Origin of the sequence: Cytobacillus oceanisediminis, from assembly GCF_004366035.1 — a bacterium.
Taxonomy (GTDB): Bacteria; Bacillota; Bacilli; order Bacillales; family Cytobacillaceae; genus Cytobacillus; species Cytobacillus oceanisediminis_C.
Window position 1 is genome coordinate 1 of the sequence record NZ_SOEE01000003.1, and the last position, 55,818, is coordinate 55,818.

The window sequence follows — 55,818 nt, forward strand, 5'->3', positions numbered from 1 at the left end:
GTTCGGTCCCTATCCGTCGTGGGCGCAGGAAATTTGAGAGGAGCTGTCCTTAGTACGAGAGGACCGGGATGGACGCACCGCTGGTGTACCAGTTGTCTTGCCAAAGGCATCGCTGGGTAGCTATGTGCGGAAGGGATAAGTGCTGAAAGCATCTAAGCATGAAGCCCCCCTCGAGATGAGATTTCCCATAGCGTCAAGCTAGTAAGATCCCTGAAAGATGATCAGGTTGATAGGTCAGAGGTGGAAGCGTGGCGACATGTGGAGCTGACTGATACTAATCGATCGAGGACTTAACCAAAACGAAAAGCGGAGGCGACTGTTCTAGGAGCCGAAGCTAGACAAGTCATTGGTGAATACTCGGCAAATGCTTCTTCATGCATTATCTAGTTTTGAGGGAACGAAGTTTCTTCAATTACATAGTCCGGTGGCGATAGCGAGAAGGTCACACCCGTTCCCATACCGAACACGGAAGTTAAGCTTCTCAGCGCCGATGGTAGTTGGGGGCTGTCCCCCTGTGAGAGTAGGACGCTGCCGGGCATATGAAAAAGCACCTGATGGGTGCTCTTTTTTGTGTGTTTGGATGCCAATATCTTATTTGGACTCTTCTTTTTAATGGAAAATACAAATTTATGCGTCACTTTTACTCGTATATGTGCCAGAAATGAATTATATGCGTCATTCCATATTTCATCTCCTGTTTTAAGTATTAATTTGTTTTCTTCAAAGAAAAATTGCTAGACATACTAGATAAATTCCCGAACTTGACAGATAACCAAATTAACTGCAAATCAGCTTCAAAAAATTTATAATTTATTTTATCCAGCAGCTCAAATAAATTTGCATCACATAATTATCTGTTTTTTTCACCTTGTCTTAATGGATGGAATATGGATTAAAACAAAAGTTTATAAGCCTGCATCCCAAAATAAATCCCAAAGCCAATCAGCGATAAGCCAGATAATATGGAAATTAAAGCGAGAATTTTTCCGGTTAAAAATCTTCTAAAGCTGCTGGCAACAGCTGCCATCGTTATGTCCCAGAGAAGAAGCCCAGTGAAAATGGCACCGCTGTATAAAATAACATGAGCCTTGTCATATTCGGCTATTGTTTTGGCCAGAATGGAACCATAGATGCCAAGCCAAAACAGTATAGTTAAAGGATTTGACAAAGACATAAGAAAACCAGACATAAAGGATTTAACTTTAGATTCATCTTTGGTTCTATAGCTTGAAACGACTTTTCCGGCACTTATAAGTGTTTCAACTCCTGTGTATACAAGGACGAAAAATCCAAAGCACCATAAGAAAGCTTTCATGAATGGAATCTCAAGAAAGTGTACAACCCCCAAATAAACAGCCGCCATATATATGGCATCTGCTGTCATGGCCCCCAGTCCCACCAGCCAGGCATGGAAAAACCCATTTTTTATTCCTTTATCCAACTGTGCAGCATTGATTGGACCGATTGGCGCTGCAAGCGACAGACCCAAGAAAAGGTAGCTTAGAAATATGCTCATAAGTGTACAGCCCCTAACTCCAAAACCTATTTAAACAAAGTGTATTCAGTGTATTGGAAGGATAGGACAACTTTCAATCCAGAGCAAGTGAACGCGGGTTTGTAAACAGATGACATAGTCCATATAAACCTTGAGCAAAAATCGAAGGCTCACTCACTTTACTTTTTGACAAAGTAAAGCATAAATTTCTCAACCATGCAAAAAATAAAAAATGAAAAATGCAGAGGAGAGTGACTTATGGATGCAAAACGTGTGAAGCAAATTCTTTCATCATCAGCAGATATCGAAGTAAAATACAATGGTGCTTCTGTGTGGATTGACAAGCTGAATGAGGATGGAAGAACAGCTACGGTACATTTGCGCGGTCCACTTGAAGAAAGATCCGAGGTGGAAATTGGAGAACTGTCAGAATTGTAAATATGGTCTTAAGCCGCCATATTGGCGGCTTTTACTCTATATTTCCTGATTGGATTCAGTTTGTGTACGTTCATTTAAATACTGATTCTCAGCAGAAGCAAAGTTTACTGACTGCAGGCTGATATCTTTATCAATCCCATATAGATCTTTGCCCGTGTCTTCTAGATTTTCATGCTTTCTTTTCACATTAGCTGCCTCCTTTAATAAAGTGTTTCCGTTAGTATAAACAGAGATTTTAAATATCATGAAAGGGAAATTGTACATAAAAATCCGTAATTTATTTCATTATGAGTTTAAGTCTTTACATAGGATACCGGGGTATAATATAATAAATATTAAGGAGGCTGATCAAGTGTCTTTTGAATTGGAAAATGAGGATTTATTGTCTGAAAGCTGCTGTTCGATTGAATCGGAGCGAAAAAGTCATCACTCAGAAAAAGTTAAAAAGAATTTGACAACCCGTTTAAATCGGATTGAAGGTCAAATACGCGGAATAAAAGGACTTATTGACAGAGACGTGTATTGTGACGATATAATAACACAAATTTCTGCAACTCAGTCTGCTTTGAATAGCGTAGCGAAGCTTTTGCTTGAAGGCCATTTGAAAAGCTGTGTGGTTGAAAGAATCCACGAAGGCGATGAAGAAGTGCTTGATGAATTTTTAGTCACTATTCAAAAACTAATGAAAAAATAATTGGGGGTTTAATTATTATGGAAAGTGTAACTTTAAAAGTTAGCGGAATGTCATGCGGACATTGTGTAAAAGCGGTAGAAGGCAGTGTCGGCAAACTAAATGGTGTAGATAAAGTAGCGGTTGACCTTGATAAAGGCCAGGTGCAGGTTCAATTTGACTCATCAGCAGTGACACTTGGGCAAATCAAAGAAACAATTGACGATCAAGGCTATGATGTAGAGTAATAGATCGGGAAAGAACGTGTAAATAAAATGCACGTTCTCTTTTTTTAATATATAGGAAACTGTAAAAATGATTAATTTGTCTGGATTTATTTGATTGACAAATAGGGTAGAGGGGTATAGTATATTAAGTGTAAAGAACATCGTTTAATAAAGGAGTGGGAGTTATGGTAGATGCAGCCCTAAAAGAGGTTCACCTTCCAATATCAGGCATGACATGTGCTGCCTGTTCGTCTCGAATTGAGAAAGGCTTATCTAAGCTGGACGGCGTCCAGGAAGCAAGTGTCAATCTTGCTTTAGAAAAAGCATCAATTAAATATAATCCTGAAGTAACTTCTGTAGAAGCTTTTGAGAAAAAAATTGAGGATTTAGGTTATTCGGTTGTGTCTGAGAAAGCAGAGTTCGAATTGCTGGGCATGACTTGCGCTGCTTGCTCTGGAAGGATTGAAAAGGGACTTAATAAGCTTCCAGGCGTCAAACAGGCTGTAGTCAATCTGGCTCTTGAAACTGGCACTGTGGAATATAATCCTGAACAAATCTCCATCCAGGACATGATAATGAAAGTGGAGAATTTAGGGTATCAGGCGAAAGTGAAAATGGATAAAGATCAGGATATCGCAGGTTATCGGGAAAAGGAAATTGAAAAACAAAAAGGCAAGTTTATTTTTTCTTTAATTCTTTCCATCCCTTTATTCTGGTCCATGGTTGGACATTTCGAGTTTACATCATTTATTTATGTTCCCGATATGTTTATGAATCCGTGGGTGCAGCTGGCTCTTGCAGCTCCGGTACAATTTTTTATAGGAAAGCAATTTTATGTCGGGGCATATAAGGCATTAAAAAATAAGAGCGCCAATATGGATGTGCTGGTTGCACTCGGTACTTCTGCTGCTTTTTTCTATAGCTTATACCAATCAATTTTATCAATAGGCAGCAGTGCCCATATGGTGGAACTCTATTACGAAACAAGTGCCATCCTTATAACATTAATAATCTTAGGCAAGCTGTTTGAAGCTCGGGCTAAGGGACGTTCTTCAGAAGCAATTAAAAAGCTTATGGGACTGCAGGCAAAAACAGCAACTGTCTTAAGGGAAGGGGAAGAAATTGAAATTCCCCTTGAAGAAGTCATTACTGGGGAAATCATATTTGTAAAGCCGGGTGAAAAAATTCCAGTTGATGGTGAAATTATCGAAGGACAGTCTGCTTTAGATGAATCCATGCTGACAGGGGAAAGCGTACCTGTTGATAAAACAGCAGGAGACACAGTTATTGGGTCCACCATTAATAAAAATGGGTTCCTGAAAATTAAAGCCACTAAAGTCGGCAAAGATACTGCATTGTCACAGATTATAAAAGTGGTTGAAGAAGCGCAAGGTTCAAAAGCACCCATACAGCGAATGGCAGACAGAATCTCTGGGATATTCGTTCCAATTGTTGTGGCCATAGCAGTGGTTACATTCCTGGTGTGGTATATATGGGTAAGTCCTGGAAATTTTGCAGATGCACTCGAAAAATTGATTGCTGTCCTGGTGATTGCATGTCCATGTGCTCTAGGTCTGGCGACGCCAACCTCTATAATGGCCGGCTCTGGCCGGGCAGCGGAATATGGGGTTCTTTTTAAAGGCGGAGAGCACTTGGAGCTCACGCACGAAATCACTACAGTCGTTCTTGATAAAACTGGAACAGTTACACATGGCAAACCGGTTTTAACAGATGTGATTACGGAAGGCAGCGTTGAAGAAAGGATATTTCTCCAGCTTGTAGGGTCAGCGGAGAAACAGTCTGAGCATCCATTGGCTGAAGCGATCGTAAAGGGAATAAAGGATAAAGGGATCACACTATTTAATCCAGTTGAATTTGAAGCTATTCCCGGGTATGGAATAAAAGCGAAAGTGGATGGCAAAGAGCTTTTAATAGGTACAAGAAGATTAATGGACAAATACGACGTTAATGTCCAATCAGCCAAACTGGAAATGGAAACACTTGAGGAAAACGGAAAAACGGCAATGCTTGTCGCGGTTGATGGCAAATATGCAGGTATCGTGGCCGTTGCGGATACAATAAAGGAAACTTCCAGAGATGCAATCAATCGCTTAAGGAAACTGGGGATTGAAGTCATTATGATTACGGGAGATAACAAACGTACGGCTCAGGCAATAGCTGAGGAAGTGGGCATAGACTCTGCAATTGCAGAGGTTTTACCTGAAGGCAAGGCAGAAGAAGTAAAAAAACTTCAAAACCAGGGGAAAAAAGTCGCCATGGTCGGCGATGGTATTAACGATGCACCTGCACTTGCTGTAGCTGATATTGGAATGGCGATAGGAACCGGTACAGACGTTGCGATGGAAACAGCTGATATTACTCTAATGAGGGGGGATTTAAATAGTATTGCAGACGCCATCCTGATGAGTAAAAAAACCATAAGGAATATAAAACAAAATCTATTCTGGGCATTTGGATACAATACACTTGGCATCCCGGTAGCTGCGTTAGGGTTCCTCGCACCTTGGCTTGCCGGCGCTGCAATGGCGTTCAGCTCCGTATCTGTTGTTTTAAATGCACTTCGTTTACAAAGAGTAAAAATAAAGTGAAACTTCAATTAGCGGGGATGCTTGTTCCCTTCTGATTATTAGTTGAACAAACGGTCCTTTAGGGCAGCTGCCCTCCAGTCATCCTCCCTGAAGTGGGGGCTTACTGCCAGTTAGACTGCGATAAATGAAAAAACGTTTAATTGAAAGGAGCATCTAAAATGAAAAAATGGGCAGGTGCAGCGATTGCTTACCTCGTTCTTGTAATGGCAGGCTATGCTGTATATGATACTTTTTGGGCTACCCAAGAGCCGGTATCTCATGATATTGAAATGGAAAATCATGAATGAGAAGTAAAGAGCAGAGGGAATCCCCCCTGTTCTTTTTCGTGCATTAACGATTTAAAATTTGTAATCTATTTATCTATATGATAGAATCATCTACAATATATAGTATATAATAAAAAGAATAAAAACTACATATAGATCGTGATTGGTGTCCTATGAGGACTTAATAGGGAATTCGGTGTAAAACCGAAGCTGTCCCCGCAACTGTAAGTGCAGACGAAAAGAGCATGCCACTGTACAAAACGCTTCATGGCGTTTGTATGGGAAGGGCTTTTAGTAGAGTGAAGCACAAGCCAGGAGACCTGCCAGGGCGATCGAATGTTTCTTATCTTCGGGGATTGAGATGATGAAACGATCGCGTAATGGCCGTTTATTCATCTTCTGCATGCTATTATACTATCGTTTGATCCGCTCATTTTCCGGGCGGATTTTTATTTTGCCTTTAGGAGGAAGTAAGATGGTCCAAACCATACAACCGATAGAAATTTTAGAAGAACTTAAGACAGAATTTCCACAGCTCGGCATTGGGCAGCTATTAAAAAGGTATGAAGATATGAGCCAGCTCAGAGCGGAGGCAATGTACGACCAGCTTATACTGGATTGTTTATCTTTTATCAGCATTGATGAGCCTGATTGGACTTTTGCCGCGTCACGTCTGCTTCTTAAGAAGCTTTATACTGAGTCAGGAAAAAATAGAGAATGCCTGCCGGATGATTGCTACAAACATTTTTATACGTTAATTGAACGGCTGACGGCTTTGGGAATTTATGAACAGGATTTATTAGATGTGTATTCAAAGCAGGAGATAAATGAACTTGCCCACTTCATAAAGAAAGAAAATGACCGCTTATTTACATATTTGGGGTTGAAAATGCTGGCTGACCGATATCTTGCCAGGGACAAACAGAAAAATCTTTATGAGCTTCCACAGGAGCGGTTCATGATCATCAGCATGGTGCTGATGAAAATGGAGCCGAAGGGTAAGCGGCTTGAACTTATTAAAGAAGCTTACTGGGCAATGAGTGGTTTGTATATGACTGTTGCCACTCCAACACTCGCCAATGCAGGGAAAAACTGGGGACAGCTTTCAAGCTGTTTCATTGAGACCGTTGATGACAGTCTTGATTCTATATATGACAGCAATACCGATATTGCATCACTATCTAAAAATGGAGGCGGAATCGGAGTATATATGGGGAAAATCCGCAGCAGAGGCAGTGATATTAAAGGATTTAAGGGTGCATCTTCAGGTGTGATTCCCTGGATGAAGCAGCTGAATAACACAGCTGTCAGTGTTGATCAGCTTGGACAAAGGCAGGGAGCTATAAGCGTCTATCTGGATGTCTGGCATAAAGATATCTTCTCGTTTCTTGATGCAAAGCTTAACAATGGAGATGAAAGGCAGCGAACACATGATTTATTCACAGGTGTCTGCATTCCGGATTTGTTTATGGAAAAAGTTGAAAGCCGGGGATATTGGTATTTATTTGATCCCCATGAAGTCCGAAAGGTAATGGGCTTTTCATTGGAAGACTTTTATGACGAAGGTGAAGGCGAAGGTTCATTCCGCCAGAAATATAAAGAGTGCATAGATAACCCGAATCTATCAAGGGAAAAAGTGCCTGCTATCGATATAATGAAATCCATCATGAGAAGCCAGCTTGAAACAGGGACACCATTTATGTTTTACCGGGATGAAGTAAATCGGAAAAATGCCAATTCACATTGCGGAATGATTTATTGTACAAACCTGTGCACTGAAATCGTACAAAACCAAAGTGTTACAAAGAGGGTTGAAGAATATACAAGGGATGGGAGAATTATTATCGAAAAACAGCCAGGAGACTTCGTTGTCTGCAATCTTTCATCCATCAATCTTGCAAGGGCCATAAGTGAGGGAGTACTTGAAAGGCTTGTGCCAATTCAGGTGCGAATGCTTGATAATGTCATTGATATTAATAGTATTCCAGTGCCGCAAGGTCAGATCACAAACCAAAAGTACCGTGCGATTGGACTGGGGACATTTGGATGGCACCACCTTCTTGCACTGAAAAAAATCACATGGGAAAGCGAAGAAGCAGAAACATTCGCTGACATTCTATATGAGCAAATTGCTTTTTTAGCGATAAAAAGTTCTATGAGCCTGGCAAAAGAAAAAGGAAGCTATTCAGCCTTTAAAGGTTCTGATTGGGAAACGGGTGCCTACTTTGACAAGCGGGGATATCTGGAGGCAGAGTCAGACATGGACTGGGCTGCATTAAGCAAGGAGGTAAGGGAAAACGGTGTTCGAAATGCTTATTTGCTGGCGGTTGCCCCTAATGCATCAACTGCTTTAATTGCAGGAAGCACTCCAAGTATTGATCCTATATTCAACAAGCAGTATTCCGAAGAGAAAAAGGATTACCGGATCCCTGTGACAGCACCTGATATTAACAGTGAGACCATTTGGTATTATAAATCTGCCTATCATATTAACCAGGAGTGGAGCATCAGGCAGAATGCAAACAGACAAAAACATATAGATCAAGCTATTTCTTTTAATTTCTATATACCTAACCATATTAAAGCAATCGATCTTTTGAATCTGCATCTTTCAGCATGGAAGCAAAAATTAAAAACAACGTATTATATCCGTTCAACTTCATCTGAGGTGGAAGACTGTGAATCTTGCTCAAGCTAAAGGAGGACCTTATGAATACTCTAAAAAAACGGCCAATTATTAATCAATCGGCGCCTAACAAATCAACTTCAATCATCAACGGGGAATGCTCCAATATTCTTAATTGGGATGATGTTCGCTTCTCCTGGGCCTATCCAAAGTATAAAAAAATGCTCGCTAACTTTTGGACGCCCTTTGAAATAAACATGTCACAGGACATTAAGCAATTTCCGGAATTAACGAAAAGTGAACAAGATGCATTTTTGAAAATTATTGGACTGCTTGCATTGCTCGACAGTATCCAGACGGATTATGCCGGAAAAGTGGCTGATAATATTACCGACTCAAGCATATCAGCACTCATGATCATACTTGCACAGCAAGAGGTGATTCATAATCACTCATATTCATATGTTCTATCAAGCCTTGTTCCCAAACAAAAACAGGATGAGGTTTTTGAATTCTGGCGTACTGAACCTATACTAGCTGAAAGAAATGAATTTGTTGTGAACGGATATAAAGATTTTGCTGAGAATCCAAGCGCAGAGAACCTGCTGAAATCTATTGTGTTTGATGTCGTTCTGGAGGGGCTTTTCTTTTATTCAGGCTTTGCATTCTTTTATCACCTGGCCAGAAATCAGAAAATGGTAGCCACCTCAACGATGATTAATTACATCAACCGGGATGAGCAAATCCATGTAGATTTGTTTGTTAAAATTTTCAAAGAAATTCTGCAGGAAAATCCGGAACTTAATACTAATGAATTAAGTGAATTCGTCCAGGAGACTTTTAAGAGAGCTGCTGACCTGGAAATTGAATGGGCCCGCGATGTGATCGGCAGCAAAACAGAAGGCATCTTGCTGTCTGACGTTGAAGCTTATATCAAATTTTATGCCAATGTCCGCTGCAATCAGCTGGGATATGAACGGCCGTTTGAAGGCTATCGGACCAATCCGCTCCGCTGGATAGTAGCTTATGAGCAGGTTGACCATGGGAAGTCCGATTTCTTTGAACAAAAATCGCGGCAATATACAAAAGTTCAAATTGATAATGGGTTTGATGAATTATAAACGTTATCCGGATATATAAAATAAAAAAGATTCTGCTTTGGCGCAGAATCTTTTTTTGATCAGGAGAATACTGGTTCCCCAGATACAAAATCAATCTCAAAACCAAGATCCTTCAGCATTTGGTGATCCGCTGTGCTTTCCTGCCCTGCTGTGGTTAAGTAATCTCCTACGAAAATAGAATTAGCCGGATAAAGCCCAAGCGGCTGAAGGCTCCTAAGATTCACTTCTCTGCCTCCTGATATTCTGATTTCCTTTGATGGATTGATAAAACGCATCAGGCAAAGCACCTTTAGACAATAGCGGGGATTCAAATCATCTGTCCCTTCTAATGGCGTCCCATCAATTGCATGCAAAAAGTTAACCGGGATTGAGTCGGCATCCAGGGCTTTTAGGCTTCTGGCCATCGCTATGACGTCTTCCTTGGTTTCCTTCATGCCAATAATTACTCCGGAACACGGTGAAATACCTGCGTCCTTTATTAATTGGACTGTATTGACTCTGTCCCGATACGTATGGGATGTAGTGATGCTCTCATGATGATTTTCTGAAGTGTTGATATTGTGATTATAGCGGTCGACCCCAGCCTCCTTGAGTTTGTCAGCCTGATCAGGCTTTAGAAGCCCGAGACAGGCACAGACCTTCATGTTATAGTTATCCTTAATTTCTTTAACCGCTGAAACTACTTCATTTAGCTCCCTGTTGCTCGGACCTCTTCCGCTTGCAACGATGCAATAGGTTCCGACATTTAGCTGATGGGCCTGTTTAGCACCTTGGATGATAGATTCCTTATCCACCATCCGGTATTTTTCAATAGGTGCCGTTGAGATGCTCGATTGTGAGCAATAGCCGCAGTTTTCAGGACATATGCCTGATTTCGTATTAATAATCATATTTAATTTAACATGATTGCCATAATGATGATGACGGATTTTATAGGCGCTTTGCAATAAACTCAGCAGTTCTTCATCTGGACAATTTAAAATTTCCATTGCCTCCGAGTCTGTCAGTTCATGTCCTTCCAGAACGTCAATTGTTAGCTGTTGAAAATTCATATGTATCCTCCTTAGTAAAATGGTTTATGCTGCTCGGTTCATTTTTCTGAACTGACTGCTGGCAAATACTCTATGCTCCAGACGATGGGCCATTAACCCGGCAAAAACAGAGAGAATAATGTCTTTTGGAAGGGGGACTGCCATCCACAGCCATGCCATTTGATAGGTAAATCCCTCAGGTGCTGTAAACCAAAGTTTATAGGCCATATACATCCAATTCGTCCCGAAAACATAATTGATCACCATTCCGATTAAAGCTGCAGTAATATACACCGGTACAGATTTTTTCCTTTCTATTAATTTGCCGGTGACATAGGCTGCGAATATAAAAGATAAGATAAAACCGAAGGTGGGGCTTAATAAGGAAGCAAAACCGCCGCCGAATTTTGAAAATACAGGAGCACCTGCAAGCCCGGCAAAAGCATAGACAGCCATAGTAATAGCCCCTAATCGGCTTCCTAAAATAGCCCCTGCCAGAATGGCAAAAAAGGTCTGTAAAGTAATAGGCACTCCCCCAATAACCATAAATGGGACAAATGAAGTGATATTTGCTCCAACCGCCATTAGGGCAACAAACATGCCAGCCAATGTTAAATCAATCGTTCTTAAACCTGACTTCATAAAATGCCTCCTGATAAATTACTATTTATACAATTTAGAATAATAGCAGTAAATATTAAATGTCAACTTATTTTTTATTTTGGTTTACATATATTCGTGTTAAAGTGTGAAAATGGATTATAGGTGAATGCAGGAAGCTAGCGAAGAAAGAAACGGAGGTGAGGTAAAGAGTTTCTTTTTTTGTAATAAACCAGCCGCTGGCTATTAGCCAGCGGCTGGTTAGAGGTATTAGTTATTGCCTTGTGTTTTTTTTCGAACCACATCAAAAAGTCCGGAACCGATAATATCAAGTGCTGATTGCATTCTCTCTGCAGAGATATTATCTTCAATCGTATCCTGTGGAGTATGGTAAACTTTCTCAATATGGTAAACAAGCGGATCCCAGCTGTCTATGCCCATCCAGATAAAAAGGGCAGCAGGAATGCCGGCATTATGGAATGGAACATGGTCACTCGATCCGAATTTGCCTGGGAGAATATCCGAATTGCCCAGGCGTGCCCCAGCTTCACCTGTTGAAGAAGTTACAATGTTTTGGCTGCCGTCTGGTGTCATGGCATATAGGTTTGTCGCCTTGGCATAATTTGTTGCAACCATATCAGGAACAAAAACAGCCTCTATCTGATCTTTTTGTGTCTCTGTTAACTGATCTACATAATATCTTGCTCCTAAAAGTCCGCGTTCCTCAGATCCAAATGCAATGAATTTTAGGGTCTTGTCTGTATTGTATCCTTTATAAACTCTTGCAAGCTCAAGCATTAACCCTACCCCGGAAGCATTATCATTCGCGCCTGGAGCACCCACTACACTATCATGATGAGCACCTAGTATAACCTCTTTTGTATCTTCATCTTTTGATTTAGCTTCCTTGGTTGCAATTACATTTACCGATTTAAGATCTTTATAATGTTTTGCTGTCAGGGAAAGCTCCACTGCACCTTTCTCCATTTGTTCTTTGAGCCATTCACCATGAATATAGGAAGCCCCGAAAACCGGGATATCATATTCTGCAGTAAGGTTAGGATTAAAAGTTTGTCCGTAATTGCCGCGGCTTCCAACGAGGCTTTGGAGTATCACACCAGCTGCCCCTGCCTCAACTGCTTTGGCTACCTGCTCACGGTATCCGGCTGTAGAATCTGCGCGAGCCAGAAGTACAATTTTGCCTTCGGCTCCCTGGAAGTCCTCATTTTCCACAAAGATGACTTCTGCATGAACTGGCGTATCGCTGATTGCCCCGTTTGGTGCTGCGCCCATTTCCCAAACCGTCTCATCTTCGAATGATGCACTGCCAATGAATTGATCTGCTACCGGAAAGTATTGAAATTCAACATCATAGCCATAACTTTTGAGTGTATTTGCAATATACTCTGCCGATTTTTTTTCATTTTCTAATCCGCCAGGTCTTGTCCCAATTTCTTCAGATAGATATCTCACGTGCTCGATAGCCCGTTCAGCATTTACTCTGGCAATAATCTTCTGATCTTGCGAGTGGGATGATTTTCCGTTTTCATTACTTAGCGGGGCAGCATACCCGACTGAGCCAAATGCTAAAGAAGCTGCTAGAGCCGCGGCTAATATCTTGGACGATCTTCGACTGTTTTTTGACATAGTACCCTCCTGAAATCTAGTGTTTTTTCGATTCCCTAACGATTCCTAGTTTAGTAGAAAATGGCATTTTTTGAATAGAGTATTAATTCCTATGGGGTATGCCTATTGTTCCGACACTATGTGTCAAATTTATATAATAAAAGACAATATTTAGTGGTAAGTTACTACTATTTTGAGAACGGGACTGTGTGTTTTTTTTCTTCCTGAGAGGGTAAGTGTTAGATGAAAGTTCACTTATGATAAGGAGGTATAACATGGCAAATCGTAAAAACAACATTCACAGTGATGAACAGGAACAATATTTTAAGGACAGAGCAGGTACAGATGAAGCAAGATTCCATGTAGTACCGCACGATGAGGAAGGGTGGGCAGTCAAAAAAGAAGGGCAAAACGAGCCTGAGTTTACTGCGGAAACACGTTCAGATGCAGTGGAGAAAGCGAAGAGTATGGCAGAGGAAGCAGGCACAATGGCAATCCTGCATAATGAGAATGGAAAAATTGAGGATTTAGTAAATTATGAATAAATAAACTGTCCTACAGACGGGCACTGCCATTGAGCGGTGCTCTTTTTTGTTCTGGCAGGCTAATAAAAAAGATCCTATTTCCAAAACAAAAAAATTCCGCTTTCAAAAAGAAAGCGGATCAAAAAAGAGACCTTGGAACGAGTTAATTCTTAAAATGAAACAATATATAGTAGCTGTGGTTATTCAAGAAACTATATATTGTTATTTTTGATTCTAGCATAATCAAATCAATAGAGCAAACTATTATTTTAATATATTTAAAATATTCTATTATTTCCATAATTAAAGAGTTAATAATCACAAAACAATCAAAAACGTTCAATTTTTGATTACTTTTGATTGTTTTTGGATGAAAATGATTGATTTTTGCAATCGGTTTCAGTATTATGTAATCAAGAGGAGCAACACATTCCAGGGGGTGATGTTTTGTTAACGCCAGAGCGCCACAAATTGATTCTGCAGCTTTTAAAAGAAAAAGGTGTAGTAAAAATTCAGGATCTCGTTGATATGACAGAAACATCGGAATCTACAATCAGAAGGGACCTGACTCAGCTTGAGGAAGGAAAATACTTAAAAAGGATACATGGAGGGGCTGCCAGGCTTCAGGGAAAGCTTCAGGAACCCAGCATGTCTGAAAAATCCGCAAGAAACCTTCAGCAAAAGCGCCAAATTGCCCAATATGCCGCAAGTCTTGTTGAAGAAGGTGATTCCATCTATTTGGATGCAGGCTCGACAGTTACTGAAATGATTCCCTTCTTGCCTGCAAAAGAAATTGTAGTAGTAACCAACGGATTAATGCATATCAACACATTGCTGGAACGAAATATAAAAACGTTTTTAATTGGCGGTTTTGCCAAGAGCCAGACAAAAGCTATCATTGGAAGGGGAGCATTGGCCAGCCTGGAAAATTATCGATTTGATAAATGCTTTATGGGGGTTAATGGCATCCATCCTCAATTCGGCTACACCACACCGGATCAGGATGAGGCCATGATTAAGCAAATGGCCATTTCGCTTTCAAGGGAGGCATTCGTGCTTGCCGATGATACGAAGTTTTCAGAAATCGCGTTTGCCAAGATTGCCGATTTGCATAAAGCAGCAATTATTACAAATGAACTGAATGAGGATCAGCAAGAGCCTTATATCAGCAAAACTACAATAAAGGTCGTGACAGCATGATACACACATTGACGCTAAATCCGTCAGTGGACTACATCTTAGAATTGGATGAGATAATAGTCGGCGGTCTTAACCGCATGCAGCATGATACAAAGTTTCCTGGAGGAAAAGGGATAAATGTTTCCAGAGTGCTGAACAGAATGGATGTTGAAAGCAAGGCTCTTGGCTTTGCAGGCGGATTTACAGGAGATTATATTCTTGATTGCTTAAACAAGGAGAATATTCAAACTGACTTTGTCCAGGTTGCTGATGACACAAGAATCAATGTAAAGATCAAGACAAAGATGGAAACAGAAATCAATGCCAAAGGGCCGGCCATTTCAGGAAGGAATTTCGAGGATCTTAAAAATAAGATCCGCAGCCTTTCAGAAGAAGATTTGCTTGTCCTGGCTGGCAGTATTCCTTCTACTTTGCCTGAATCAACTTATGAAGAGCTGGTAAGAATTTGTTTAGAAAACGGGACGGCTTTTGTGGTGGATGCAGAGGGAGAGCTACTGAAAAAGGTCCTTCCATACAAACCGTTTTTAATAAAGCCCAATCACCATGAATTAGGTGAAATATTCGAGACAGAATTTACTTCCGCAAAAGAAGTTATCCCATATGGACGGAAACTTGTAGAAATGGGCGCACAGAATGTAATTGTTTCATTAGCCGGCAAGGGAGCGGTCTTGATTTCTGATGAAGCAGCATATATTTCAAGCGTTCCAAATGGTGAAGTGAAAAGTTCTGTAGGTGCTGGCGATTCTATGGTAGCCGGTTTTCTTGCAGCTTATGAAAAATACAAAAATATAGAAAAGGCTTTTCAATACAGTGTTGCTTCCGGAAGCGCTACGGCTTTTTCACTTGGTCTTTGCAGTAAGGAAAAAGCAGAGGAATTGCTTTCTCAGGTTTCGATTGAAAAGATCAGCCTAAAAGGGGAGATTTAGGATGAGAATAACAGAATTACTGACAAGGGATACGATTTTGCTCTCATTGAGCGGAACAGGCAAAATGGATGCCATAAATGGATTGGTAAACCAGCTTGATCAAGCGGGAAAGCTTCATGACAGTTCTGCCTTTAAGAATGCCATTTTAAAAAGAGAAGAACAAAGCACAACAGGTATAGGTGACGGAATAGCCATTCCGCATGCAAAAACTGGTGCGGTCAAGGAGCCTGCTATTGCATTCGGCAAATCAGAAGCAGGGGTGGATTATGAATCACTTGACGGTCAGCCCGCACACCTATTCTTTATGATTGCAGCCCCGGAAGGAGCAAACAATACACATCTGGAAGCTCTATCCAGGCTTTCATCGATACTAATGAACGAGGAAGCACGAAAAAAGCTCCAAAATGCTTCGTCTGCAGACGAAGTTATTGGAATTATAGACAGCTATGACGAGACAGAAGAAGAGGAAGTCCAAAATATTGCAGACAGTAAACGATTTGTTGTTGCTGTAACAGCCTGCCCAACAGGAATTGCCCATACTTATATGGCGGCTGATTCCCTAAAAGCCAAGGCAGCTGAAATGGGTGTTGATATTAAAGTTGAAACAAATGGCTCCAGCGGTGCTAAAAATATTCTGACTCCAGAAGAAATCGCGAATGCGGCAGCAGTTATAGTCGCAGCAGATACAAAGGTTGAAATGGAGAGATTCAGCGGGAAGCATGTCCTTGAAACGGCAGTTGCTGATGGCATCCGAAAACCTCAGGAACTAATCGAAAAAGCGCTGAAGCAGGATGCGCCGCTATACAAGGGCAGAAGCGCGGACAGCCGCGGAAATGCAGATAATAAAAAAGAACAAAAAGCAGGAGTTTATAAGCATTTGATGAATGGTGTTTCCAACATGCTTCCATTTGTTGTTGGCGGCGGAATACTCATTGCCATTTCCTTCATGTTCGGATATAAAGCAGCAGATCCTAATGATCCGTCGTATCATCCTATCGCAGAAGCTCTGATGACCATTGGGGGAGGAAATGCATTTGGATTGATTGTTCCAATCCTTGCAGCGTTCATTGCCATGAGTATTGCTGACCGTCCTGGCTTCGCTGCGGGCGCAGTCGGCGGCATGATGGCAGCATCTGGAGGCGCTGGATTCCTTGGCGGCATCATAGCCGGATTCCTTGCAGGTTATGTAGTAGTTGGTTTGAAAAAGGTTTTTGCTGGCCTGCCTTCATCACTTGAAGGAATTAAAACGATTTTGCTCTATCCGCTTTTTGGAATTGCGATCACGGGATTGCTGATGCTTTATGTTGTCAACAAACCAGTTGGCGCATTAAATACTGCTATCACCGAGTGGCTTTCAGGTCTTGGTACTGGAAATGCTGTCTTGCTTGGAGTAGTCCTTGGACTGATGATGGCATTTGATATGGGCGGCCCGGTTAATAAATCGGCTTATGTATTTGGTACAGGACTGCTTGCAAATGGAGTATATGAACCTATGGCAGCCATTATGGCGGCGGGTATGGTTCCGCCTCTTGCCATCGCACTTGCTACCACTTTATTCAAAAATAGATTTTCAAAACAGGAACAGGATGCAGGAAAAGCAAATTACATTATGGGATTTTCGTTTATCACAGAAGGAGCAATTCCGTTCGCAGCAGCAGATCCATTGCGTGTCATCCCGTCCATTATGGCAGGATCAGCCGTGGCAGGTGCCATCTCAATGATGGCTGGAATCGGATTAAGGGCGCCGCACGGAGGAGTCTTTGTCGTCCCTCTCGTCGATGGCCCATGGGGAATCTACCTTGCAGGAATAATAGCAGGTGCTCTATTGTCTGCGATCCTTATAGGGTTCCTGAAAAAACCGCTAAATAAATAATGAATAAATCAAAGCCGGTACTTAATGTATCGGCTTTTTTTTAGAAATTTATTTCGAAAAGATTGAAAAAACTGAAAATAAATGATTTAATTAAAATAAACTCATCAGTCTATATTTTTTTATGAATAAATAAACTCCCCGGTCTGTTTAGTTGGAGGTGTGAAATCGTGGCCATTATCATTGTTATTAAAAGAGGGAACAAACATAAATAACCATTAGATGCCCAGCAAGTAAAATATCAGAAAACACATGAAGGAGAGCGTTTATGAAAATAAAAAAACTTTCTCAAGTTACCCTGGAGGAGGCGCTGACTGCCTGGAATAAAGGCTTTGAAGGTTATATAGTTCCAATAAAAATGGATATTCAGGCATTTGTTAATCGAATGGCATCAGAGGGACTTTCGCCTGAAAAATCCATTGTCGTTTTTATGCACGGAGAACCGTGCGGAATCATAATGAATGGATTCCGGAAGATTAACGGCAGGAAAATTGCCTGGAACGGAGGCACTGGAATCGCACCGCAATACAGGGGAAAAGGTCTTTCTGCAGCCATGATGTCAGAAGTGCTTAGCATATATAAAGCTGAAAATGTACAAACTGCTGTCCTTGAAGCAATTGAAGAAAATGAGAGAGCGATTAAGCTGTATAAAAAAGCAGGCTATGCGATTACTGATCAATTGCTTTATCTAAACAAGAAACTAACACAAAAAGAAATAGGCCCATTGATGGAAAGCCATTTAGCAATAAAAAAGATATATCCTGAACAGCTTCAGTCACTCAGGTTTTATGACATTGATGCTGCCTGGCAGTGCCAGTGGCAAAGTGTGAAACAAGGGGAAGCTGCTGTACTAATGAGTGAAGATGGGAAAGAGGACGGCTACATTTTATATAAAAGAGTGCTGGCAGCAGGAGGACGTACAGAACGCATTATCATTTATCAGCTTAAGTTCACCGATGGCAGTGCATATGAGGCAATGACTGAAAGTATTCTGGGCCAGCTGTTCCTGGATCAGGATGATTCAATTGATTTCACTGCAGTTAATATTTCAGCTTCCAATCCCGCATCGAAAGCTTTGCTTAAAATGGGATTTGAAAAAAAGATTGGCCAGGTAATGATGAAAAAAACACTATAGGATGCCTGATGCCCAGTTAAGATTCCCCCTTTCTGCCAAAAATGAGTTACCAATTAATTTTTGAGATTCGTGCTTATAGGCATAATTTCTAATGGTTACTGATATGTTTTTATGAGTAAGATTGAAAGGGGAGATACTTTGGCTGCTGGATTTGAAAGTGCTGCAAAATTTGAACACGGATTTTGGCTTCAGATTTTGGGTGATCATGCACGCTTCATACATGATTCACTATCACCAAAGGAAAAAGAGAGCATTGAAAGGGCAAATTACTTTATACAAACCTTCGATCAGCTATTAGGCAGGGTTGAAGTAGATAATCTGGAGCAATTGAGCCGGAGGGCAGAACAGGAAGCTAAAAAGCTAAGGGAATTTAAATTGAACCTAATCGAACGTCATCTGATAGGGAAAATTTCCATTCATCTTGGTCCTGTTTTTATAAACCATATGGTCAATGAACTTGAAGAATATATGCTTGTCCTTCAATATTTAAAAAAAGGGGAAGTCCCGCCTGTATTTCATGAGCTCCACCACCATTTAATCTGGCTTCTTGATGCGGCTGGACATGCTGGAGCCATATCAGATAATATGGAACTTGTTGAGAAGAAAATAAAAAAAATCAGTGATGGCTATACAAAGGACTTTGAAGCATTTTATTTAAAGGCGGTTGAAATGTCCGGGTTCCTTCGGACAAAGGTTGAGTCATTCCCGGCACTTCAAAAGTTCAACAGCGATGTTGCACTTGAAATATCCTTGTTTATGAACTTTCTCAATGAAATTGAGGAGCTTGAATTGAGCAAAGAGGCATTGGGTACATTTGCAGCGTTAATGGCTGATCACATGTACCGTGAAGAATGCTATTACCTGTCAAAGCTTGCTGAATCCACTCAGTCTGAAAAGCCGAAATGTGATCCGGCAAAGCCGAGACTTAAAGAATAAATTCAATGCTGCCATTTTTGGCAGTTTTTTTGCATTAAGTACATGCGTCAGTGTTTTCTGGGTAAAAAGAGTATAAAAAGGCTGATATCATGATACTTGTAAGATGGAGTTACATGCGGAGAAATCAGGTAAAGGGATTGTTTGACTGTTTTCCTGAAGCGGTCATCATTTTTAAAAGAATAAAGAATTATTACTTTATCCACAGTGCTGAATGGACAGGCAGTCCACAGTTAATTGCTAAGCAGCAGATGGATGAAATGGAGTATTTGCTTAATAAAGAAATGGGTTTTCTTAGTGGATATCTTCAAAGGAAATCTGCAGGCGATAAAGATAGTGAAACTTGAAAAAATAGGAAAGAAGAATCAATTTTTCTGAAATAGAACATACGTTCGACTAAATGGACAAGGATGTGTTATAATAAAGAAGCAATGGGAGTTTCTCAAGGGTGGTCGGCTAGCCCCGTATGAAAGGGGGTGATGCCTTTTGACAGTTTTCGAATCGATCATGATGATGATTTCTTTCTCTAGTCTGATCATTGCTGTCATGACTTTTAACCATAAAAAATAGACCTCCCTTGATCTGACAATTGAGGGAGAGGTCTATGTCTTTGACAGGCCGATCCCCTAAGGGAACGACTATTGCGAATGACCGTGGGTGCGGCAACACCTGCGGTCGTTTTTTTTATTCATATTCTTAATTCAAGAATATCATATACGGTTCAGAAAGTCACGGAAATAAGCATAATCGCATGATTACTTATAGTATATGCAGATTCCAGCTGAAAATCCATAATGATTCGAATCCTTATGTGCCATACTATAATGGCAGTACTTTAAAGGAGGTTTAACATGACAAAACGCAATATTAAGACTAAATCAGGGTTACAGAGCACAAAGAAGAGCATAAACGATATGGAGTTCTCGAAAGAGCTTGATCAGCAGAGTAAAAAAGCTAAAAAAACAAGACCTAACTGATGTTGGAAATCAAGAATTGACCAAGATGGGGCAGACTAAAACTGTCCCATTTTTATATGGAACAGGAGGCTTTAGAGCCATCTATGTTTTGTGAATGGAAAGGACGATTCTTGTGCCAGCATTTATTTATGAGGATACAAAGATATATTATGAAAAGATGGGAAAAGGTGTACCGATAATCTTTATACATCCGCCTGCCATGGGGAGAAAGGTATTTTATTATCAAGGCCTGCTGGCTGAGCATTTTCAGGTTATTTTTCCTGATCTAAGCGGGAATGGAGATACTATTGGTCCCGAGAAAACAGTAACCATCCAAGGGTATTCAGAAGAGATAAAAGCTGTATTAGACCACTTGGGAATTGAAAAAGCCGTTATCCTTGGTTATTCCTCTGGAGGCATAATTGCTCAGGACTTTGCTCTATCTTTTCCTGAAAGGACGCTTGGTGTCATACTATCTGGCGGATTTCCAGAGGTTTTATCAGAAGCCTTCAAATATGAGCATATAATGGGAATGTATTTCGTGAAACATTTTCCGGGTTTTCTGCGGTATGTAATAGCAGCAAGTCACACAAATGATCCACAAGTCAGAAAAGGTATTCACGAACATATGAAAAAGGCGAATCATACTATGTGGTTTCAATTTTACGATAGGTCGCTTCACTATTCTTGCACGGATCGCCTGAGGAACTTAAGTGTCCCCCTTCTTCTGATATATGGATCAAGAGATTTTGTTAATCAGCATATTAGGAGCTATAGGAGATATGTCAGCTTTCAGGCGGCGATAATCAAAGGTGTTTCCCACCAGGCGCCAACCAAAAAGTGGCAGCTTTTCAACCAGGTTGTAACTGGTTTTGTACTGCAGCATTTTAAATAAAAAAATCCGTATCGTCATTGCACGATACGGATTTTTTTTAGCCCTCATTTGCGTCAGGTTTGATTGCTATAATGGCTGCAAGGGCAGCAAAAATGGTTATTCCGCTTAATATATAAAAAAGCCCTTGATCAGAATGCTTCATCAGAATGGCAATGGCCGGCGGGCCTCCGGCAACGCCTATAAACCTCATTGAACTGTATAAAGAAGTAATGGTTCCGCGTTCTTCTTTTGCAATTCCTTCCGTAATAAGAGCATCCAATGAAGGCAAAGCAACGCCTATGCCGATTCCGGCAAACAGGAACATGCTGATCATAAACCACATATTGTTTGAAAAGCTTAAGATTGCAGTGGCAGCTGCCACAAGCACTGAGCCTAAAAAAATAATCCACTTCATCAGTATTTTATTTTCTTTTATTTTTTTTCCTGTCAGATAGGAGGACAGGCATAATGCGCCAAGCGGGACAGCTAGGAGAAGCCCTTTTTTTACATCTTTAATATCATATGTCTTTTCAAGCACATCAGATAAATAAAAAAGTATCCCAAAAAGCACAAACATAAGAATGGCTCCAATTAAGAAAATAGCAGATAGCCATTTTCCGTCGTTTTTAAAGGTATCCTTGATATTGCTCCAAAAATTCTTTAGCGGAAGCGGCTCTTCTCTTTTATTTGGCGTTTTTACAAGAAAGAAAACCAGCAGGATTGAAATCGTACAAAAAACTGGAAACGAAAAAAACGGTAAAAACCATATAAACCCTGCCAGAAATGCTCCAAGTATAGGTGAAAGAACTTTTCCAAAAGTATTGGAAGTTTCAATAAGGCCAAGGGAACTGCTGACATCATCATCATTTTTAAACATATCTCCTACTAAAGGCATAACAATTGGTGCCGCACCGGCTGCCCCAACACCCTGCAATGCCCTCCCGGCTAATATGATCCAATAAGCATCCCCCATTTTCCATGCCGCCCATCCAGAGATCAGTCCGCCAATTCCTGCAATGAAAAGACTTGGTATAATGACTTTTTTTCGGCCGATATGATCCGATAAAAAACCTGCGATTGGAATCAAAATAATGGCTACAATACTGTAAACGGTAATAATCATGCTGGATTGGAATGCAGAAATATTTAGTTTATTTTCCATCGCCGGCAGAACAGGAATCAGCATGGAATTCCCGAGTGTCATAACGAGAGGAATTGAAGAGAGTGAAAGAATGGCCCATTTTTGGTTATGAACATCATCACCTGACTTCTTTTTCGCTTTGGAATTTACAGATTGTAAATTTTCAACATGCTCCATATTTCTGACCTTCCTTTTCGTTAATCAAACTAGTCTTAATATGAGCTAATTGCAGGAAAACTAACTAGAAAAACCTCTGTCTTTTTTTGGGAAAGTTCAAATTCTGGAAAAATATGTTTCGATTTACTAAAAGGAAAGCGTTAAAATATAAAGAAAAGCGAATCTGGTGAGGGGATAATGTGAAAGAAATAATTACTTTAAGTATAGGAACACCGAAAAAGCACAGCTGGAAAAACCGTGAGGAAATATCGGGAATCGGCAAAGAAAAAATTGAAAGTGCGTTTTTAACGAAGGATGGTTTCCTGGGGGATGAAGTGGCAAACACTGATTTTCATGGCGGCCCCGACCGGGCAGTTTGCCTATACCCGTTCGAACATTACGGGATGTGGGAAAATGAATTTAAAAAGACATTCTGTCCCCCGGCATTTGGTGAAAATATTTGTGCGGAAAATATGCTGGAAAAAGATGTTTTTATAGGTGATATCTTTTCGCTTGGTGAATCCGCTATCCAAATAACACAGGGGCGCATCCCGTGTTCAACCATATCCAAGCATAACGAAGAAGATCGGCTCTTAAAAAGAATTGTTGAAACATGCTTTACAGGCTACTTTTTCAGAGTGCTTAAGGAAGGTACTGTAACAGCAGGCAGCGTTCTTAATCTTGAAGAAAGAAAGCAGGAAAAGGTATCAGTTCTGCAAGGGAATTTTATCATGTTCCATGACCGCACAAACCGTAAAGCTATTGAAGAACTGCTGCAGATTGATGCCCTTGCAGATGTCTGGAGAGAAAAGCTGGAAAAAGCTCTATTATAAAAATATTAAAAATTACCCTTGACATTTTTCATTTATCGGAATAGTATAATAAGCAATATATCGATCGGCAATGACAAAGAGTAGTAGCTGCAGTTGAAGCTAAAGAGAGCTGATGGTTGGTGCAAATCAGTGTGGAAACAGCAGTGAATGGACTTTCGAGCCTCCAAACCGAACCTTTTTAAGCAGTAGGCTTTGGCGAACGGTCTCATCGTTACAAGGGACAGATATTCAAACGTTTTTCGTTTTGATATCTGTTAAGTGAGCTGATGTTTCAGCTAATGAAGGTGGCACCACGGGTTTCTCGTCCTTTTTAGACGGGAGGCCCTTTTTTATTTTCAAATAACTTTATTACTTTAAATCGCTGAGCAAGAGGAGTAGATTGATGGAGTCCGTTCAAGAGAGCCGGGGAAAGGTGAGAGCCCGGTACGGAAAGTCATTCGAATGGACTTGCGAGAGGTTTCCTGAAAGATAGTAGGGACGCACGGATTTCCACCGTTAAAAGGATAGGGTATCGATATTTTTCCGTACCCGAAAAAGGGAGCAGCATTTTGCTCTAAAAAGAGGTGGCACCACGTTCACAAGACACGTCCTCTATACCCGCAGATTCTGTCTGTGTGTATAGGGGACTTTTTTTTATAGTTAAGTATAAATTCTGAAGTTAGATAACTGTCTAGCACAAGCAGCCTGCCCCCTCGCGGTGTCGGGGGTGATCAAGTTACTTGCGCTTTTCTGAATCCGAAAGAACTGGAGGAGAAATATATTGAAAACGAACTTGGAAGGTCCGTATATCATCGAAGAGCTTGAGGGGGACACATTAACACCTATTTTGATCTACCAGAGAATGAGCGGAAGAAAAAAATTTCTGTTTGAAAGCTCGCTAAAACATGAAAAGTCGGGAAGGTATTCTTTTATTGGTGCGGACCCAGTGATGGAACTAAAAGGGGAAGGAACTCAGACTGCTGTTTCTGCAGAGGGGAAAATTGAGGTTTTTGATGAAAAGCCGCTTGATGTAGTAAGAAGGCTGATGCCGGAGGAAAAACATCACCCCTTTGAAAAGTTTCCATTTTGTGGAGGAGCTGTTGGATATGCAGGCTATGATGTCATTAGGCAATACGAAGATATCGGGGTGATTCCTCATGATGAGCTTAATGTACCAGATGTCCACCTTATGTTTTTTGAGGAAGTAGCCGTTTTTGATCATCTGGAGCAAAAGGTATACCTGGTAGCCATGTCTTTATTGGCAGCAACCGATGAATCTCAGCTTCGTGAAAGGCTACAGAAAAGAAAGGCCGAAATCCAAAAGGGGGCTGTGGCAGCTCATTCGGAAGAAGCATCGCTGTCGGCTTTCAAAGCTTCCATTTCTAAAGAAGACTTCGTTGAAAAAGTAAAAAGAGCCAAGTCCTATATTGAAGAGGGAGACATTTTTCAGGTGGTGCTTTCTCAGCGATTAAAAGCGGAATTGACTGGAGATCCTTTCGCCTTTTACCGGAAGTTAAGAGTGCAAAATCCTTCCCCATACATGTACTATCTTGATTTTGAAGAATATGCGGTTGCAGGGGCATCGCCTGAAAGTCTTATTAAAGCAACTGGAAACAAAGTAATTACTAACCCTATTGCCGGAACAAGGCCAAGAGGCAAGACAGAAGACGAAGACTTACAGCTTGAAAGGGACTTGAAAGAAGATGAAAAGGAGCTTGCCGAACACAGGATGCTGCTTGATCTAGGCAGAAATGATCTCGGCCGTGTCTGCGAATTCGGATCGGTAACTATAGAAAAAAACATGGTAATTGAAAGATATAAGCATGTCATGCACCTTGTATCCGAAGTTGGAGGCAGCCTGAAATATCCTCACACAGCGATTGATGCCTTAAAAGCGTGTCTGCCTGCAGGAACGGTTTCAGGTGCACCCAAAATTAGAGCAATGGAAATAATCAATGAACTTGAAGCAGTGAAAAGAGGAATTTACTCAGGGGCAGTCGGATATTTTTCCGGAAACGGCAATATGGATTTCGCCCTGGCAATCAGAACAATGGTAATAAAAGATGGATTCGCCTATATACAAGCCGGGGCAGGCATCGTGCATGATTCCATTCCGGAAAAAGAGTACGAAGAAACACTTCATAAATTAAAAGCATTTTTGGAGGAAAAAAAATGATACTGCTGATTGATAATTATGATTCATTCACATTCAACCTTTATCAGTATTTAGGTGAACTGGGACAGGAAATTAAAGTTGTAAGAAATGATCAAATAACAATCGAGGAAATAAAAGAATTAAATCCTGAAGCCATTGTTCTTTCTCCTGGTCCGGGACGGCCTGAACATGCGGGAGTGATTGTTGAAGTTATTCAGAAATTTTACAGGAAGCTCCCTATCCTGGGCATTTGCCTTGGCCATCAGGCAATCGGCTATGCCTTTGGGGCAAAGATTGAAAAAGCCAAGAAAATTATGCATGGTAAGGTGTCTAATCTGAAGCATAACGGATCACAGCTGTTTCAATACATGCCGCAGCCAATCAGCATCATGCGTTATCATTCCTTAATAATACAGTCGGGAACGCTGCCTGGCAGATTTAAGGTGTTGGCCAGATCGATGGATGATAATGAAATAATGGCAATCAAGCATGAAGACTATCCTTTATACGGTTTGCAATTCCATCCGGAGTCTGTAGGAACAGGGCTTGGAAAAAAGATTTTGGAAAACTTTTTACAAACTATCGGGAGGGAAAAAAACGATGAAGACTATACTGCAGAGGTTATCTGAGCGGGAGTCATTAACAGAGGCAGAAATGAAGGAAGCGATGGACAATTTATTTGCCAATGATGTAACGGACAGTGAGATTGCGGCATTTATGGTGAGCCTTAAAACAAAGGGGGAAACAGTTGAAGAAATTGCAGGCATCGTAAAAGCAATGAGGGATAAATCCCTTTCGTTTAGCAAGAAAATTCCTAATGTTTTGGATAATTGCGGTACAGGAGGAGATGGTTCAAGCAGCTTTAATATCAGTTCCACTTCGGCCTTTGTGATTGCAGGAGCAGGAATTCCTGTTGCCAAGCATGGCAATAGAAGTGTATCCAGCAAAACAGGCAGTGCTGATGTACTGGAACATTTGGGAATAAATTTAAATCACCCGCCTGAGCGCACGGAGGAAATTCTGGAGGAAATCGGGATAGCCTTTCTATTTGCACCTCATGTCCATCCGAATATTAAAAGAATTATGAAAGTGCGCAGGGACCTGAGAATACCTACAACTTTCAATTTAATAGGGCCATTAACCAATCCGGTTGAACTTGATCATCAGCTTCTTGGGATCTATCGGAGAGATTATATTGAAATGTTTGCAGAGGTGTTAAACGCTTTGGGAAGAAAACGGGCAGTTGTTTTAAATGGTTCAGGGCATATGGATGAAGCATCTCTACAGGGGGAAAATCACCTGGCCATTCTTAATAACGGCAGGGTAACGAAAAAGGTTCTTCACCCAGAGGAAGTTGGCCTACCCGTCAGCAGCAATGATGCGATCAGAGGTGGAGATTCCAGGGAAAATGCTGAAATACTCCTAAGTGTCCTAAAGGGGGAGAAGGGAGCAAGAAGAGACACGGTCCTTCTTAACGCCGGGATTGGCATCTTTACAGGAGGCAAGGCCGAAACAATTCATGGCGGGATAAATTTAGCCAAAGAAAGCATTGATTCAGGTGCTGCATTAGAAAAACTGAATAGGTTAATTGAAGCAAGTAAAAGCGTCCATAAAGAGGTGATATAAGGTGGGAACGATTCTAGATCAAATACTGTCTGAAAAAAGAAAAGAAGTCATCGGACTGCAGCAGGCAAAAGAATATTTTCAACCAGGAGAAACCATTAATGAACGCTCCTTTATTAACAAGCTTGCATCAGGAAGTGAACTGGCTGTGATTGCAGAATTCAAAAGAGCCTCACCTTCAAAAGGTGATATAAATACCGGACAAAATCCGAAAGATCAGGCATTATTTTATAAAAAGTATGGTGCCGATGCCATTTCCGTTTTAACAGACAATAGGTTTTTTAAAGGCAGTTTTGCTGATCTGTCAGCAGTCAGAGAGACAGTCGACCTGCCCATCCTTTGCAAAGACTTCATTATAGACGAGGTGCAAATTTTAAAAGCAAAAGCATCAGGGGCAAACCTAATTTTACTCATTGCTGCTGCCATGGAAGCTGAACGGCTTCAAGAGCTTTTCAATTTTGCTGAAAGTGAAGGCCTTGAAGTATTAATGGAGGTTCATAATGAAGAAGAACTGGAAATAGCTCTTAGAACCGGTGCACAGCTGATCGGAGTCAATAACCGGAATTTAAAAACTTTCGAAGTAGACCTTGGTATAACAGAAAAACTTGCCCCGCTAATTAAGAAGGCGGGAAAATTCCTGATCAGTGAAAGCGGGATTAAATCGGAAGACGATGTACGGCGTGTAATAGCAGCAGGAGCAAACGCCATTCTTGTCGGAGAAGCATTCATGAAAGCAGATAATCTGGAAGGGCTTTTGAAGGCCATGAAAATTCCATTGCAGGGGGCTGTCAAACAATGAAGGTGAAGATTTGCGGAATTAGGGATATCAGCACGGCACTTTCTGCTATTGAAAACGGTGCGGATGCCCTCGGATTTGTTTTTGCTGAAAGCAAAAGAAAAATTAATCCTGAGGCAGCTGGGGAGATAATTAGAGAGCTTCCCAGAGAAGTTTTAAAAGTAGGAGTGTTTGTAAATGAAACGAAAGCGACCATTGAAGAAATAGCAAGTGTTTCAGGGATCAATGTCATTCAGCTTCATGGAGATGAAACGCCGGAATTTTGCAGCTCATTCTCTTTTCCGGTTATAAAAGCTCTGAGCGTTGGTTCACCAGATGATCTATCCCAACTGGATGAATATTCATGCGAATATATTCTTCTTGATAGTCCGAAAGGAAAATATCGGGGGGGCAACGGGATATCATTTGATTGGTCGATTCTAAACAAAAACCCAATGCAGGACAAAAAAATGATCCTCGCTGGAGGGCTCCATCCTGAAAATGTGGGAGAAGGAATTAAAGCAGCCAATCCTTATATGGTTGATGTAAGCAGCGGGGTTGAGACTGAAGGTAAGAAAGATCCGGAGAAAATAAAAAGATTCATAGATAACGCTAAACGTGTGGAGAGGGAGGAAGTAAAATGAACGCAGCTTATACATTGCCTGATGAACGAGGTCATTTTGGGGATTTTGGAGGAAGGTATGTGCCGGAAACACTTATGCAGGCCATTCTTGAATTGGAAGAGGAGTATAAGAAGGCTCAAGCTGATGAAAGTTTTCAGAAAGAACTGCAGGCTTTACTGACAGACTATGTCGGACGGGAAACTCCTCTTTATTTTGCTGAGAACCTCACAAAATACGCCGGCGGTGCGAAGGTCTATCTTAAAAGAGAAGATTTGAATCATACAGGTGCTCATAAAATAAACAACTCACTGGGCCAGGCTCTATTGGCGCTTCGAATGGGAAAAAGAAAAATAGTAGCTGAGACGGGTGCAGGACAGCATGGAGTCGCAACAGCAACTGCATGTGCGCTTTTAAATCTTGAATGCATTATTTTTATGGGTGAAGAGGACATCAGGAGACAGCAGCTGAACGTATTCAGAATGGAACTGCTTGGAGCGAAAGTTGTAGGGGTACAATCGGGAAGTGCCACATTAAAAGATGCAGTCAACGAAGCACTCCGCTACTGGGTGACAAATGTCGAGGATACTCATTACATCCTTGGTTCTGTGATGGGACCGCATCCTTTTCCTATGATTGTACGGGATTTTCAGAGTGTTATTGGAAATGAGACGAAGAAGCAATACCTTGAAAAAGAAGGTAAACTCCCTAATGCAGTTGTGGCTTGCATTGGAGGCGGCAGCAATTCAATGGGCATGTTTTATCCCTTCATTAAAGATGAAACCGTCCGCATGGTTGGGGTGGAAGCAGCTGGTTTGGGTACAGATACAAATAAGCACGCTGCTTCTTTAACAAAAGGAACTCCTGGAGTTCTTCATGGAGCATTAATGTATTTGCTTCAGGACGAACACGGACAAATTCAGGAGGCTCATTCCATCTCAGCTGGCCTTGATTATCCAGGAGTTGGGCCGGAACACAGCTATTTGAAGGACAGCGGAAGAGCCGAGTATGAATCCATTACAGACGATGAGGCGCTTGATGCATTAAAGCTATTATGCAAACTGGAAGGCATTATCCCTGCGCTGGAAAGTTCCCATGCCGTTGCCTATGCATTAAAGCTTGCACCGCAAATGAAAAAAGACGAAGGCCTTGTTATCTGTTTATCTGGCAGAGGAGATAAAGATGTAGAAACTGTAAGAGCAAGATTAGGAGGGAAAGGACAATGAACCGGGTTGAAAAAGTTTTTCAGAGCCTAAAGCAAAACAGAGAAAAAGCATTTGTGCCATATATAATGGCTGGGGATGGAGGGTTAGAGACACTGGCCGAGAAAATCACATTCCTCGAAAAAGCGGGAGCAACTGCCATTGAAATTGGGATTCCGTTTTCGGATCCGGTTGCCGATGGACCTGTAATCCAGCAGGCTGGCATTCGAGCATTAGAAGCCGGAACAACACTTAGAGGCGTCTTAGCAAAAATTGCGGAAATCCGTCCTATTGTTCACATCCCGCTTATCTTTATGACATACATGAATCCGCTCATGGCCTATGGCATTGGCAACTTTATTTCTGATGCCTCTAAGTCTGGGGTAGACGGATTAATATTGCCTGATCTTCCTGCAGAGGAAGAGGAGATAATTGCACCAATTGCAGAGAGAGCTGGAATCGAAATTATCCGCCTTGTGACCTTAACCAGTCCATTAGAGCGGATACAGGCGATTGCAAACAAAGGGAAAGGCTTTTTATACGCTGTTACGGTTAATGGCATCACAGGGGCAAGAAAAGAATTTAAAGAAGAGCTTGGAAAGCATTTGGAGAAGGTTAAGGATGTTAGTTCAATACCAGTATTGGCCGGCTTCGGAATTTCTGAACCACAGCATGTAAAAGAAATGAATCAGCATTGTGACGGGGTAATCGTTGGAAGCAAGATCATAGAGCTTTTTCAAAGCGGTGAGTTAGCAAAAATTGAAGAGTTGATCGCTTCATCTAAAATAGAAGAAATTAAAATGTGAAACAAAAGCTTTCTCCTTGATGGAGGAAGCTTTTTATTTGATTAAGCCCATTTTTAAAAATATTTATTGTAAAGGTTGACATGCAAAGTGAATACTTTATAATTACAAGTAATCCGAGTAAATTAATGAGATTTATAGGAATAGGTGATCTTTGAATGTTCATTGAGATAAACGATGTGAATAAACAATATAGCGATAAAGAAAATCGTCCTGTTGACGTCTTGAAAGATATTAATTTATCCATTGAGAAAGGCCAGTTTGTTTCAATTTTAGGCCCTTCAGGATGCGGAAAGTCAACACTTCTTTCAATCGTCGCAGGGCTTACTAAAACAACTTCAGGCCACATTCAAATCGACGGAAAAACCATAACAAAGCCCGGAAAAGACAGGGGAATGGTTTTCCAGCAGGCAGCCTTATTCCCTTGGCTGACAGTCATGGAAAATGTCACGTTTCCGCTGAAAAAAGAAATGAAGAAGAAGGATGCTGAGGAAACAGCACTTAAATATCTGCAAATGGTTCAGCTGGGAAAATATATATCCCATTATCCTCATGAACTTTCTGGAGGAATGCAGCAGAGAGTAGCGATTGCGAGAGCACTTGCGATGAACCCGGAAACACTCTTAATGGATGAACCATTCGGAGCACTTGATGAACAGACCCGTTCGCGCCTGCACGGACAGCTGGAAAACATCTGGACTGAGACGAAGAAAACCATTCTTTTTGTTACTCATAGCATCTCAGAATCTATTAAACTGTCAGATCGAATCATTGTTATGGGAACAAAGCCCGGAATCATTTTACAGGATATAACGGTTGATATCCCCAGACCCCGTGAGGAACACAAAAATGAAATGCTTGAGATTGAAGACCACATTATGAAATATCTGAAGAAGGAAATTGATAAAGTTGTAAGTGAGGAACTCCAATATGCAAACAGCTATTAAAAGAATTATATTTTTTGCAGCCATTATTGCATTTTGGGAAATTGGGTCACGGCTTGAGTTTTGGCATCCTTTGATTTTCCCTTCCCTTTCCAGTGTATTCAGTGCCCTTGTTGAAGGGTTTCAGGATAAAACTCTCATTTATGATTTAATCGCCAGTTTTAAAAGGCTCGCAGTCGGTCTTGCTATCAGCCTTGTCATTGGCACATTGATTGGTATTCTCCTCGGAAAATCCAAAACAGCTGATGAAACACTGGGTGCAGTCATCCTTGCCTTGCAAAGTGTTCCCAGCATCGTCTGGCTGCCGATCGCAATTATGTGGTTTGGCTTAAATGAAAAGGCTGTTATTTTTGTAACCATACTTGGCGGTACATTTGTAATGGCACTGAACATGCGAACAGGCATAAAAAATGTTTCACCATTATATATCAAGGCAGCTCAGACAATGGGTGCGAATGGAATTGATTTATTCACAAGAGTCATCTTTCCAGCATCCATTCCATACGTTGTCACTGGTTCACGACTTGCCTGGGCATTTGCCTGGCGTGCATTGATGGCCGGTGAGCTTTTAAGCACAGGACCAGGATTGGGCTACACACTTCGATACGCTTCAGACTTTGGAAGAATGGACATCGTAATCGGTGTCATGATTATTATTGGAGCTATTGGAATGATTGTTGACCAATTCATATTCCAGCGCATTGAAAAATCAGTCATAAAAAAATGGGGACTTGAGTCTTAATTTTGGAGGGGTATAAATGAAAAAGGCTATTTTATGGGTTGCTGTCTTATTTACTTTCACCGGGCTGCTTGCCGGATGCGGTGCATCTGAGAAGAGCAGCGGAGGCGAAGACAAGATTGTCATCGGTTATTTCCCGAATATCAATCATGTGCCAGCAATGGTTGCGAAAGATCAAGGCTATTTTGAAAAACAGCTTGGCGATGGTACTAAAGTAGAATACAAGACATTTGCAGAAGGCGGTTCATTCATGACTGCCCTGAAAACGGGCGACATTGATGCAGGCCTAGTAGGACCCGGACCAGCAATGAACAACTTCTCAACCGGGGCTGATGTTAAGATTATCGCAGGTGCCTCAACAGGCGGAACAGTTATCCTTGCCAGAGAAGGAGTAGAAATTAACTCACTAGAAGACTTCCAGGGTAAAACGTTTATTACACCTGGCGTTGGCTGCACACATGATGTCCAGTATGAAACATATCTTGAAGAAGCCGGGATCACTTCAGCTCGCATTGGCGGTACCATGAAGCATTTAACAGGCAACCCTGCACAATATGCAAGTATGCTGAAAACAGGTAAAGTCGATATCGCAGTTGCTCCCGAACCATGGGCAGCTGTCATTGAACAGGAAACAAACGCTGAAGTCGTAATTGGCTGGGATGAAGTATCTTTCGGTGAAACACTTCCGGCATCAGTATTGGTTGCTACTGGCGATGCAGTAAAGAACAGCCCGGAAAAAGTACAGAAAATCGTTGATGCACATAAAGATGCAGTTAAATTTATCGAAGAAAATCCTGAAGAAGCAAAAGCAATTACTATCAAAGACATTAAAGAAGTGACTGGCCAGGAACTGGAAAAAGAAGTCGTAAACCGCGCCTGGGAAAGAATTGGGTTCACTTACGATGTTGATGCAGACGCAATCCAGGAATTTGCAGATTCATCCTACACTTTAAAATTCCTGAAAGATAAACCTGAATTCAGTGAACTGATTGCGAACAATTTTATTAAATAATCATACTTGGACTGGAGCCCGAATGGGTTCCGGTTTTTCTTATGTTATTGGGGAAAGGAAATTTGTTTGGCGCATTTGTGAAAAGCGACAGCGCGATAAAGAGACAGGAGCGGTGAGAAAAAAGAGATACGACGGCGCGAATAACCTGCTGGATGACGCGAATGTGGGGAAGTAAGACGCATTAACGTTGTAATAGCGCAAAAAAATTAAAAGATCTGCGCAATAACCTGTCCTGGAGACGCAATTTCCATCAGACATAATGAAAGATATTGACGCGATTACTTTTGATATTGTAAAAAGTCATATGGCGAAACATACAAGAATTCGCGCATAAAAGTAATATATCCGCCCGAACCTGAAGCCTGCCACGTATAAAACGTACACCTTGCGCAGGGAGCCACCCCCGTGTGAATATCGGAATCCGCGCGCAAAGGTAAAATCCCACGCAAAACAAAAGGATGCCCGCGTAGAAGTAGCCCGCCCGCGCGTAACTCATCCAAATCCGCGCACAAAAGTAATAATCCCGCGCAAAAAAGAAGGAAGCCCGCGCAAAAAAACGTGCACCTCGCGCAGAAGTAGCCCGCCCGCACGTAACTCATCCAAATCCGCGCACAAAGTTAATAATCCCGCGCAAAACAAAAGGAAGCTCGCGCAAAAAAACGTGCACCTCGCGCAGAAGTAGCCCGCCCGCACGTAACTCACCCAAATCCGCGCACAAAAGTAATAATCCCGCGCAAAACAAAAGGATGCCCGCGCAAAAAAACGTGCACCTCGCGCAGAAGTAGCCCGCCCGCACGTAACTCACCCAAATCCGCGCACAAAGTTAATAATCCCGCGCAAAAAAACGTGCACCTTGCGCAGAAGTAGCCCGCCCGCACGTAACTCACCCAAATCCGCGCACAAAGTTAATAATCCCGCGCAAAACAAAAGGAAGCCCGCGCAACAAAACGTCCCCTCCGCGCAGAAGCAGCCCGCCCGCACGTAACTCACCCAAATCCGCGCACAAAGTTAATAATCCCGCGCAAAACAAAAGGAAGCTCGCGCAAAAAAACGCGACCCCCCCGCGCAGAAGTAGCCCGCCCGCTCGTAAATCATCCAAATCCGCGCGAGCTTAACAACATCAGCAAACAAATCTCCAGGTTTAACTTTCGCGCCAAAAAGGAAAAATACCATGCAAGTGACAAAACAACTTAGAAACAGGAGTGGCGCAAATGAAAAAAGGTATGGGTGTTTTAATTGCTGTTATTGCTGCAGTAGTCATAGCAGGCATAATGCTGATGTCCAGTTATAACGGGTTTGTAAGTGCTGAGGAAAATGTGGACCAGGCTTATTCTCAAATTGAGAACCAGCTGCAGAGAAGGCTGGATTTGATTCCTAATCTGGTAAATACAGTAAAGGGATATGCTGCTCACGAGAAGGAGACAATTCAGGCAATATCAGATGCTCGTGCGAGATTGGCGGGAGCCCGGTCTCCTGAAGAGGAAGCTGCCGCAAACGCTGAGCTGTCAAGTGCTTTGAGCCGTCTGCTTGTAGTGGTGGAGAACTATCCAAATCTAAAAGCAGATAAGCAGTTTACCCAATTAATGGACGAGCTTGCTGGTACAGAAAATCGGATTTCAGTTTCCCGAAAGGATTATAACGACCAGGTTGCTGTATATAACAAAAAAGTAAAAAGGTTTCCGGGTGCAATTGTTGCAGGGATAACTGGCTTTGATGAAAAAGAGTATTTTAGGGCGGATCCGCTGGCGAATGAAGCACCTGAAGTTGACTTTGGAGGCAATGGAGAATGATCATCCGCAGGGTCTCTCTGACCCTTCTGTTAGTAAATTTAATAATGGGTGCATTCCAGGTCCATGCAGATGAACCCATACCGCAGCCTGCTGGAGATATTTATGTCCAGGATTTTGCGGAGGTCCTGAATGACCAGGAAAAATCTGAATTGAATAACCTGGGAAGGCAATTGGAAGATAAGACATCTGCACAGGTTGCGGTTTTAACTGTTGGAACTACTGGGGACAGACCGATTGAAGAATATGCAAATGAAGCTTTCCGGTCTTATGGCATAGGCAGTGCCGCAGAGAATAACGGTGTCCTCTTGGTTGTGGCCATGCAGGATCGGAAGGTGCGGATTGAGGTTGGTTATGGGCTTGAAGGACAGATTCCCGATGGAAAAGCAGGCAGGATTCTGGATGAAGTTACCCTTCCATATCTTCAGGATGGCCAGCCCAACAGAGCTGTAATTGAAACCTATAAGGTGCTTGTTCAGGAAGCTGCCGGGGAAGAAGTGAATTTAGGCGGCAATTATGCTGATGCAGGGACACAGGATAGAGGCAGTAGCATACCGTCCTGGCTGATAATTTTAATTGTTGTTGGATTATTGTTTTTAGACATTAAATTTTTTGGAGGAGCCTTTTCATACGCCATCCTTTCCATTCTCTCAAGAGGTGGAAGTGGCGGCGGCGGTCCCCGGGGAGGGGGCGGCGGTTCATCCGGCGGAGGTGGAGCCAGCCGAGGCTGGTGATAAATGAAAAAGAGCGGGAGCAACTCCCGCTTTTCTCCATTATTTGATTCCAGTTACACATACGGTTAGGACGGGGCGTGCTTCTTTATATGAAATGGAAATAGAATGGAATCCAGCGGCTTCCATATCAGTTTTGATCACCTTTCCGAGATTTTTGGCAATGTTGTCATCTGCTCCATCTTCTCTTGGCTGAACGGTGACGGCAATTATTCCGTCTTCCTCAAGCATCCCATAGAGATGCTGAAGTGACTCTCTTGGTTTTGTCCATAATGGATAATTGTTGACTGAAAATATCTTATTATACGTTTTATCAGGGAAGTAATCGTGTATATCTTTTACGAACAATCTGACCTTTCCCTGACGAATATAGTCATCATTCAGTTTGGCTGCTGAAGCCTTCATATCTTCGGATACATCAACTCCATCCGTTTCTGCATGGCGGCAGTGATCCATTATATGCCTGATGCTGTAGCCAGGGCCAAAGCCTACTTCTAAAATTGAGTCCCTGCGATTAATCTTTAATTGTTGTATTGTCCATTTGTTAATCTTGCGGTTTTCAAGGTACATGATTTTCCCGGCAAGCTTCCCTAGTAATCCTGCTGGTTTCTCAAATTGTTTTGCTAAAATATCGAACATGTCTATCACCTCGTTGCTTAATACTTATATTTAGTCCCTTTAAAGAGGTTCTAAACCTATTCCGTAAAATGGATAAATAATTTTTAACTGGAAAAGGTACTAATATGAATTAAGATTGGAGGAAGTCCGGTTGATTTATAGCGAAGATCAATACCGAAAAGATTTAAACCGGTATATTGACAATATCGACAATCAGATTCATTCTATTTCCAAAACGCTAGAGGACTTCAGTTGCTGTATTTTATCCGATTTCGAAAACTTGCAGAAGGCGGTAACAGAGGCTCATACAATTGCTTCGACTTATTATCTTCAGTCATATTTATCGCCGTATACTAAGGAATATTCAAGCTTATCATTGGCCGCCCAGCATTTATCAGAAAAAAGGCATGGAGGGCTTATTGTTGTTGAGAGAAGACTGCCTATAGGCGATTACCTTCATAATGGGACGCCAATTGGAGCAAAAGTAAGCAGCACACTGCTTGAAACCATTTTTTATCCTGGAAACCCTTTGCATGACGGCAGTATTTTAATAAAAGAAGATACCATTATTTCTGCAGGCAACATCCTGCCTCTTGCCAATAAAACCATTGAAGGGAAAAAACTTGGGACAAGGCATAGAGCGGCAATTGGACTTACTGAAAAATCAGATGCTGTTGCCATTGTAGTTTCAGAGGAAACAGGCCGTATTTCTTTTGCAGTGGAAGGACAACTGTATACAATCAGGACATGAAAATCCCCCGAAAAATGGGGGATTTGTCATTATGACTTCTTATTAATTTGCTTTCCGCTTTTTTTCTGGCTTTGAGATTTATCATTTCCTGCCTGAAACTCGCTTCCCAGTTCAACATCGTTTCGTTTATCCTGTTTTTCAATTTGGGCTCTCGTTTGATTTGCATTTTGTCTGCCTTGTTTTGTCATATTGCATTCCTCCCTGTAAAATAGCTGACAGTTTTAATATGCGCTATATCCGGGAATAGATGAACATTATATTGCTGAATTGACTTAAAAGAGGTGATTATATTGTGCGGCCGGTTTACACTAACAGAAACCATTGCTAAACTTCAGCTGCTGTTTGAATTTGAATATGCGGAGGGAGAGGTTTTACCCAGATATAATATCGCGCCAAGCCAGAATATCTTAGCCATCATTGGAGATGGGAAACAGCGGATCGGCAGGCAGATGAAATGGGGACTGGTCCCCTTCTGGGCTAATGATGAAAAAATAGCATACAAAATGATAAACGCAAGAGCGGAAGGCATCGACTCGAAACCAAGCTTTAAAGGTCCCTTTAAAAGCAAAAGGTGCTTAATCCCTGCAGATGGCTTTTATGAATGGAAGAAAACCGAAGAAGGTAAACAGCCGTACCGTTTCATTATGAAAGATGAAAAACCATTTGCCTTTGCAGGCATTTGGGATACGTGGCATAAAGGAGAAAATCCAATAACGAGTTGTACAATCATTACAACGGGGCCAAATGAAGTAACCGAGGATGTACATGACCGAATGCCGGTGATATTAAAGGAAAGCGATTTTGAGGACTGGCTTAATCCTCGTTTTAATGACACTGAATATCTGAAATCATTGCTTGATCCTTATCCGGCTGAAAAAATGGATAAGTACCCGGTATCAAATAAAGTGAATTCACCAAAAAATGAGCTGGCAGAATTAATTTCTCCCCTCAGGTAGTTTATAAAACGGACACGGCGACGCGTCCGTTTTTTCAAAATGATAAGAAATCATTACTTTTAACTTTGATTACTCTCCAGCTCCAGGTCCTGCTCCTGCCCTCTCAAGGTCACAAGCTTGTTTTGCTGCGGCTCCTAGGGACTCATGACAGAAGCCAATCCCTTTCAGAATGAAAGGACACTCTTGCAGGGCTCGTCCATACGCTTGTCGTCCATGTGGCAGTCGCTTCCACATTTCGGGCAAATCTCCCAAAAGGCAAAGAACGAATTTCCGGGAGGTTCGTCTTGTGCTTGTCAGGGGTGAGCACCATGGGGAAAGCTTCCCTGGATGTTCTTCGCAGGAACAAGCGCTTTAGCTTGTTCCGAAGGCGGTTCCGCTTTTCCTATCATCTGCTCACAAACATCGGAAGCTCCGTATGGCCCATTTCACGTACATAGACAAACAAGTTCCCTTTATGATGAATTTCATGATCCATTGCAAGCTGCAGCAGCTGGCTGCCGGTAAGCTCCATTCCAAATATCCGTGTCATATCAATGGTTCTTTCTAACTCATCATTTGTTAATGATGAAATGATCTCAATGGTTTTTTCTGTGTAGCTTTCAGCGGCTTCAGAAAGGTCTGGCGCAATTTCATCGAATTTCTCGCCAAACACTGCAGTGCTGCCTTCTTTTACTGTTTTGGCAAACATATAAAAAGAAGTAAGCATATGAGTTACCAGCTTGCCGGCCGCCATGCTTGTTTCAGTTGGTTTGTAGTCATAGTTATTTTCATCAATCTTCTTGATTAGCTCATTGGTCACCTTTCTGTGCGATAAAAAATAGTTCAGGTATTTTTGCGCTCTTTCCATATTAAAGACCTCCTAAAAAATTAATCAGATTAACATTTCCACTTAACCTCCTTAAATTCCTTTATATTTCAAAATATGTTTTGGACTGGCAGGGATTTTACAAAAACCGTGGAATTATTTAACAGGGGAAGATTTGGAAGAATCTCTATTATACAGACAGAGTGTTCATAAGGGGGGAGATTCATACATGGGGAAAAAGAAGAAAAAGAAAAGCCATGTGCCTTTTAGGGTCAATTTATTGTTCTTTGCTGTTTTTGTTTTGTTTTCAGTACTAATTTTAAGACTTGGCGTCGTCCAGATTGTAAATGGTGAGACATACAAAAAAGAAGTGGACAGGACGGAAGATGTCATCGTAGCTAATCCGGTTCCAAGGGGAAGGATGCTTGACAGGAACCATCAGGTTATTGTGGATAATATTCCAAAGAGTGCGATTACGTATACCAACCGGAATGCCAAACAGAAAGAAATGCTTCAGGTGGCAGAGCGGCTGGCCATTCTGATTGATAAAGAGACGGATAAAGTGACGGAGCGCGATAAGAAGGATCATTGGATTCTAAAAAATCCTGATGCAGTCCGGGATAAAATAACTGATAAGGAATGGAAGCTGTTTAAAGAGAACAAACTGGATGATAAGCAAATTTATGAGATGCAGCTTGAAAGAATTACAGACGAAGATCTGAAACAGCTGAGCAAGCAGGACCTGGAAGTGCGGGCAATCTTCCGGGAATTTACGAGCGGCTATGCAATGACGCCGCAAATAGTCAAAAATGAGGGGGTATCAAGTAAAGAATATGCTGCGGTAAGCGAGAATCTTCAATATCTTCCAGGTGTCAATACAACTACTGACTGGGATCGAACTTATGCTTTTGACAGTACGCTCCAGACAGTCCTGGGGAAGGTTACAGATACAAACGAAGGGCTGCCGCAGGAAAGGCTGGATTATTTTCTGGCCAGGGACTACAGCAGAAATGAACGTGTAGGAAAGAGCTATCTCGAAATGCAATATGAGGATGTTCTGCATGGCCAAAAATCAAAGGAAAAGCTTATTACAAAAAAAGGAGAAATTCTCGGAAGTGAACTGGTTTCTCAAGGCCAAAGAGGCAAAGATCTTGTTCTGACGATTGATATGGATCTGCAGAAGGCAGTGGAAAAAATATTGGAAGAGGAAATTTGGGCTGCTAAAAGGACCAGGGGAACATATTTAATGGATCGTGCGTTTGTCGTTCTAATGAATCCGCATACTGGTGAAGTTCTGACGATGGCAGGGAAAATGATAGACAAGGATGATGATGGCAAAACGGTTCTGCAGGATTATGCGCTGGGTACGATTGCCTCTTCTTATAATGTGGGATCCTCTGTAAAAGGGGCAACTGTTTTAACAGGCTATAAAACCGGTGCAATTTCACCCGGGACGACATTTTTAGATGCACCAATGAAAATTGCAGGTACACCACAGGTGAAAAAATCGTGGTTTAACTTTCAGGCAATCATGAACGAAACAAGGGCTTTGCGAATATCCTCAAACGTATATATGTTCAAAACAGCAATTGAAATTGCGGATGCGCGGTATGCATATGATCAGCCTCTGGGATTTAAAAACCCTAATGCATTTGAAGACATGAGAGAGTCTTTCGGCCAATTTGGCCTCGGAGTCAGAACTGGCATCGATTTGCCGAATGAGGCAATAGGCTATGAAGGACCGCTTCGCTTGCCGGGATTTCTATTAGACCTTGCAATCGGACAGTATGATACCTACACTCCGATGCAAATGGCGCAATATATATCAACTATTGCAAATGGCGGCTATCGTATCCAGCCGCGCCTTGTAAAAGAAATCCGGGAGCCCGCCACAGAGCAGGAGGAGCTTGGCCGGATCTGGAAGGATATTCAGCCAACTGTCTTAAATACGATAGATGTAAGTGATAGAGAACTAAATACTGTCAAAGAAGGATTAAGACAGGTGATGCAGCATCCTGAAGGGACTGCATATAGAATGTTCGCAGATGCACCATATTCTCCAGCAGGAAAAACAGGTACAGCGGAAGCATTTTATGACGGCCCTCTCAAAAAAAAGGGAGATAAGTTAATAGATGTTATGAACTTGAGCCTTGTTGCCTATGCACCGCATAATAATCCTGAAATTGCCATGTCTGTCATTGTTCCATGGGCATACCAGGGAAGAAGCGGACATACAGCAAATTATGAAATTGGCAGAAAAGTATTAGATGCTTATTTTGAACTGAAAAAGAAGCCGATGACTGGACCAGGACAGGAACAGTCGGCAGAAACAGAAGAATCTGATTAAAGTATGAGTTTTAGCGGCCTATAATGGCTGGTTAAAAAAGCCTTTCCTTATTGGGAATGGCTTTTTTTATACCTGAATTTGTTTTTCAAATGATGGAGTTTTTGTTTAATTAAAAACGGTTTGTCACTTTTTCCGAATACCTTACGATTCACCATAAATTGAATCGTTTCTTCCAAAATAGCGAGGATAATAATAGGGATGAAGATTACCAGAATCCAAAACCACATGCCTCTGCTCCTTTCGACTGATCGGAATACAATTTAATTATATTCAGGAATGAATAGAAAATGATGTATATGGAAGAAAAATCCATGTATTTTTCTGGCTGAACCATGTCCTGGTTATTTTCTTAAATAACCTTTTATTTCTGAAATAAACTTCTGCTTTTTTAAAGGTTCTATATAGTTTAATGAAAGGGCATTCGGGAAAATAGCTTAAAAAGGAGGTCCTGACATGAAAACAATAAATGTAGAGATTCAGTATGATGATCAGGAAATGAATAATAATCAGACAAAAGTATTTGATCAATTGAAGAACCAGCTCGAGGGAACAGGATTTAAGGTGGCAGCGATTATGGAAAATGATCAATACCTAAAGGATCATTCTGGTCTTCCCAATCAAAAGAAAAACAAAGTGCTTCCATCTCAGCCTGAAGGAGCAGAACCAGATATCAATTCCAGCGGTGCCGGCGGTATGGTTTCCCCTGATTCCAGTGAAAGCAAATACTCTGAGTAAGATAAATGAGCAGCCTTAGTTCTCATTTCGGACTAAGGTTTTTTTATTTTTAAAGAGGAATTAATACGTTTGGATATAATTTGCAAATATAGAGAGTTTGTTAGGAGGAGGCTCATTTTTGAGTCAAAAGCTCTTAAGAGTGGGAACAGTCTACATACCTGTCAGAAATGTAATGGATTCCTTAAACTGGTACACAGAGAAGCTTGGAGCAGCAGAAAGCTTTAGGGATGAAAAGGGGAAAATGGTCATAATCAATATGGCAAGCCAAAGCTTTTTCCTTCTGGAAGCACCTGAAGAGGAAAGTTTTAATTTTAAGGATTCTGACGGAAGATTGCGATTTTGTTTAACTTTTGAAGTCGATGGAATAACAGAGCTCGAAAACTTGCATCGGGAACTTCTTGAGAAGGAAGTAAATACAGGACCTATCGAAAATCGCGGGCATCCTGGCAGAAATTTTGTGTTTTCTGACCCGGACGGCAACATATTTGATGTTTGGAGTGAACAAAGCCAAGTTTTAAGAAATAACTTTTAGGCAAGAGAGCAGACAATGGACTCTGCTCTCTTTTTACATATGGTCATATCTCTGCAGCAAATCCTTAGCAATTATCTGATTTGTGAAGATGAAGCGGCGGAGGAATAAGCCAGCCTTTTTCTTTATTCATTCGAAGAACCTTAACACCTAAAGCAGCTTTCTGAGTATGAAACTGGCCAAACATGCCTGCGATATCTTCACGGATGCATTGACCCATGATTGTACTGCAGCCAACCAATCCTGCTGCCAGATCTCCTGCTAATTTTGCAGCAACTTCAGGATCCATAAATCTGGCGCCAGCAGGAATATCGTTTACACAGGCTTCAGGTCTGTCAGGCGGTGATGGAGGAAGACCGATCCCGTTTTCCTTTAGCAGATCCTCAATTTGTTCCTCTTCCTGCTTGCAGAGGCGGATGGCTTCTTCAAGCATTTTTTTCAAGTCCCCATCTCCAGAGTGGCTAAGCATCGTTTGGTAGGCAGAGGCCATTCCCTTTCCTGCCAGCAAATAAGACCATGTGCTATAAACCTCGCCATAATGCAAAGGCTCGTCCTTTGGATTTCCGCTTAAAATACCCATTATATACCTCCTGAAAAGATTCATTGTGCCACCTTCCTTGTAATGCACAGCTATATCATGCCCAACAAGCATCTTAAAATTTCAAAATGGTTAAACTTCCTCAGTTTGTGGTAAATACCGTATAAAAGATAGAGGAGATGAAAAACAATGGACCAAACAAAAAAAACATATTATATAGATATTGAAAATGCGCAGATCTACACAGAACCAGTTGAAGCAGCCGAATGGCAATTTAAAATTTATGCAACAGACGAAGAATTAGCTCATTTAAATGAATACATTAATGAGAATTATGATGCAGATCTTAAAACATTTGCACGTGCACATGTCCCTTTCCTGGAGTACCACAAAGAATCAAAAAATGATGAATATGATGCATCCATGGAAGGCATATATAAAATGATTTATGATCTGGGTGATGACGAAGCCCGGAGACATATAGAAGGGATGGGAATATTATAGTCGGAAAAATGCAGCTGGTCTTTAAACGGACTGGCTGCTTTTGAAAAGATAATACATAAAAAAAGAACCGTCTGTTCTGTTTTCATCAGAATAACGGTTCTTATATTTGCTCCTGTATGATTGTTCTTTTTTGGTTTTTGTTTTTCTTGTGCGCATGTCCGCATACGCAAATGGGCTTCGATTGCATTCAGGGTTTCTTTTTCCCTCACGTACTGCTTTTTCCCTTAACTTCTTCGCAGCTGATTTAGCCATATTACCAACTCCTTTTCATGATTGTACCATAGTGCCTACGATGGAGGAATGACATTTGTTAACAGTAAGATAAAGAAAACAAGACCAATAAGTAAAAAGATAACCGAACCGAGAACAGCATAATTAGGTCTGAAGCTGAACTCCTCTCTTTTAGATAAGAATCCAGTCATAGCACTTGCGGTGCTGTCCATAAACTTCGTCACCATACCGCCGCTGCTTGAAAACCATACAGTTAAAGCTGTAAACAACACACCTGAAAAAAACATGATTTCGATGAATCGGATTGAAAAGGCTCGTGAAGCAAGCAGGGTAATCAGAGTTTCTGCAGCAAGTGTAATGAACAGTATAAAAATATTTTTTTTCATAATTCCGCCTCCTAATTAGAAAATACGCATGAATATGGAAAAAGTTTCAATATTTTCGCAAGACCTTTGAAAAGGTCTTTTTTTATTGGCGCATTCTATGCAGCAGCATGTTCATTTAATATCCTTTCATAAAGATAGGGGAATTTCCCCCCCTCTAATGGGGAAGTTCCCCGATATTGAAAAATTCCTCCCGCTTTTACAATAAAGTTAAGGTAATTGTTTGTGAATGAGGAGGAGTTAATATGCAGGCGAAAGCTGCAGTCAATCAAAAAACAGGAAACACATTAAACAATGCGTTTGCATCTCATTTTGCCAAGTCGATGTTTTTATCTGTTACAGCATTAGCTATTCTTTCTTTTATTGGCACTAGAATGTTTACACATGTTGATTTAAACCTGTACGGATATATGGTCGGAACGATTGTGTTTATTGGAGGGTTCTTCTATAGGTTCATTGCCTGGGGCGAAAGGCCGCCAACAAAGCTTATCCTGAAAAAAGGATTGAAGCTGCTAAAAAGAAAGTCAACGCCAAAAACGTCTGTTGAGCATCTTGCAACTTACAATTTTATCTGGAATAGGGGAATTTACCGATGGACTCAGCATGTGCTGATCGGCTGGGGCTGCATCCTATCCTGCTTCGTTACATTCCCTCTAGTTTTCGGTTGGATGTATTTTACGATGGATGACAATGGTCATTACAACATAATTGCAATGGGCATGAAGGTAATGACTGTCCCTGCGGATGGCATCATTGCCAACCTTTCTTATAACGCGCTGAATATTACAGCAATAATGGTAATCGCAGGAGTTTGCATGGCGCTGTACCGCCGTCTGAAAAATATGCAGGCAAGAGCAGAGCAGAACTTCCTATATGATTTCATGCCTCTTTATATGCTGCTTCTAGTCAGCATTACGGGGCTGGCTTTAACCTTTATGAATATCTTTTTACACGGTGCGGGACAGCCGGCAATGTCACTGATCCATCAGTGGTCAGTCATCATTACACTGATTTACCTGCCATTTGGAAAGCTTGCACATATTCCTTTCCGCCCAATGAGTGTTTTGGCAAGAAACTACAGAGAACACTATGCCGAACAGGGAATGAAGGAATGCAAGGTGTGCGGAGATCAGTTTGTTTCATCAGAACAATCAAAAGATGTCGTCGATGTACTCGGCGTAAACGATATTGAATTTAAAGCAAAGGAAGGACATCATCTTGCAGAAATGTGCCTCCCTTGCAGAAGGAAATACCGGATCGCACAATTTTCCGGATTCCCTACTCATGAAGTGAAGGTCAAGGAGGCAAACCAGAATGCAAAGGGATAAGTTTTTTAAAGAAATTGAGAATCTAAACCATCCGAATGAAAAATTGATAAAAACACACTGCAGCTATTGCGGCATGCAATGCGGAATGAACTTGAGGGTTAATACACAGACAAATAAAATCATTGGGGTCGAGCCCCGTTATGACTGGCCGGTTACGGTCGGGAAAATGTGCCCCAAAGGGGTTACCGCCTACCAGCAGACCAACCACAAAGACCGCCTGCTGAAACCGCTGATCCGGGATGATGCTTCTTTAAAAGGAACCACCAAAGGGTTCCGTGAAGCAAGCTGGGATGAAGCATACGATTTAATTGCAAAAAAATTCAAAGAGCTTCAAACAGAATACGGAAAGGATTCTCTCTCCGTCTTCAGCGGGGTATCAATGACAAATGAAAAATGTTATTTAACAGGTAAATTTGCCCGTGTTGCTCTTGCCACGCGATATATTGACTATAACGGCCGTTTCTGTATGTCAAGTGCTGCAGGCGGATTCCTCCGTTCTTTCGGTGTCGATAGAGGGTCAACCTTGCCTTGGACAGATATTCATGAAACAGATTGCCTGTTTATCGCCGGAAGCAATACAGCTGAATGCCATCCGACTTCCATGTTCCGCATTTGGAACGTTCAGGAAAGAGGCGGTTATATCATTGTAGTCGATCCCCGGGAAACGCCAATTGCCAGAAGAGCTGACCTTCATCTCGACCTGCAGCCCGGAACAGACCTTGCACTTGCAAACGGGATTGTTAATCAATTGATTAAAATGGGCTATATAGATGAAGAGTTTATTAATAAACATACCAACGGATTTGAAGAAACAAAGGAACTTGTAAAGGATTTCACACCTGAATATACAAGCATGCTGACTGGTGTGGCGCCGGAAAAAATCATTCGCGCTGCAGAAATATACGGAAAAGCTCCAAATGCAGTTGTCATGTTTGCCCGAGGTGTTGAACAGCAGCATAAGGGTGTTGATAATGTTTCCGCCTACACCAATATGGCGCTTGTTACTGGAAAGATCGGCCGTCCGAAAGCCGGAGTAGCCACATTTACCGGGCAGGGCAATGGACAGGGCGGAAGAGAGCATGGACAAAAATCGGATTTGCTTCCTGGCTACCGAAAAATTACGAACCCAAAACATGTTGAAGAAGTATGCAGCGTTTGGGGAATTACACCTGAAGAAATGCCGCAGCCTGGTGTATCTGCTTATGAAATGATTGAGCTGATGGAGAAAAAAACGATTCGCGGTTTATACCTTCTATGTTCGAATCCTGCTGTATCTGCACCAAATCTAAATTTTGTCAGGAAAGCATTTAAGACCTTGGATTTTATGGTATGCTCCGATTTCTACCTTTCTGAATCGGCAGAATTTGCAGATGTTGTTCTTCCGGCAGTTACATGGTCAGAGGATGAAGGAACAGTAACGAATATTGAAGGCCGCATAATTAAAATCAATAAAGCTCAGGAACCTGTTGGGGAATCGAAGCCGGACTGGCAAATCCAAGTGGAGCTGGCTGAACGCTTAGGAAAAGGAAAATACTTTTCTTACCTAAAAACCGCACGAGATGTTGCAGATGAGTTCAGACTGGCTACCAAGGGCGGCTATGCTGATTACTATGGAGCTACCTGGGATAAAATCGACAAGCAGGATGGAGTTTTCTGGCCATGCAAAAATGAAAATGATGAAGGGACACCACATATGTTCCTTGATAAGAAATTTTATCATCCGGATGGCAAAGCAAAAATATGCGCGCTGCCATACCGTCCGCCAGCGGAAGAACCATGTGAAAAATATCCGCTCCGTTTAACAACTGGCCGGGTGGTTTACCATTACCTATCTGGCAATCAGACTAGAAGAATTCCATTCCTCCATGATATGTGTCCTGAACCATTTGTGGAGATCCACCCGGAAACAGCATCAAAATATAATATGGAACATGAAGAAAGGGTCCGTTTATTTACCAGAAGAGGCGAGGCCATCTATAAAGTCAAAATTACGGAAGCCATCCGCAAGGATACCGTCTTTGTTCCATACCATTTTGGACATGAAGATTCTATTAATCTATTAACAATTGCGGCGTTAGATCCTATTTCCCGAATGCCTGAGTTCAAGGCATGTGCTGCACAGCTGGAAAAAGTCGAATTAAAGAAGGTGCAATAAATGAAGAAGAGGCTGTATTTAGAACTTGAAAACTGTATAGGATGCCGTTCTTGTCTGGCAGCATGTACACAATGCGGGGGGCATGAGGAGCGCAACAGAAACTATGTGTATGATGTAAATCCTCTTGTGAACCGGCAGACGATGCCTCTCATGTGCCTTCACTGTGAAAATCCGGCATGTGCCCGAAGCTGTCCGGCCCAGGCCATCCAAATTCATGAGACAGGCGCTGTGTTATCTGCACTGGTGGAAAAGTGTATTGGCTGTCAGAACTGCACAATTGCCTGCCCATATGGCATACCAAAATTTGATCAAGAACAGAACTTAATGTACAAATGCGACCTATGTATTGACCGTACTAAAGATGGAATTCCCCCTATGTGTGCGAGTGTATGTCCATCTAATACACTGCAATGGCTCACAGATGAAGAAATTGAAAACAAGAAGAAGCAATTTAACCTTGATAACGGCAAATGGGTAACAAGCATGCCATATCTTGAAGGTGAAACAAACGTAAAGGTAAATCTGCCGGGAATCCTGCAGGGAATTACAAAGCTGTTTTAGGAGGGATTAGGGATGTCTGATAAGAATAACAAGATTCCCTTTAATGAAGATAATTATACGCATAATATCGAACGGAATAACGAAAGAAAACTGGATAGACGCGGGTTCATGAAAACTTTGGTTGGTGCCGCCGGTGTGTTTGCGGTTTCCTCCCTTCCCTGGGGGGCAGTAGCTGCCAAAGAATTAATGGGGCTTGGCGAAAAGGAATATCCTCATAAGAAAATAACCGATGTAAGCAAGCTGCCAATCGGTGATGCAGTGGAGTTCAAGTTTCCTGGGGATCATGATGACGCAATTTTAATACGCTTATCAGAGAACAAATATGTTGCCTATCAGAATGCTTGTACACATTTGCGTTGCCCGGTATTTTGGGTAAAGGAGCAAGGTGAAATGATCTGCCCTTGCCACCATGGTAAGTTCGATGTGGAGACTGGTTCGCCAACTGCGGGGCCGCCAAGAAGGCCGCTTCCCGAAATCCAAATTAAGGTGGAGAATGGAGCAATCTTTGCAGTGAGGGTGAAACGTTATGAGGCGTAGCTTTCTGGGTGTCATCATTTTGGCCGCGATATTAATGATGAATATTATCTTTACCCAATATATGGTCCACCAATACTATTACGAAAACTATGAAAAGGTATTGATTTTCGGCGGACTGAATATTGTTCTTTTTCCCTTGGCCGTATTCGCTTATAAAAAGACGATTAACATGAGGGCGTGATTTTTTATGAACAGTGAAACATATCTTGATTTTTGTTTTGTAAGAGAACAATCCGGGGATTTTGCTCCAGAAGTTGATCAGCTCCTTTCCGAACTCTTCAAGGGAGTCCGCCTCAACTGGTATTTGGATGAGAAGTCTAATGACGGCATGGACATTGTTGTAGCAGAGATAAAAGGCATGAGCAAATGGCAATCAGAAGAGGAAACCATTGAATTCATAGAAGAAAATGCAAGTGAATCATTCTGGAAATATCTGCAGGGTTATCAAATGTATATTTACCCTGCTAAAAGAGGGTGCGGGAGCTGTGGAACTCATTAGAAAAGAAGATTTGGACGGCTTTGTACGGCAAAATGTGCAGGTGGCAATTTTAGATGAAGAGGGAAATGACAAAGCCCCTTTTGTTCACAAAGAAATAATAAAAACCGGGCTCTGTCCGGATGGAACACATTTGCGTATTTATTTTGACCACATGAATTTTTTTGCAGTTCCGCTGACATCCTGTGTGGAAGCATCTGACAGCAGGTGGGCTGCTCTTGATCAGGAAGCCGGATTAAAATATGTAATAAAGAAGAGAGCGTGAACACGATGATTAGAAAAATACAGCTGCCATTGCAGACGTTAAACTTAGTAGCCGGGTTTATGGTTTGGGTGCTGATATCCTCCCTTATGCCGTTTATAAAGGAAGATATCAATATTCCAGCCGACAAGCTAGCCCTTGTAACAGCAGTTCCGGTGATCCTTGGATCGCTGCTCCGTATTCCTCTGGGTTATTATGCTAATCAGTTTGGAGCAAGAATAATCTTTATATTGAGCTTTATTCTTCTATTATTTCCAGTCTATTTTATCAGTATAGCTGATTCCATTACTGATTTACTGATCGGAGGATTATTCCTCGGTCTTGGAGGAGCGGTGTTCTCTGTTGGTGTTACATCTCTTCCAAAGTATTATCCAAAGGAGCGCCATGGGTTTGTAAATGGAATATACGGGGCAGGCAATCTTGGAACAGCCATAACCGCATTTGCGGCGCCGGTTGTTGCCACAAAGTTTGGATGGTCCCTAACCGTACAAATCTATCTGGTCCTGCTCGGAATCTTCATTGCAGCAAACTTCTTGCTTGGTGATAAAAAAGAAGTTAAGGTGCAGACACCGCTTCTGGAACAGATTAAAGGCGTCTATAAAAATGAAAAGCTGTGGCTGCTGAGCTTATTCTATTTCATTACTTTCGGGTCATTTGTTGCGTTTACCATTTATCTGCCAAATTTCCTGGTAGCTCATTTTGAACTCGATAAAGTGGATGCGGGATTAAGGACAGCCGGATTCATCGTCCTTGCAACTGCCATGAGACCGATTGGCGGCTGGCTTGCAGACCGTTTCCATTCTTTAATTCTTCTAATGTTTGTCTTTGGGGTTTATACCATCTCTGCAGTGATTCTATCATTATCTCCGTCAATTACATGGTACACATTTGGATGCTTAAGCATTGCTCTATCAGCTGGAATTGGGAATGGTGTTATCTTTAAGCTGGTGCCTATGTACTTCCAGAAGCAGGCGGGTATCGTAAACGGAATTGTTTCCGCAATGGGCGGCCTGGGAGGATTTTTTCCGCCGCTTATATTGACCCTGTTATTTAATATCACCGGCCATTATGCGATTGGCTTTATGGCATTGTCAGAAGTGGCGCTTGCCAGCTTGATTCTGGTTGTTTGGATGTACTTCCAAGGTAAAATGGAAATTGCGGGCCAGGTGATTGATCATACAATTGAAGGGATTCTGGTAACGGATAGGGGAGGTAAAATAATCTCTGTAAACCCTGCTTTCACAGAAATAACCGGGTACAAGGAAGAGGAAGTAGTCGGCAAAAATCCTAATATCCTTAAATCAGGAAAGCAGACTAAGGGCTTTTACCAGGACTTATGGACTTCAATTGAAAAAAATGGATTCTGGCAAGGGGAAATATGGAATTGCCGCAAAGACGGAGAAGAATATCTCCAATGGCTTACCATTAGTGCTATTAAAAATGATGCTGGAGATGTAGTTCAATATGCGGGCATGTTCAGTGACATTTCCAGTCATCGGGTAAAAAAAGCAAAGTAAATGCAAAAATAAAGTCTTAAGGAGGAGGGGTGGAATGGAAATCCAGCCAGCAAAGAAAAATATCAGTTCCTATATTATTCAATCTCAGGAAGATGAGATCAAGCGCATCGCCCTGGAGCTTCACGAAGGGGTCGGGCAGACGCTTTACAGCTTATATACAGGGATGCAGTTCATTCAAACTGCTGTGGATCAGCCCGAAATGAAAGGCTATGTTGGAGATATGGCGCAAATGATGGAAAAAACAATTCAGGAAATCAGGCTTCTGGCTGTGGAATTGCATCCCCCTGCCCTGGGAACCCTCGGCCTGCTGCCGGCGCTGAAAAGTTATCTGAAATTATACACTTCCACATATGGAATAACAGTGGATCTTCAAAATGAGGGGATGGAAGTCCAAATCAGTGAAAGGGAAAGCATAACTTTGTTTCGGGTTTGCCAGGAAGCTCTGGCAAACATAGCCAGGTATGCTGACACAATGAGTGCATCCATCTTCCTGCAATGGAAACCGGGACAGCTTTCTATTAACATTGAAGACAAGGGTATGGGCTTTGATGTTGATGCTGGGATGCAAAAATCGTCTGGCCTTGCTGCAATGATTGAAAGAATGTGTTTAATCAGCGGCAAGTGCGTCATCAGCTCCAAAATCGGCGAAGGGACTACAATAGATATCAGCCTTCCGTTATACTAAGATTATACATAACAAGGGAACTGCGCAAAGCGGCTCCCTTGTTGCCTATAAAAGATAATTTTTTAACACTGGAACTGTTACTTTGTACTTCAAGAACTGTCCGGCGAAATCAGTCTGCCCCTCGGGCAGGCAAAGGCCCTTGTGCTTTTCTCGTGCGGACAAATGGTAAAGGGGGAGCAAGGTTGATCAATATATTACTTTGCGACGACCACGCGGTAGTCAGAATGGGTTTGAAAATGCTATTAAATAACCATGAAGATATGCAGGTGGTTGGTGAAGCTTCGGAAGGCAACGAGGGGATTCAGCAGGCTATTGAATTAAAGCCTGATGTGGTAGTAATGGATTTGAGCATGCCCCATGGAAAAGATGGCATGTCTGCAACGTCAGAATTGAAAAAATTAAAGCCGGAAATACAGATCCTGATTTTGACCATGCATGATGATGAAGAGTACCTATTCAGGGCGATCCAAGCGGGTGCGTCCGGATGTATTTTAAAAAGTGCTCCTCATGATGAACTGCTCGCAGCAATCCGGTCTGTTGCAAGCGGGAATGCCTATTTGCATCCGTCTGCAACTAAAAGGCTGATGGAAGAATATATCGGAAGTGTAAAGCAGGGGAACACTGATACATTCAACCTGTTGTCTGACAGGGAAAAAGAGGTTCTTACATTAATAGCCAAAGGATTTTCCAATAAGGAAATTGCTGAACAGCTTGTGATTAGTGTAAAGACAGTTGAAACCCATAAAGGTAATTTAATGGAAAAACTTCAGATGAAGACCAGGCCGGAACTTGTTGCATATGCCTTAAAGAAAGGGCTGCTTGGTTATGGAATATAAGGGGGGCAGTCCGGGAGAGAGCGCACTTATTGATCAGGCTTGTGAAAAGGTGCTGACAGAGCTGGACTGTGATTTTGTCGGATTGGCACTGCAAAATACAGATGGCCCGGATGTAAGATGGCATTATGCTGCAGGAAATAGCAACGAAAAGTATAAGAGGATTACAGTAAGGTACGGCAAAGGCATTGCAGGAAAGGTGATTTCAACCGGAAGGCCTATGTACGTAGAAAACTTCCCCGAAAATGTTGCTGGAAAAGCATTGGAATACCCGATTATGCTTGCTGAAGCCCTGAAGCATGCATATGCTGTTCCCATTCATTTTAAGGGAATTCCCAAAGGGGTCCTCTTGATCGGGAAACGGTCCGGTCAGCCTATAAATGAAAACATGCAAAGCACTGCAAGGAATGCAGCGAGGACACTTGAACTAAAGCTGAATGGTTAAAAAATGCAACTGGAGGTACGTAAATGGACAGGAATAATCAGTTGCCGAAAAAGAGAGAGATTGCTCCTGATTCCAGTGATGCAACGATTCTTGTTAATAGATTTGGGATCATCTCCTTTGCGAACGAGCAGGCGCAAAAGCAATTTGGATACAGGGTAAATGAGCTGCAAGGGAAGAGCCTAAAGGAACTGCTCCCTGAGATCACTCTGCATGAAACTGAAGAGGGTAAAGTGGTTCACCAATATGGCCAGCATCATAATGGTCAGGTATTTTCCATTTTTTATAGAATTAATTCTTTCAAGCAGGGAGAAGAAACCTATTATTTAATCGTCTTTCATTCAGTCAAAGACCGTTCCCGATTAAAAAAGCAGCAATCATATTCATTAAAGGAATTGGTTGATCTGCAATTTGCCCTGGATGAATCAACAATTGTGGCCTTTACAGACCAAAAAGGTAAAATTACGTATGTGAATGAAAAGTTCTGTGAGGTGTCGAAATATTCTGCGTATGAACTGGTTGGTAGAGACCATAGAATTATCAATTCATCCTACCATTCCAAGGATTTTATGCAGAACCTTTGGGAAACCATTTTGAGCGGGGAAGTCTGGCGCGGCGAAATTAAAAATAAAGCTAAAGACGGAACCTATTATTGGGTGGATACCACGATCGTCCCCTTCATTGATGACAAAGGAAAGCCATATAAATACCTGGCGATCCGGAAGGAAATTACTGAATATAAGCGTGTTGTGGAGGAACTGAAAAATTCCGTAAACGAGCTGATTGATTTAAAGTTTGCCCTGGATGCATCATCCATCGTGGCAATTACTGACCAGAAAGGCACCATTACTTATGTGAATGATCAATTCTGCAGCATCTCAAAATATTCACGGAAAGAATTACTTGGACAGGATCATAGAATTATCAACTCAGGATACCACACCAAAGAATTTTTCAGAGATTTATGGAAGACGATTTCTTCCGGGAAGGTATGGAAAGGAGAGATCAAGAACAGAGCTAAGGATGGCACACATTATTGGGTGGATACCACAATCGTCCCATTCCTTAATGAAAAAGGGAAACCCTATCAGCATCTTGCTATTCGCCATGAAGTCACGCAAAGAAAAAATGCAGAAGAAGAGCTGCAAAAAATGATGACCAGAATCATTGATGTTCAAGAGGATGAACGGAAAAGGCTGTCTCGTGAGCTTCATGACGGAATAGGACAGAATTTGTACAGCCATCTGATTACCATTAATAGGCTTCAGGCGGAAATAAGCCACCCGCTCCTTGATCAAATGCAGGATGAGGCTGCTGAAATCATTGAGGAACTGAGAGACCTTTCATGGGAACTGCGTCCTTCTGTGCTTGATGATCTTGGTCTGATACCAGCGATTCGATCCTACCTGGTCCGGTTTTCAGAACATCACAATATCAACGTCCATTTTGATTGCTACTTGGCTTCCCGTCTTAGTTCAAATAAAGAAATCACCATCTACAGGATCATTCAGGAAGCCCTGACAAACATAAGGAAATATGCTGAAACAGATGAAGCAGCAGTCACAATCAGGCAGATGGAAGAAGAAATCCGTATTGTCATTGAAGATAAAGGCAAAGGGTTCAATGTTAATGAAGTCTCCAGAGGAGTCGGTCTTTTTAGCATGGAAGAACGAGCAAAAGCTGCGGGCGGCTCCATAAAAGTTTATTCAGCAGAAACTAAAGGGACAAGAATTGTACTTGAAATACCGATATAGAAAAAGCTGCCTAATCCAGGCAGCTTTTCTTATTAGATGCGTTTTTAAACTATTGATCCTAATATCGTTCCGCCGATGGCACCTGTCACAACAATAATCCAGGGCGGCAGCTTCCAATAAACAAGCATGCTGAATAGTATTGCTGCAAAGGCAAAATCAGCCGGCTCCAGGATGCTGCTGGTCCAAATTGGGTGATAAAAGGCAGCGATTAAAATGCCGACAACTGCAGCATTTACACCCATTAATGCACCCTTTATTTTAGGGTTGCTGCGAAGTGTGTCCCAAAATGGGAGGGTGCCTACTATAAGCAGAAAGGCAGGCAGGAAGATCGCGGCCGCTGCAAGCAAACCTCCTTGCCAGCCATTCATCACTGCCCCAAGATAGGCAGCAAAAGTAAATAACGGCCCTGGCACTGCCTGGGCTGCACCGTAGCCAGCCAGAAAAGCTTCTTCACTTATCCAGCCTGTTGGGACAAATTCACGTTCCAGCAAAGGTAGGACAACATGGCCGCCCCCGAAAACCAGAGATCCGGAGCGATAAAAGCTGTCAAAAAGAGCAACCCAATCCAATGCGGTTAACTCCCTTAAAATTGGAAGGATTATTAAAAGGGCGAAAAACAACACTAAACAGCCAATCGCAAAACCTTTTGAAATGGGGAATTCCATACGCGCTTCCTTGTTATCTGCATGCTTCTTGTAGAGTAAAAATCCAATAAATCCAGAGATAAGGATGACCGCTATCTGAGTAATGGCTGTCTGCCATAAAAGTGTGGCGATAATCGCGAACAGTGCCAGCGTTTTTCTCGGCAGGTCAGGTACAAGCTTTTGTGCCATTCCCAAAACCGCATGAGCTACTACAGCCACTGCGACAATTTTGAGTCCATGTATCCAGCCGGCTTCCGCGGGATTAATGCCTTGAAGAAGAATGGCAAAAATAATCAGGGCAATAACAGATGGCAATGTGAAACCAAGGAAGGCCATAATGCCGCCGGCTACGCCAGCCCTCATAACACCAATGCCAATGCCAACCTGGCTGCTCGCCGGTCCGGGCAGAAACTGACAAAGTGCAACTAAGTCTGCGTAGGTTTTCTCATCCATCCATTTTCTTCTGCGGACATACTCATCGTGAAAATAGCCGAGATGAGCTACAGGTCCCCCGAAAGAGGTAAGTCCAAGCCTTGTTGAAACCATTAATATTTCCAGTAAAGATTTTAAGCCAGTTCTG

Annotated in this window: 63 protein-coding genes, 2 rRNA genes, 1 riboswitch and 2 other annotated features (1 of these 68 only partly in view); of the genes, 50 read left to right on the forward strand and 15 right to left on the reverse strand. The window is 41.8% G+C overall.

Annotated features, from left to right (window positions below):
• Both DFO72_RS08295 and rrf read left to right on the forward strand, forming a co-directional pair.
• Positions 1–298 (forward strand): 23S ribosomal RNA (locus DFO72_RS08295); the annotation flags it as partial.
• Positions 299–420: 122 nt separating this feature from the next.
• Positions 421–537: ribosomal RNA gene (gene rrf, locus DFO72_RS08300) — 5S ribosomal RNA — on the forward strand.
• Positions 538–892: 355 nt separating this feature from the next.
• On the opposite strand, the gene DFO72_RS08305 is transcribed toward rrf, so the two are convergent.
• Positions 893–1,516, reverse strand: a complete 624-nt coding sequence (locus DFO72_RS08305; protein ID WP_113881241.1) for a LysE family transporter — start codon at positions 1,514–1,516, stop codon at positions 893–895.
• 237 nt (positions 1,517–1,753) lie between these two features.
• Between DFO72_RS08305 and DFO72_RS08310 the strand changes: the two genes are divergently transcribed.
• Positions 1,754–1,933 carry an H-type small acid-soluble spore protein gene (locus DFO72_RS08310; protein ID WP_113881242.1) on the forward strand — a complete coding sequence of 60 codons (180 nt, stop codon included), beginning with the start codon at positions 1,754–1,756 and terminating at the stop codon, positions 1,931–1,933.
• 36 nt (positions 1,934–1,969) lie between these two features.
• Here DFO72_RS08310 and DFO72_RS29375 read toward each other — a convergent pair whose 3' ends face one another.
• Positions 1,970–2,119, reverse strand: coding sequence for a hypothetical protein (locus DFO72_RS29375; protein WP_166672443.1), 150 nt, complete (start codon positions 2,117–2,119; stop codon positions 1,970–1,972).
• 166 nt (positions 2,120–2,285) lie between these two features.
• Between DFO72_RS29375 and DFO72_RS08315 the strand changes: the two genes are divergently transcribed.
• From DFO72_RS08315 to DFO72_RS08335, 6 genes are all read left to right on the forward strand, one after another.
• Positions 2,286–2,627 (forward strand): metal-sensitive transcriptional regulator, encoded by a 342-nt coding sequence (locus DFO72_RS08315; protein ID WP_113881243.1) that lies wholly within the window; start codon positions 2,286–2,288, stop codon positions 2,625–2,627.
• A gap of 17 nt (positions 2,628–2,644) precedes the next feature.
• Entirely contained in the window at positions 2,645–2,851 is a 207-nt protein-coding gene (gene copZ / locus DFO72_RS08320; RefSeq protein WP_113881244.1) for a copper chaperone CopZ, read from the forward strand.
• A gap of 164 nt (positions 2,852–3,015) precedes the next feature.
• Positions 3,016–5,439 carry a heavy metal translocating P-type ATPase gene (locus DFO72_RS08325; RefSeq protein WP_113881245.1) on the forward strand — a complete coding sequence of 808 codons (2,424 nt, stop codon included), beginning with the start codon at positions 3,016–3,018 and terminating at the stop codon, positions 5,437–5,439.
• A gap of 158 nt (positions 5,440–5,597) precedes the next feature.
• The gene (locus DFO72_RS30385) at positions 5,598–5,726 is read left to right on the forward strand and encodes a hypothetical protein (RefSeq protein ID WP_258549805.1); all 129 of its coding nucleotides are present in this window, start codon (positions 5,598–5,600) and stop codon (positions 5,724–5,726) included.
• Positions 5,727–5,852: 126 nt separating this feature from the next.
• Positions 5,853–6,046, forward strand: a riboswitch (cobalamin riboswitch).
• Positions 6,047–6,180: 134 nt separating this feature from the next.
• Entirely contained in the window at positions 6,181–8,403 is a 2,223-nt protein-coding gene (locus DFO72_RS08330) for a ribonucleoside-diphosphate reductase subunit alpha (protein ID WP_113881246.1), read from the forward strand.
• An 11-nt stretch (positions 8,404–8,414) separates the two neighbouring features.
• Positions 8,415–9,452: a ribonucleotide-diphosphate reductase subunit beta gene (locus DFO72_RS08335; RefSeq protein ID WP_113881247.1), complete on the forward strand. Its 1,038-nt coding sequence runs from the start codon at positions 8,415–8,417 to the stop codon at positions 9,450–9,452.
• Between the two features lie 59 nt (positions 9,453–9,511).
• Here DFO72_RS08335 and bioB read toward each other — a convergent pair whose 3' ends face one another.
• From bioB to DFO72_RS08350, 3 genes are all read right to left on the reverse strand, one after another.
• Positions 9,512–10,504, reverse strand: a complete 993-nt coding sequence (gene bioB, locus DFO72_RS08340) for a biotin synthase BioB (protein WP_113881248.1) — start codon at positions 10,502–10,504, stop codon at positions 9,512–9,514.
• A gap of 24 nt (positions 10,505–10,528) precedes the next feature.
• Positions 10,529–11,125, reverse strand: coding sequence for a biotin transporter BioY (locus DFO72_RS08345; RefSeq protein WP_113881249.1), 597 nt, complete (start codon positions 11,123–11,125; stop codon positions 10,529–10,531).
• Positions 11,126–11,353: 228 nt separating this feature from the next.
• A complete protein-coding gene (locus tag DFO72_RS08350) occupies positions 11,354–12,730 on the reverse strand; it encodes a M28 family metallopeptidase (protein WP_113881250.1) in 1,377 nt (458 codons plus the stop codon).
• Positions 12,731–12,984: 254 nt separating this feature from the next.
• On the opposite strand from DFO72_RS08350, the gene DFO72_RS08355 reads away from it, so the two are divergent.
• The 10 genes from DFO72_RS08355 to DFO72_RS08390 all read left to right on the forward strand — a co-directional run bounded on the left by DFO72_RS08355 (position 12,985) and on the right by DFO72_RS08390 (position 21,148).
• On the forward strand, positions 12,985–13,254 hold the full coding sequence (locus DFO72_RS08355; protein WP_113881251.1) for a DUF2188 domain-containing protein: 270 nt from the start codon (positions 12,985–12,987) through the stop codon (positions 13,252–13,254).
• Positions 13,255–13,680: 426 nt separating this feature from the next.
• Positions 13,681–14,433, forward strand: coding sequence for a DeoR/GlpR family DNA-binding transcription regulator (locus tag DFO72_RS08360; RefSeq protein WP_113881252.1), 753 nt, complete (start codon positions 13,681–13,683; stop codon positions 14,431–14,433).
• The gene (gene pfkB / locus DFO72_RS08365) at positions 14,430–15,359 is read left to right on the forward strand and encodes a 1-phosphofructokinase (RefSeq protein WP_113881253.1); all 930 of its coding nucleotides are present in this window, start codon (positions 14,430–14,432) and stop codon (positions 15,357–15,359) included. The genes DFO72_RS08360 and pfkB overlap by 4 nt, the downstream gene beginning before the upstream one ends.
• A gap of 1 nt (position 15,360) precedes the next feature.
• Positions 15,361–17,232, forward strand: coding sequence for a PTS fructose transporter subunit IIABC (locus DFO72_RS08370; RefSeq protein WP_113881254.1), 1,872 nt, complete (start codon positions 15,361–15,363; stop codon positions 17,230–17,232).
• 265 nt (positions 17,233–17,497) lie between these two features.
• Positions 17,498–18,364, forward strand: coding sequence for a GNAT family N-acetyltransferase (locus DFO72_RS08375; RefSeq protein ID WP_113881255.1), 867 nt, complete (start codon positions 17,498–17,500; stop codon positions 18,362–18,364).
• A 111-nt stretch (positions 18,365–18,475) separates the two neighbouring features.
• Entirely contained in the window at positions 18,476–19,300 is an 825-nt protein-coding gene (locus DFO72_RS08380) for a DUF2935 domain-containing protein (protein WP_113881256.1), read from the forward strand.
• Between the two features lie 113 nt (positions 19,301–19,413).
• Positions 19,414–19,644, forward strand: a complete 231-nt coding sequence (locus tag DFO72_RS08385; protein WP_243856103.1) for a hypothetical protein — start codon at positions 19,414–19,416, stop codon at positions 19,642–19,644.
• Between the two features lie 139 nt (positions 19,645–19,783).
• Positions 19,784–19,867: a putative holin-like toxin gene (locus DFO72_RS30655; RefSeq protein ID WP_226280784.1), complete on the forward strand. Its 84-nt coding sequence runs from the start codon at positions 19,784–19,786 to the stop codon at positions 19,865–19,867.
• Positions 19,868–20,148: 281 nt separating this feature from the next.
• Positions 20,149–20,274 carry a hypothetical protein gene (locus DFO72_RS30390; protein ID WP_258549806.1) on the forward strand — a complete coding sequence of 42 codons (126 nt, stop codon included), beginning with the start codon at positions 20,149–20,151 and terminating at the stop codon, positions 20,272–20,274.
• A 112-nt stretch (positions 20,275–20,386) separates the two neighbouring features.
• Complete coding sequence (locus DFO72_RS08390) at positions 20,387–21,148, forward strand: alpha/beta fold hydrolase (protein ID WP_243856104.1); 762 nt, start codon at positions 20,387–20,389, stop codon at positions 21,146–21,148.
• Positions 21,149–21,185: 37 nt separating this feature from the next.
• Here DFO72_RS08390 and DFO72_RS08395 read toward each other — a convergent pair whose 3' ends face one another.
• Complete coding sequence (locus tag DFO72_RS08395; protein ID WP_113881259.1) at positions 21,186–22,445, reverse strand: MFS transporter; 1,260 nt, start codon at positions 22,443–22,445, stop codon at positions 21,186–21,188.
• Between the two features lie 179 nt (positions 22,446–22,624).
• Here DFO72_RS08395 and DFO72_RS08400 point away from each other — a divergent pair, with 179 nt between their 5' ends.
• The 13 genes from DFO72_RS08400 to DFO72_RS08460 all read left to right on the forward strand — a co-directional run bounded on the left by DFO72_RS08400 (position 22,625) and on the right by DFO72_RS08460 (position 35,630).
• Positions 22,625–23,257, forward strand: coding sequence for an MOSC domain-containing protein (locus tag DFO72_RS08400; RefSeq protein WP_113881260.1), 633 nt, complete (start codon positions 22,625–22,627; stop codon positions 23,255–23,257).
• Positions 23,258–23,318: 61 nt separating this feature from the next.
• Positions 23,319–23,569 (forward strand) — a binding site (T-box leader).
• A 40-nt stretch (positions 23,570–23,609) separates the two neighbouring features.
• Positions 23,610–23,852, forward strand: a binding site (T-box leader).
• A 165-nt stretch (positions 23,853–24,017) separates the two neighbouring features.
• Entirely contained in the window at positions 24,018–25,412 is a 1,395-nt protein-coding gene (gene trpE, locus DFO72_RS08405; protein ID WP_113881261.1) for an anthranilate synthase component I, read from the forward strand.
• Positions 25,409–26,020 carry an anthranilate synthase component II gene (locus tag DFO72_RS08410; RefSeq protein ID WP_113881262.1) on the forward strand — a complete coding sequence of 204 codons (612 nt, stop codon included), beginning with the start codon at positions 25,409–25,411 and terminating at the stop codon, positions 26,018–26,020. Before trpE ends, DFO72_RS08410 begins: the two co-directional genes overlap by 4 nt.
• Entirely contained in the window at positions 25,992–27,017 is a 1,026-nt protein-coding gene (gene trpD, locus DFO72_RS08415) for an anthranilate phosphoribosyltransferase (RefSeq protein WP_113881263.1), read from the forward strand. Before DFO72_RS08410 ends, trpD begins: the two co-directional genes overlap by 29 nt.
• Before the next feature lies 1 nt (position 27,018).
• Entirely contained in the window at positions 27,019–27,813 is a 795-nt protein-coding gene (gene trpC / locus DFO72_RS08420; protein ID WP_113881264.1) for an indole-3-glycerol phosphate synthase TrpC, read from the forward strand.
• Complete coding sequence (locus tag DFO72_RS08425) at positions 27,810–28,433, forward strand: phosphoribosylanthranilate isomerase (RefSeq protein WP_113881265.1); 624 nt, start codon at positions 27,810–27,812, stop codon at positions 28,431–28,433. Before trpC ends, DFO72_RS08425 begins: the two co-directional genes overlap by 4 nt.
• On the forward strand, positions 28,430–29,635 hold the full coding sequence (gene trpB / locus DFO72_RS08430) for a tryptophan synthase subunit beta (RefSeq protein ID WP_113881266.1): 1,206 nt from the start codon (positions 28,430–28,432) through the stop codon (positions 29,633–29,635). Before DFO72_RS08425 ends, trpB begins: the two co-directional genes overlap by 4 nt.
• On the forward strand, positions 29,632–30,417 hold the full coding sequence (gene trpA / locus DFO72_RS08435) for a tryptophan synthase subunit alpha (protein ID WP_113881267.1): 786 nt from the start codon (positions 29,632–29,634) through the stop codon (positions 30,415–30,417). The genes trpB and trpA overlap by 4 nt, the downstream gene beginning before the upstream one ends.
• A gap of 155 nt (positions 30,418–30,572) precedes the next feature.
• Entirely contained in the window at positions 30,573–31,361 is a 789-nt protein-coding gene (locus DFO72_RS08440; protein WP_113881268.1) for an ABC transporter ATP-binding protein, read from the forward strand.
• Entirely contained in the window at positions 31,345–32,100 is a 756-nt protein-coding gene (locus DFO72_RS08445; RefSeq protein ID WP_113881269.1) for an ABC transporter permease, read from the forward strand. Before DFO72_RS08440 ends, DFO72_RS08445 begins: the two co-directional genes overlap by 17 nt.
• A 16-nt stretch (positions 32,101–32,116) precedes the next feature.
• Positions 32,117–33,109 carry an aliphatic sulfonate ABC transporter substrate-binding protein gene (locus tag DFO72_RS08450; protein ID WP_113881270.1) on the forward strand — a complete coding sequence of 331 codons (993 nt, stop codon included), beginning with the start codon at positions 32,117–32,119 and terminating at the stop codon, positions 33,107–33,109.
• Positions 33,110–34,320: 1,211 nt separating this feature from the next.
• Complete coding sequence (locus tag DFO72_RS08455; RefSeq protein WP_113881271.1) at positions 34,321–34,899, forward strand: LemA family protein; 579 nt, start codon at positions 34,321–34,323, stop codon at positions 34,897–34,899.
• Complete coding sequence (locus DFO72_RS08460) at positions 34,896–35,630, forward strand: TPM domain-containing protein (protein ID WP_113881272.1); 735 nt, start codon at positions 34,896–34,898, stop codon at positions 35,628–35,630. Before DFO72_RS08455 ends, DFO72_RS08460 begins: the two co-directional genes overlap by 4 nt.
• A 39-nt stretch (positions 35,631–35,669) precedes the next feature.
• Here DFO72_RS08460 and DFO72_RS08465 read toward each other — a convergent pair whose 3' ends face one another.
• The gene (locus DFO72_RS08465) at positions 35,670–36,266 is read right to left on the reverse strand and encodes a class I SAM-dependent methyltransferase (RefSeq protein ID WP_113881273.1); all 597 of its coding nucleotides are present in this window, start codon (positions 36,264–36,266) and stop codon (positions 35,670–35,672) included.
• A 130-nt stretch (positions 36,267–36,396) separates the two neighbouring features.
• On the opposite strand from DFO72_RS08465, the gene cdaS reads away from it, so the two are divergent.
• A complete protein-coding gene (gene cdaS / locus DFO72_RS08470; protein WP_113881274.1) occupies positions 36,397–36,996 on the forward strand; it encodes a sporulation-specific diadenylate cyclase CdaS in 600 nt (199 codons plus the stop codon).
• Positions 36,997–37,025: 29 nt separating this feature from the next.
• Here cdaS and DFO72_RS29380 read toward each other — a convergent pair whose 3' ends face one another.
• On the reverse strand, positions 37,026–37,184 hold the full coding sequence (locus DFO72_RS29380) for a hypothetical protein (RefSeq protein ID WP_009333479.1): 159 nt from the start codon (positions 37,182–37,184) through the stop codon (positions 37,026–37,028).
• A 102-nt stretch (positions 37,185–37,286) separates the two neighbouring features.
• Between DFO72_RS29380 and DFO72_RS08475 the strand changes: the two genes are divergently transcribed.
• The gene (locus tag DFO72_RS08475) at positions 37,287–37,952 is read left to right on the forward strand and encodes an SOS response-associated peptidase (protein WP_113881275.1); all 666 of its coding nucleotides are present in this window, start codon (positions 37,287–37,289) and stop codon (positions 37,950–37,952) included.
• A gap of 69 nt (positions 37,953–38,021) precedes the next feature.
• Here DFO72_RS08475 and DFO72_RS29385 read toward each other — a convergent pair whose 3' ends face one another.
• On the reverse strand, positions 38,022–38,186 hold the full coding sequence (locus DFO72_RS29385; protein WP_166672444.1) for a hypothetical protein: 165 nt from the start codon (positions 38,184–38,186) through the stop codon (positions 38,022–38,024).
• Positions 38,187–38,337: 151 nt separating this feature from the next.
• Positions 38,338–38,799 carry a DinB family protein gene (locus DFO72_RS08480; RefSeq protein ID WP_113881276.1) on the reverse strand — a complete coding sequence of 154 codons (462 nt, stop codon included), beginning with the start codon at positions 38,797–38,799 and terminating at the stop codon, positions 38,338–38,340.
• A 187-nt stretch (positions 38,800–38,986) separates the two neighbouring features.
• Here DFO72_RS08480 and DFO72_RS08485 point away from each other — a divergent pair, with 187 nt between their 5' ends.
• Positions 38,987–41,104, forward strand: coding sequence for a peptidoglycan D,D-transpeptidase FtsI family protein (locus DFO72_RS08485; protein WP_113881277.1), 2,118 nt, complete (start codon positions 38,987–38,989; stop codon positions 41,102–41,104).
• A 47-nt stretch (positions 41,105–41,151) separates the two neighbouring features.
• Here DFO72_RS08485 and DFO72_RS08490 read toward each other — a convergent pair whose 3' ends face one another.
• Positions 41,152–41,331, reverse strand: coding sequence for a hypothetical protein (locus DFO72_RS08490; RefSeq protein ID WP_113881278.1), 180 nt, complete (start codon positions 41,329–41,331; stop codon positions 41,152–41,154).
• Positions 41,332–41,557: 226 nt separating this feature from the next.
• On the opposite strand from DFO72_RS08490, the gene DFO72_RS08495 reads away from it, so the two are divergent.
• Positions 41,558–41,839 carry a hypothetical protein gene (locus DFO72_RS08495; RefSeq protein ID WP_113881279.1) on the forward strand — a complete coding sequence of 94 codons (282 nt, stop codon included), beginning with the start codon at positions 41,558–41,560 and terminating at the stop codon, positions 41,837–41,839.
• Between the two features lie 118 nt (positions 41,840–41,957).
• Complete coding sequence (locus DFO72_RS08500; protein ID WP_113881280.1) at positions 41,958–42,371, forward strand: VOC family protein; 414 nt, start codon at positions 41,958–41,960, stop codon at positions 42,369–42,371.
• 64 nt (positions 42,372–42,435) lie between these two features.
• Here DFO72_RS08500 and DFO72_RS08505 read toward each other — a convergent pair whose 3' ends face one another.
• Positions 42,436–42,948 carry a DUF3231 family protein gene (locus DFO72_RS08505; RefSeq protein WP_113881281.1) on the reverse strand — a complete coding sequence of 171 codons (513 nt, stop codon included), beginning with the start codon at positions 42,946–42,948 and terminating at the stop codon, positions 42,436–42,438.
• Positions 42,949–43,095: 147 nt separating this feature from the next.
• Between DFO72_RS08505 and DFO72_RS08510 the strand changes: the two genes are divergently transcribed.
• Positions 43,096–43,410 carry a hydrolase gene (locus tag DFO72_RS08510; RefSeq protein ID WP_113881282.1) on the forward strand — a complete coding sequence of 105 codons (315 nt, stop codon included), beginning with the start codon at positions 43,096–43,098 and terminating at the stop codon, positions 43,408–43,410.
• Between the two features lie 21 nt (positions 43,411–43,431).
• Here the strand turns inward: DFO72_RS08510 and DFO72_RS08515 are convergent, their stop codons facing one another.
• Both DFO72_RS08515 and DFO72_RS08520 read right to left on the reverse strand, forming a co-directional pair.
• Complete coding sequence (locus tag DFO72_RS08515; protein ID WP_113881283.1) at positions 43,432–43,662, reverse strand: hypothetical protein; 231 nt, start codon at positions 43,660–43,662, stop codon at positions 43,432–43,434.
• 35 nt (positions 43,663–43,697) lie between these two features.
• Complete coding sequence (locus DFO72_RS08520) at positions 43,698–44,027, reverse strand: hypothetical protein (RefSeq protein WP_113881284.1); 330 nt, start codon at positions 44,025–44,027, stop codon at positions 43,698–43,700.
• Positions 44,028–44,269: 242 nt separating this feature from the next.
• On the opposite strand from DFO72_RS08520, the gene DFO72_RS08525 reads away from it, so the two are divergent.
• From DFO72_RS08525 to DFO72_RS08580, 12 genes are all read left to right on the forward strand, one after another.
• Positions 44,270–45,352, forward strand: coding sequence for a hypothetical protein (locus DFO72_RS08525; protein ID WP_113881285.1), 1,083 nt, complete (start codon positions 44,270–44,272; stop codon positions 45,350–45,352).
• Positions 45,339–47,507, forward strand: a complete 2,169-nt coding sequence (locus tag DFO72_RS08530; RefSeq protein WP_113881286.1) for a molybdopterin oxidoreductase family protein — start codon at positions 45,339–45,341, stop codon at positions 47,505–47,507. Before DFO72_RS08525 ends, DFO72_RS08530 begins: the two co-directional genes overlap by 14 nt.
• Complete coding sequence (locus DFO72_RS08535) at positions 47,508–48,068, forward strand: 4Fe-4S dicluster domain-containing protein (RefSeq protein WP_009333499.1); 561 nt, start codon at positions 47,508–47,510, stop codon at positions 48,066–48,068.
• 12 nt (positions 48,069–48,080) lie between these two features.
• Positions 48,081–48,605: a Rieske (2Fe-2S) protein gene (locus DFO72_RS08540; protein ID WP_113881287.1), complete on the forward strand. Its 525-nt coding sequence runs from the start codon at positions 48,081–48,083 to the stop codon at positions 48,603–48,605.
• Positions 48,595–48,786, forward strand: coding sequence for a hypothetical protein (locus DFO72_RS08545; RefSeq protein ID WP_113881288.1), 192 nt, complete (start codon positions 48,595–48,597; stop codon positions 48,784–48,786). Before DFO72_RS08540 ends, DFO72_RS08545 begins: the two co-directional genes overlap by 11 nt.
• 6 nt (positions 48,787–48,792) lie before the next feature.
• Positions 48,793–49,104 (forward strand): hypothetical protein, encoded by a 312-nt coding sequence (locus DFO72_RS08550; RefSeq protein ID WP_113881289.1) that lies wholly within the window; start codon positions 48,793–48,795, stop codon positions 49,102–49,104.
• The gene (locus tag DFO72_RS08555) at positions 49,091–49,366 is read left to right on the forward strand and encodes a hypothetical protein (protein ID WP_113881290.1); all 276 of its coding nucleotides are present in this window, start codon (positions 49,091–49,093) and stop codon (positions 49,364–49,366) included. Before DFO72_RS08550 ends, DFO72_RS08555 begins: the two co-directional genes overlap by 14 nt.
• A 5-nt stretch (positions 49,367–49,371) precedes the next feature.
• Positions 49,372–50,880, forward strand: coding sequence for a nitrate/nitrite transporter (locus DFO72_RS08560; protein WP_113881291.1), 1,509 nt, complete (start codon positions 49,372–49,374; stop codon positions 50,878–50,880).
• 34 nt (positions 50,881–50,914) lie between these two features.
• Entirely contained in the window at positions 50,915–51,565 is a 651-nt protein-coding gene (locus DFO72_RS08565) for a sensor histidine kinase (RefSeq protein ID WP_113881292.1), read from the forward strand.
• Positions 51,566–51,747: 182 nt separating this feature from the next.
• Positions 51,748–52,401: a response regulator gene (locus DFO72_RS08570; protein WP_113881293.1), complete on the forward strand. Its 654-nt coding sequence runs from the start codon at positions 51,748–51,750 to the stop codon at positions 52,399–52,401.
• Complete coding sequence (locus tag DFO72_RS08575; protein ID WP_113881294.1) at positions 52,391–52,843, forward strand: GAF domain-containing protein; 453 nt, start codon at positions 52,391–52,393, stop codon at positions 52,841–52,843. Before DFO72_RS08570 ends, DFO72_RS08575 begins: the two co-directional genes overlap by 11 nt.
• 23 nt (positions 52,844–52,866) lie before the next feature.
• Complete coding sequence (locus DFO72_RS08580) at positions 52,867–54,594, forward strand: PAS domain-containing sensor histidine kinase (protein WP_113881295.1); 1,728 nt, start codon at positions 52,867–52,869, stop codon at positions 54,592–54,594.
• Positions 54,595–54,638: 44 nt separating this feature from the next.
• Here the strand turns inward: DFO72_RS08580 and DFO72_RS08585 are convergent, their stop codons facing one another.
• Positions 54,639–55,818: the 3' portion of a chromate transporter gene (locus DFO72_RS08585; protein WP_113881296.1), read on the reverse strand. Its footprint extends 11 nt past the window's final position; only the last 1,180 of its 1,191 coding nucleotides appear in the window; its start codon lies off the right edge, out of view — the gene reads right to left on this strand; it ends in the stop codon at positions 54,639–54,641.

What these genes read in the sequence shown, in the direction of transcription:
- DFO72_RS08445 (WP_113881269.1), top strand. Translation starts at nt 31,345, where the DNA reads ATGCAAACAGCTATTAAAAGAATTATATTTTTTGCAGCCATTATTGCA.
- DFO72_RS08560 (WP_113881291.1), top strand. Translation starts at nt 49,372, where the DNA reads ATGATTAGAAAAATACAGCTGCCATTGCAGACGTTAAACTTAGTAGCC.
- DFO72_RS08440 (WP_113881268.1), top strand. Translation starts at nt 30,573, where the DNA reads ATGTTCATTGAGATAAACGATGTGAATAAACAATATAGCGATAAAGAA.
- DFO72_RS29385 (WP_166672444.1), bottom strand. Translation starts at nt 38,186, where the DNA reads ATGTGGAAGCGACTGCCACATGGACGACAAGCGTATGGACGAGCCCTG.
- DFO72_RS08305 (WP_113881241.1), bottom strand. Translation starts at nt 1,516, where the DNA reads ATGAGCATATTTCTAAGCTACCTTTTCTTGGGTCTGTCGCTTGCAGCG.
- trpA (WP_113881267.1), top strand. Translation starts at nt 29,632, where the DNA reads ATGAACCGGGTTGAAAAAGTTTTTCAGAGCCTAAAGCAAAACAGAGAA.
- DFO72_RS08505 (WP_113881281.1), bottom strand. Translation starts at nt 42,948, where the DNA reads ATGGGTATTTTAAGCGGAAATCCAAAGGACGAGCCTTTGCATTATGGC.
- DFO72_RS08510 (WP_113881282.1), top strand. Translation starts at nt 43,096, where the DNA reads ATGGACCAAACAAAAAAAACATATTATATAGATATTGAAAATGCGCAG.
- trpB (WP_113881266.1), top strand. Translation starts at nt 28,430, where the DNA reads ATGAACGCAGCTTATACATTGCCTGATGAACGAGGTCATTTTGGGGAT.
- DFO72_RS08545 (WP_113881288.1), top strand. Translation starts at nt 48,595, where the DNA reads ATGAGGCGTAGCTTTCTGGGTGTCATCATTTTGGCCGCGATATTAATG.
- DFO72_RS08455 (WP_113881271.1), top strand. Translation starts at nt 34,321, where the DNA reads ATGAAAAAAGGTATGGGTGTTTTAATTGCTGTTATTGCTGCAGTAGTC.
- DFO72_RS08385 (WP_243856103.1), top strand. Translation starts at nt 19,414, where the DNA reads ATGCGGAGAAATCAGGTAAAGGGATTGTTTGACTGTTTTCCTGAAGCG.
- pfkB (WP_113881253.1), top strand. Translation starts at nt 14,430, where the DNA reads ATGATACACACATTGACGCTAAATCCGTCAGTGGACTACATCTTAGAA.
- DFO72_RS08495 (WP_113881279.1), top strand. Translation starts at nt 41,558, where the DNA reads ATGAAAACAATAAATGTAGAGATTCAGTATGATGATCAGGAAATGAAT.
- DFO72_RS08330 (WP_113881246.1), top strand. Translation starts at nt 6,181, where the DNA reads ATGGTCCAAACCATACAACCGATAGAAATTTTAGAAGAACTTAAGACA.
- DFO72_RS08425 (WP_113881265.1), top strand. Translation starts at nt 27,810, where the DNA reads ATGAAGGTGAAGATTTGCGGAATTAGGGATATCAGCACGGCACTTTCT.
- bioB (WP_113881248.1), bottom strand. Translation starts at nt 10,504, where the DNA reads ATGAATTTTCAACAGCTAACAATTGACGTTCTGGAAGGACATGAACTG.
- DFO72_RS08465 (WP_113881273.1), bottom strand. Translation starts at nt 36,266, where the DNA reads ATGTTCGATATTTTAGCAAAACAATTTGAGAAACCAGCAGGATTACTA.
- DFO72_RS08335 (WP_113881247.1), top strand. Translation starts at nt 8,415, where the DNA reads ATGAATACTCTAAAAAAACGGCCAATTATTAATCAATCGGCGCCTAAC.
- DFO72_RS08350 (WP_113881250.1), bottom strand. Translation starts at nt 12,730, where the DNA reads ATGTCAAAAAACAGTCGAAGATCGTCCAAGATATTAGCCGCGGCTCTA.
- DFO72_RS08480 (WP_113881276.1), bottom strand. Translation starts at nt 38,799, where the DNA reads ATGGAAAGAGCGCAAAAATACCTGAACTATTTTTTATCGCACAGAAAG.
- DFO72_RS08520 (WP_113881284.1), bottom strand. Translation starts at nt 44,027, where the DNA reads ATGAAAAAAAATATTTTTATACTGTTCATTACACTTGCTGCAGAAACT.
- DFO72_RS30385 (WP_258549805.1), top strand. Translation starts at nt 5,598, where the DNA reads ATGAAAAAATGGGCAGGTGCAGCGATTGCTTACCTCGTTCTTGTAATG.
- DFO72_RS08550 (WP_113881289.1), top strand. Translation starts at nt 48,793, where the DNA reads ATGAACAGTGAAACATATCTTGATTTTTGTTTTGTAAGAGAACAATCC.
- DFO72_RS08410 (WP_113881262.1), top strand. Translation starts at nt 25,409, where the DNA reads ATGATACTGCTGATTGATAATTATGATTCATTCACATTCAACCTTTAT.
- DFO72_RS08370 (WP_113881254.1), top strand. Translation starts at nt 15,361, where the DNA reads ATGAGAATAACAGAATTACTGACAAGGGATACGATTTTGCTCTCATTG.
- DFO72_RS08530 (WP_113881286.1), top strand. Translation starts at nt 45,339, where the DNA reads ATGCAAAGGGATAAGTTTTTTAAAGAAATTGAGAATCTAAACCATCCG.
- DFO72_RS08310 (WP_113881242.1), top strand. Translation starts at nt 1,754, where the DNA reads ATGGATGCAAAACGTGTGAAGCAAATTCTTTCATCATCAGCAGATATC.
- DFO72_RS08580 (WP_113881295.1), top strand. Translation starts at nt 52,867, where the DNA reads ATGGACAGGAATAATCAGTTGCCGAAAAAGAGAGAGATTGCTCCTGAT.
- DFO72_RS08380 (WP_113881256.1), top strand. Translation starts at nt 18,476, where the DNA reads ATGAGTAAGATTGAAAGGGGAGATACTTTGGCTGCTGGATTTGAAAGT.
- DFO72_RS08345 (WP_113881249.1), bottom strand. Translation starts at nt 11,125, where the DNA reads ATGAAGTCAGGTTTAAGAACGATTGATTTAACATTGGCTGGCATGTTT.
- DFO72_RS08535 (WP_009333499.1), top strand. Translation starts at nt 47,508, where the DNA reads ATGAAGAAGAGGCTGTATTTAGAACTTGAAAACTGTATAGGATGCCGT.
- DFO72_RS08490 (WP_113881278.1), bottom strand. Translation starts at nt 41,331, where the DNA reads ATGTGGTTTTGGATTCTGGTAATCTTCATCCCTATTATTATCCTCGCT.
- DFO72_RS30390 (WP_258549806.1), top strand. Translation starts at nt 20,149, where the DNA reads ATGACAAAACGCAATATTAAGACTAAATCAGGGTTACAGAGCACAAAG.
- DFO72_RS08460 (WP_113881272.1), top strand. Translation starts at nt 34,896, where the DNA reads ATGATCATCCGCAGGGTCTCTCTGACCCTTCTGTTAGTAAATTTAATA.
- DFO72_RS08575 (WP_113881294.1), top strand. Translation starts at nt 52,391, where the DNA reads ATGGAATATAAGGGGGGCAGTCCGGGAGAGAGCGCACTTATTGATCAG.
- DFO72_RS29380 (WP_009333479.1), bottom strand. Translation starts at nt 37,184, where the DNA reads ATGACAAAACAAGGCAGACAAAATGCAAATCAAACGAGAGCCCAAATT.
- DFO72_RS08375 (WP_113881255.1), top strand. Translation starts at nt 17,498, where the DNA reads ATGAAAATAAAAAAACTTTCTCAAGTTACCCTGGAGGAGGCGCTGACT.
- DFO72_RS08355 (WP_113881251.1), top strand. Translation starts at nt 12,985, where the DNA reads ATGGCAAATCGTAAAAACAACATTCACAGTGATGAACAGGAACAATAT.
- DFO72_RS08485 (WP_113881277.1), top strand. Translation starts at nt 38,987, where the DNA reads ATGGGGAAAAAGAAGAAAAAGAAAAGCCATGTGCCTTTTAGGGTCAAT.
- DFO72_RS08540 (WP_113881287.1), top strand. Translation starts at nt 48,081, where the DNA reads ATGTCTGATAAGAATAACAAGATTCCCTTTAATGAAGATAATTATACG.
- copZ (WP_113881244.1), top strand. Translation starts at nt 2,645, where the DNA reads ATGGAAAGTGTAACTTTAAAAGTTAGCGGAATGTCATGCGGACATTGT.
- trpD (WP_113881263.1), top strand. Translation starts at nt 25,992, where the DNA reads ATGAAGACTATACTGCAGAGGTTATCTGAGCGGGAGTCATTAACAGAG.
- DFO72_RS08515 (WP_113881283.1), bottom strand. Translation starts at nt 43,662, where the DNA reads ATGGCTAAATCAGCTGCGAAGAAGTTAAGGGAAAAAGCAGTACGTGAG.
- DFO72_RS08565 (WP_113881292.1), top strand. Translation starts at nt 50,915, where the DNA reads ATGGAAATCCAGCCAGCAAAGAAAAATATCAGTTCCTATATTATTCAA.
- DFO72_RS08450 (WP_113881270.1), top strand. Translation starts at nt 32,117, where the DNA reads ATGAAAAAGGCTATTTTATGGGTTGCTGTCTTATTTACTTTCACCGGG.
- DFO72_RS08525 (WP_113881285.1), top strand. Translation starts at nt 44,270, where the DNA reads ATGCAGGCGAAAGCTGCAGTCAATCAAAAAACAGGAAACACATTAAAC.
- DFO72_RS08325 (WP_113881245.1), top strand. Translation starts at nt 3,016, where the DNA reads ATGGTAGATGCAGCCCTAAAAGAGGTTCACCTTCCAATATCAGGCATG.
- DFO72_RS08395 (WP_113881259.1), bottom strand. Translation starts at nt 22,445, where the DNA reads ATGGAGCATGTTGAAAATTTACAATCTGTAAATTCCAAAGCGAAAAAG.